The following is a 54,605-nucleotide window of genomic DNA, read 5'->3' as shown; positions in this document are numbered from 1 at the left end:
CGCCCACCGTCAGGCTCGACACCCTGGAGTACGTGCAGGTCGTGCCGCTCTGGGTGTGCGTCCAGCCCTCGTAGTCGTAATCACAGATGATCCCGCTGGGGACGTTGAAGGAGATCTTCGGGCTCGTCATGGCGCTCGTGCCCGTGTTCTTGAAGACGATCGTCCCCCAGTAGTTCGGACCATCGTAGGTGTTCGTCGTAATCGTGTACGAACAGGTGGCGAGCTCCTGCCGCAGTGAGTCCTGTTGTTCCTCGAAGCCGCTATTCCCCGCCCCACATGCGACGAGCGTGGTGGCAGCCCCAATGAGTGCCAGTTGCCGGTATCCCTTGCGCAGCGCTTCGTATCGACGATTGCTCATACAGGAATCCCTCTCGTTTCGCGGTGGCCATCCGCCGGAGCGGATGGGGCGTCCCTCCCGTCACAGGCCTGGACGCCATTTGCCGGATAGTCGACTTTTACGGGTTGGGCAATGAGAACAGTTCTCTGGGGGCCGCTCTCACGGAGAGAGAGCGGACAGCCGAGCGGGAGTGTCAGGGCCTCCCGTACTTGCGCAGACAGGCGGGCTCGATGTGGCTGCCCTGCCTTGCCGGGAACCGTTCAGCGTCACACGTTCGAGCTGACGGAATGGGTGTCGAGAGGGCGCCAAGCCATGCCGGTTCTCTACCTGTTGATGGGATTGGGGCTGCTGGCCCTGTGGGTGGTGGCCCTGGTGCAGGGCGGCGTGGTGGGCTGGTTCCTCTGGCTGACTTTCGGGGTGGCCATCGGCGTGGTGGTGTTGGCCATCTTCGACTCTGCCTCGGAGTGGAGGCGGAGGGCGACTTGAGCCGAGGCCGCGCGGCGGTCGAGAGGAGGTAGGCCGTGGAGAGCTGGAGGATGCCCGAGAAGGAGCTGTCGACGAACGAGCTCGTCCGCCGGGCAATGAGCGAGGCGCGGTTGTTGGCGAAGGCGGAGCTGCTGCACGCGAAGGTGGAGCTCGCGCAGGAGGTGCGCGCGGCACGGGCCTCGGGGGTGTTCCTCGGAGGTGGGGCGGCCTTCGCGCTGGTGGCGCTGGCGATGCTCTTCGTGGCGGGAGCGGCGGCGTTGGAGCTCCCGCTGTGGGCGGCGGCGCTCATCGGGGCGGGCGTGGCCCTGGTGCTCGCGGCCCTCTTCGCGGCCATCGGCTGGGCGAAGCTGCCCAAGAAGCCCCTGCGCCACACGCAGGCGCGCCTGGCGATGGACCTGGAGGAGATTCGCCAGCACATCGAGCTTGCGCGGCACTGAATTCCCGGGCGCGTGTGCATTTCCGCGTGGGCTGCACGCCGAGCGGCCCGCTTCACTCAAGGCGAGGACGAGGGGGCCTCGGGCGACTGGCACCACCCCGAGTCGGGCCGCTAGGGTTCCGCGCGCGCCGGAGCCATGAAGGCTCCTGCCGACACGCTCCGGAGACATCGACGATGCGGCTGTACACGACCCTGCTGCTGGGCCTGCTGACGGGCTGTGCCACCTCGGCCTCTTCCTCCAAGACGGAGGCCCCGGCTGAGGGCGATGCGGCGGCCCAGCCGGCCAGCACGCCCGAGCCTAAGGCGGACATCGAGGCGCTCTCCAAGCGCGAGCTGGCGCCGCTCACCCGGCAGCAGGTGTCCGCGCCGGATGGCTCCTTCACCGCCGAGGTGGAGGCCGCTGCCGCGCCCACCTTCCAGGAGCAGCAGGGTGTGCTCGTGCTCAGCGTGCCGCTCGGGACGCGCAGCCCCATGACGTGCTTCGTGTACTCGGAGCCGCTGGACGCGGGCGGCGCCATTTACCGGTTGATGGAGATGGCGGGGCAGCGCACGGACATTCAGCGCGCGCGCACCACGGAGGTGCGGCTCATCGGTGACAGCCCCGCTGTGTACGCGGAGGCGCTGTACCTGGCGGACACGCCGCGGGGCAAGGCGGCGGGTCTGGCCAAGATGATGGTGCACACCCATGACCAGGTTCCCCTGGTGTGCACGCATGACGAGATGGGCTACTCGGAGAGCTTCCTGCGGATTTCCAGTGGGCTGGCGGGCTCCATCAAGAGCGCCGCCGAGAAGCCGCAGGCCCCGCGCTACTCCGAGTTCAGCGTCATTCGGGTGCAGGGCCACCCGGTGGGCTTCGAGAAGCGTGTCACGCGCGATGCGTCCGGCGGCGCGAAGCTCACCGAGGTGGAGATGAGCCTCTTCTTCCCGCGCTCGCAGAAGGAGATGGTGGTGCAGGACACCGTCTCCACGGAGCTGTCCGACAAGGATGGCCGGCTGGTGGCGCGCGACTACGCCCGGGCCACCAACGGGGAGCTCGACATTCAAATGTCGCTGGAGCAGGTGAAGGGCCGCGAGTACCACTACGAGGGCAAGCACAGTGGCAAGGACTTGAATGGCAACTTCACGTCCCCCGATGAGCTGCTGAGCGAGCTGGGCTCCGCGCGTGTGGTGCGCGAGCAGCTCCTGTCGGGCAAGAAGAAGGAGCTGACGATTCAAATCTACAGCCCCTCGGCGAACCCGGCCGCGCCCATCCCGCAGGTGCTTCGCAAGGAGGCCGGGGCGCGCGAGCTGACGGCGGAGATGGCCTCCCTCAAGGTGTCCCTCACCGTGGACGCCCAGGGGCTGGCCGAGAAGGTGACGATGCCCGTGGGCAGCATGCAGATGGTGCAGGAGCGCGTGAGCGTGAGCGGGACTCCGTGAACGCGGTGCCCTGAACGCGAGGTCCGTGGCGGTGGGGCGGCTTGCGTGGTAGTGGCGCCCCCCATGTCGTCTACCCCTGCGGCGTCTCGCGCCCGTCTGCTGCTCGCTTATACCGCCTGCTTCGTCCTGTGGGGCTCCACCTGGGCCGTTGTGAAGGTGGGGCTTCAGGATTTGCCACCGCTGCGCTTCGCCGGTGTGCGCATGTTGCTCGCGGGGCTGGTGCTGCTGCCCTTCAGTGGCCTGCGCCGCTCGAGGCCGGATGCCCACACCACGTGGGTGCTGATGGGCGTGGGGGTGCTGCAGATCGCCCTGCCGTATGGGCTGCTCTTCATCGCGCAGCAGTGGATTCCGTCGAGCTGGTCCGCGCTCATCTTCTCCACCTACGCGGTGTGGTTGCTGCTGGTGGGGCGCCTGCTGCTGCCGGACCAGCCGCTCACCCCGCTGAAGCTCGTCTCCGCGGGGCTGGGGCTCGCCGGCATCTTCGCGCTCCAGTTCGAGCACCTGCGCGGGCTCAGCCTCTCCGGGCTGGTGGTGGCCGGGTGCGCGCTCTCGCTGGTGGCCACCGTCTCCATCTCCGTGGCCAACGTGCTCGTGCGGCGCTCACTCGGGCACGTGCCCACGAGCCTCTCGGTGTGTGTGCAGACGCTGAGCAGCTCCGTGCTGCTGCTGGGCGCTTCCATCGCCTTCGAGTCCCACCTGCCTGGCCAGTGGACGCCCCGCGCTGTGCTGGCCATCGTCTACCTGGCAGTGGGCGCCACGGCGCTCACATACCAGCTCCTCTTCTGGCTGCTGTCGCGCGTGTCGCTCGCCGTCGTTGGCGCCATGCCGCTGCTGGACACGCTGGTGGCCGTGCTGCTGGGCGTGGTGATGCTGGGCGAGCACGTGGACGCCTCCCTGCTGGTGGGCGGCGCGCTCATCCTCTCCAGCGCGGCCCTGGCCAACTTCTCGCCCTCACCGCCCAAGCCGCCCCCACCGCCCACGCCACCCGGAGAGCCCCAGGAGCCTCCCTTTCAAGCCGGAGGCGCCCGCTCCGCTCGGACGGCCTGAGTCCCGGCTGAGCCCAGGCGTGTCGCGCCAGGGCCGGTTCTGCGCCAGGATCGGCTTTGTTGACCACTCAACGAAAAATGTCACGAAACGGTCACAGTTGAGTGACGGCACCCGTGGGATGTGCCGGCCCTTTGTGCCTGGTCGGCTGCTGTGTGGCTGAGCAGGCCCCCGTTGGGTCTCAGCGTCTGGGTTGGCTCACACGGAGAGCCGTTTTACCTGGAGCCCGGGTTGTGTCAGGATTCCTGGAATATTCGCGCAGGAGCCGATTACCCCGGAGCACGGGCGGGTCGAGCGTTACCCGCATGGGGAGGGCGCACGGGATGAGCGGGATCAGCGGAGAGTGGCACGCGGTGATGGCGTCGGAGGGAGAGCGGGAGCTGGAGTACCGGCTGTCGCTGGCCGGGCCCGAGGACACCATGCGAGGCGTGTTCTTCCGCAGCACACAGGAGGCCGTCCTGGCGATGAAGGGCCCGGCGGCGGTGACGGACATCCTGGAGGAGGGTGGGGGGGCGCGCGGCTTCGTGGACTTCTTCGCCTATCCGACGAAGGACTTCCTGCGGGTGCTGAAGCGGGCGGCGTGGCTGCTGGGCGGGTCGGTGGGAGGCTTCGACGCGGCGATGCGGGTGCTGGGGAACCTGGTGACGTCTTCGTTCCTGGGGAGCCTGCTGGGCAACACCATTCATGTGCTCTTCACGGGCACGCCGCGGCGGGTGCTGGAGAACCTGCCCATGGCGTACAAGCTGATGATGCCGACGGGCGGAGGGCTCTCGGTGGTCTGGCTGGGGCACACGCACTGCCGCATCATCTTCGAGCGGGACTTCCTGCCGCGCTCCTATGTGGAGGGCTCGCTGGAGGCGCACCTGAAGAAGGCGGGGGCGCGCTCGCTGCGCATCACCGGCAGGCTGACGGGATCGCTGTCCAGCGAGTACGACGTGTCCTGGGAGCCGTGAGGAGCGCTCAGGGCGCGCGGGGCGGGGCGAGCACGTCCGGGCCCACGGCGGAGAGGCGGGACAGGCCGGCGAGCGCGAGCGTGTGGGCGGTGTCCTCGCGCAGCGTCTCGAGCACCTGACGCACGCCCGCGGCGCCGCCGGTAGCCAGTCCCCACAGCACGGGCCTGCCGAGCAGCACGGCGCGGGCCCCGAGGGCCAGGGCGCGCAGCACGTCACGTCCGGAGCGCACGCCACCGTCGACGAGCACGGGAGCGCGGTCCTCGGTGGCGGAGACGATCTCGGGGAGAGCGTCGGCGGTGGCGAGGGCGCCATCGAGCTGTCGCCCGCCGTGGTTGGAGACGATGAGGCCAGAGGCGCCGTGGTGGAGGCACTCGAGGGCGTCATCGGCGCGCAGCACGCCCTTCACGAGCACGGGCAGGCCGGAGTCCTCGCTCAAGCGGGAGATGTCGGCGAAGGTGACATCGGGAGCCTGCTCGGCGAGCGCGCGGTGCGTGAGGCCCTCGAGGTTGGCGAGGAAGTCCTCGTCGGAGAGGGGGAGGGAGGTGTCCCCGCGGTTGCGGCGCTTGCGGCCGACGTAGGGCGTGTCGGCGGTGAGGACGAGGGCGCGGGCTCCGGCGGCGGCGGCGCGTTGGACGAGGGCGCGGGTGAGGCCGCGGTCGCGGAAGACGTAGACCTGGAACCACCAGGGCCCGGCGTGGGAGGCGACGTCCTCGATGCGGCGCGAGGAGCGCGAGGAGAGGACGAGGAGCGAGCCGGCCTCACGGGTGCCCTGGGCGGTGGCGAGCTCGGCGTCGGGGTGGGCGAGCGAGTGGAAGGCGGTGGGGGCGACGAGGACGGGGGAAGAGAGCGTCGAGCCCAGGAGCTCGGTGGTGGTGTCGACGGAGGACACATCGCGCAGGACGCGAGGACGGAGACGGAGGCGGGCCCAGGCGGCGGTGTTGTCGGCGAGGGTGGACTCCTCACCGGAGCCGCCGGCGAAGTAGTCGAACACGACCTGAGGGAGCCGCTCGCGGGCCTGGGCCTCCAGCGCTTCATAGAGCATGGCGCGTGAGCTTACCGACGCCCCCTCTCCCTCTGGGAGAGGGCCGGGGTGAGGGTATATGGAACCCCACTGTGTCCCTCAGAACGCATAGCGCACGCGGCAGTACGGCATGCGTCGAGCGAGCAGCGCCTTGAACTCCTCGACGAGCTTCCCCTTGAAGCCCATGCGGTAGCGGACGTTGGCGCCGCCGCCCTGGGACACCTTGGCCTCCTGGAGGTCCGGCCGCCACAGCAGCTCCTCGGCCTTGGGGTGCCAGCGCAGGTTCACCTCGTGCAGGCGCTCGTTGTGGGTGAGGAAGATGACCTCGGCGGCGAGCTGCTCCTTCGCCTTGTCGCCGATGCCGTCGTCCACCTGCTGGAAGAGCGCGTCGTACTCGGCCTGCCAGCCGTCGGTGACGACGACGGGCGAGAAGTTGAGGTGCACCTCGTAGCCGGCGGCCACGAAGTCGTCGATGGCGGCGATGCGCTCGGCGATGGGGCTGGTGCGCACGTCGAGCAGCTTGGCCTTCGCGTGGGGCATGAGGCTGAAGCGGATGCGCGTCTTGCCCCGGGGGGCGTACGCGAGCAGCTCGCGGTTCACCAGCTTGGTGGCGAACGAGCCCATGGCGTTGGGCAGCGTGGTGAAGAGCCGCACCAGGTCCTTCACGTTGTCACTGAGGCCCGCGTCGGCCGAGCAGTCGCTGTTGCAGCCGATGTCATACACCCAGTAGCGCGGGTCCACCGTGTTGGGCACCGTCTTGGGCCCGAGCTTCCCCGCGTGGCGGCGGATGGCGGCCGTTAGCTGCTCGATGTTGACGAAGAGGGTGACGGGGTTGGCGTACCCCTTATGTCGCGGCACGTAGCAGTAGGCGCAGCTCATGACGCAGCCGTTGGCGGCCGAGGGTGGGATGAAGTCGGCGCTGCGCCCGTTGTCCTCGAACCGCATGGCCTTCTTCACACCCAGTACAAGGGTGGTGCCCTTGATGCGGTTCCACGCCTCGGCATTGCCCTCGTTGCCGAAGAGGCCGGGGATGTTCCAGTGAGAGCGCACCTCCACGCGCTCGGCGTCGGGGAAGCGTGCGAGGATGTCGCGACCGCGCGTGAAGCGCTCGACGTCGGGCTCCAGGTAGATGCGAGACACCTTCAGCAGCCGGTCAAGTGGACCGGCGGGAGGTGCCTCTGGGGGAAACAGGTCAAGGTTCATCACGGGTCTGTTGGGATGCGTCAGGAGGTATCGGGTTCCGGGTCCTCGCGCTTGTTCCGAACGGTGGGCTCTGGGGTAGAATGCTGACAAACCCACGGACGCACGCATGCCCTCCAATGAGCCAGGAATGGTCATCGACCTCCAGAAGGAGCGGCTCCGCCGTGGCATGGCGCGCTACCACCGCGAGCCCATCCAAACGTGGCGGCGGAAGGTGAAGCTGACGCTGGCGGCCACGGCCCTGTTGGGCCTGCTCGCGGGGCTGTTGCACATCGTCCTGGAGACGGGCGATGGAGAGGCGGGTGGCAGGGGAGAGGAGTCCCTGGGCAACGAGTCTCCCTTCCTTCCCTCGAGTGTGGATCGCCAGGACCTGGTCGGGCCGGCCTGGTTCACCACCACGGGGGGAGGGCGATCCACGGGCCGGTGAGCGCTGCGGGGGGTCCTCCTCGAGCGCGGCCCTCGTCATGGCTCCAGGGAACGGAACGGTGAAGGAGGCCGAGGCGTCCACGGGGTATGACGAGATGGCTTTTCCTCTGGGGATTGCTGGCGGCGTTCACGGTCCAGGCACAGGACAGGGTGGCGGAGGCGCGTCGGGCGAAGGAGCGCGTGGTGGCGGACACCTTCGCGGCGGCGGGGGTCTCCTGGCCGCCCGGGGAGCTGTATGTCCGGGCCTTCAAGCAGGAGCGGGAGCTGGAGGTGTGGGCGGGCGAGAAGGGCCAGCCGCTGCGCAAGGTGAAGACGTTCCCCTTCTGCGCGGCCTCGGGGGTGGTGGGCCCCAAGCGGCGCCTCGGGGATGAGCAGGTCCCCGAAGGCTTCTACACGCTGGACCGCTTCAACCCGCTCAGCCAGTACCACCTGTCCCTGCGCGTGAGCTACCCGAATGACGCGGACCGCAAGCGGGGCCCGCCGCCGCTGGGAGGCAACATCTACATCCACGGCGACTGCGTGAGCATCGGCTGCATCGCCCTCGAGGACGGCCCCATCGAGGAGCTGTACCTGATGGTGTTGGATGCGCGGGCGCGGATGAAGCGCGATGTGCCCATCCACATCTTCCCGAGCCGGCTGGATGCGCAAGGCCTGGCCGCGCTGGAGAAGCACCCACAGGCCACGCCGGAGCTCCTCGCCTTCTGGCGTGCTCTGGAGCCGGGCTGGCGCCTCTTCGAGGAGACGCGGCGCCCGCCCCGGGTGTCCGTGGACTCCAAGACGGGCGCCTATTCCGTCAGACCCGGGCGGTAACGGCCGGGGGGTGCTCGCGGTTGGCTCTCTTGAAGGGCGAGTGTGGGCCAGGGAACGCCGGGAGCCAGGCCGGCATACCGGGCGGAGGAAGGACCTGCGAGCCTGGGTGAGCGAGGGAGACCACATGGAGAAGCATGTCTTCGGTCCCACGGGGGTGGCGGTGCCGGTGCTCGGGCAGGGCACCTGGCAGATGGAGGGCGATGACCGGGCGAGTGCCATCCGGGCGCTCCAGGTGGGGTTGGACCTGGGGATGACGCACGTGGACACGGCGGAGCTGTACGGCTACGGCGAGGTGGAGGAGCTGGTCGCCGAGGCGCTCGCCGGACGGCGCCACGAGGTGTTCCTCGTGTCCAAGGTAATGCCCAACAACGCCACCTATGAGGGCACCCTCCACGCCTGCGAGCGCAGCTTGAAGCGGCTGAAGACGGACTGGCTGGACTGCTACCTGCTGCACTGGCCGGGGCCTCACCCCTTGGAGGAGACCCTGCGCGCCTTCGAGCGGCTGCGGACGGAGGGGAAGATCCGCTCCTGGGGGGTGAGCAACTTCGACGTGGACGACCTGGAGGAGGCGCTGGCTATCGCCGGGCCGGGACGCATCGCCTGCAACCAGGTGCTCTACCATCTGAGGGAGCGGTACATCGAACACCGGGTGCTGCCGTGGTGCGAGCGGCACGGGGTGGCGTTGGTGGGCTACAGCCCGTTCGGCAGCGGCGACTTCCCGGAGCCGGACAGCCCGGACGGGCGGGTGCTGGCGGAGGTGGCGCGGGCGCATGGAGCCACGCCGCGTCAGGTGGCGCTCGGCTTCCTGTCGAGGAGGCGCCCGCTCTTCACCATCCCCAAGGCCAGCCACGAGGCGCACACCCGCGACAACGCGGCGGCGGCCCGGGTGCGGCTGACGGCGCAGGAGCTGGCTCGCTTGGAAGCTGCCTTCCCCCCGGGTCCGGAGCAGCGGGACCTGCCCGTGGTGTAGGGAGAGGTGACTCCGCGTCTGGGCAGAGCAAGCGGGCGGGCCAACGCCGTCGTTGGGAGAGGGCCGGCGTCTGATACCGTGCGCGGACGGGCTGGGGGCGGGTCCCCTGGGCCGTGGTCGCGCACATGGACATCTTCCTCCGCTCTCCTGCCGTCCAGGAGAACTACCACGAGCACCTGTTGACGCGCGGGCCGGTCCGGCTGCGCCAGCTAGCGATCATCGCGCTGGTGGCCTCGCCGGTGCTGTTTGGCTTGGATTTGCTGTACGTGATGGCGGTGAAGGGCGGCGAAATGCACCTGGGCGAGCTCGCGCTGGCGCGGCTGCCCTGGATGCTGGTGCCGCTGCTGGTGTGGACGTCGCGGGGGCTGTTGAGCCTGACGGTGCTGCCCCGGGTGATGTTCTGGGCCACGGCGCTGTACGCCATCGGCAACGAGTGGACCTTCTATCAGATTGGGACGGCGGGCTCGGCCTACCACGCGGTGATGGTGTTCCTGAACGTGCTCACGGGCCCGTCGGTGCTGCCGGTGGGCCGGGGCGCGCGCTTCGGCTTCTACGGGCTGCTGGCGGTGGGGCACCTGGTGTTCGACGCGTGGCTGTCGAGCGCGTCGCTGGCGAGCATGGTGATGATGGACATCACCCTGCTGCTGGGCATGTTGGCGGTGGGCTTCCTGCTGGAGGCGCTGCACAGCGGGCACCAGCGGCAGTTCCACCTGCGGCGGGACATGATGCGCGCGCTGCGCGAGCTGGAAGCGTCGCGGGGCAAGGTGGTGGAGACAGGGCGGACGCTGGCGGGCTCGGCGCAGGTGCTCTCGTCGACCATCGCGGAGATGTCGCAGCAGGCGGCGCACGTGCGGACGGCGGCGCTGCGGATCGCCACGGCGAGCGAGCAGATGGCGAGCGCGGCGGGTGCGCTGTTCCGGCACTCGCGGGCGAGCGCCACGCAGGCCGAGGAGGCCCAGCGCTACACGGGCGAGGTGGACACGCTCATCAGTGGAATGGAGACGAGCCTGTCCGCCATTGGCCAGGCGGTGGGGCGCAGCGCGCAGAGCGTGCAGAAGCTGGAGGAGAGCTCCGAGCGCATCCACGGCTTCGTGGAGACCATCCAGGAGATGGCGGCGGCGACGAACATGCTGGCGCTCAACGCGGGGATTGAGGCGGCGCGAGCAGGGGACCACGGGCGGGGCTTCGCGGTGGTGGCGAAGGAAGTGGGCAAGCTGGCCGAGGAGTCAGGGCGGAGCTCGGCGCGCATTGGCGAGGTGGTGGGCGGGGTGACGCGGCAGATGACGGACACGCTGCAGGCGGTGGGGCACATCCGCGAGACGACGGAGCGCTTCACGCCGGTGCTGGAGTCCGCGCGCACGACGCTGCGCTCCATCCGGGAAATCGTCCTGCAGAACCAGAAGCTGATGGAGAAGAGCTCGGGAGAGGCGGAGCGTCAGGCGGAGCAGACGACGCACATCTCCCAGGGTTGCGCGACGTTGCTGGAGCTGGTGGACACGTACGCGCAGATGGGCACGGACGTGGCGGCCACGGCGCTGCAGCTCGGGAAGATGGCGGACGAGCTGCGCAGGTTGCTGCCGGAGGAGGAGCGGAAGTCCTAAGCCAATCGAAGAAAGTCCCTGCAGGGGCTCGAATGAATCAAGAGCGGGAGACCCTCCGGGCTCGTTCTTCCGCAACTTGTCCGACTGTTGGACAAGTTGGCGAAAAGTGCCGCCGGAGGGCAGCGGTAGGAAGTCGCGGCTGGCGCACGTGGAGCGAACGCGCTGGCTCCGTTCAACCCCTGAAAGGACTTTGTTCTCCTGGCTTGGCCGGCCCGGGTGCTCAGCGGATGATGATCCACCGGGTGCCCGACTTCCGGAAGATGAGGTCGAAGGTCTCCGAGCCGCTGCCATCCGCGTAGTTGAAGGCGATCATCGGGTTGCCGTCCCAGCGCGTGAGCTTCGCGAGACGGCCCCCGCCGAACACCACCAGCACCGAGTCCTCGGGCTCCAGCGGATAGCGCGACAGGGCGGGGTTCTCCGAGAGCTGCGCGCTCTTCTGCGCCATCTCCCGTTCGGAGCGGTAGAAGGCCGCGGCCAGCTCCTTGTTCCGCTCGGTGAACAGCGGCAGCACCTGGGGCACCTTCTTCTGCTGCACCGCATCCCAGATGCGCTGGTACTCGGCGATGAGCTGCTGCCGGGTCTGCTCGTTGTTCGGGATGGGATCGCTCTGGAACCACACCCACCGGGGGAGCAACACGGGCAGGGTGATGCGCCTGCTGATCCGCGTGCCGCGGTCGCCTTCCAGCGGGGTGACTTTGACCTCGTCGACGAGCACCGTGCCGGCCTGCGGATCCGCCGGGAACCCGGGTCTGTCGGGCTGCACCGGGCGGCGCGAGCCCTGCTCGAGAGGTGGTGGCTCCCGTGACGCTCGTGGATCCCCACCGACACGTGCCCTTCTCGGGCCTGGTGTGGCTCGCCTCGGACATCCTCGTCTTCGACCCGTGGACCCAACCGCACTACGGCATCCACTACGCGGTGGATGTGAGGGCCCACAGGCTGCTTCAGGCCGCACCCTTCACGGACCGCGTGGACGGGCGGTGAAGAGGGGATCTCCACCCCGCCGCGCTACACCGCGTGCGTCTGGGCCCAGTAGGAGATGACGGCCTCGTCGTCGACGATGCGGGAGTGGAAGTGGTCCCAGAGGTCCGTGACGGCGACGGCGTGGCCCTTGATGAGCTTGGGCGTGAGGTAGAGGGCGTAGTAGTTGGCGCCGCTGCCATCGTCGACGGGGCCGAGCTTGTCGAGCGGGCGCTTCGTGATGGGGCACAGCAGGGTGCAGCGGGTGCCCGGAGCGATGTCCGTGAAGCCCGACTTGCGCTTGTCGCCGTGGATGGGGGACAGGTGCACGAGGCCCTCGCGTCCATCTGGCGTGCGGATGAGCAGGCTGACCGCGGGGTAGCCGTTGAACGTCACGTCCGAGAAGCCCACCAGGTTGTGACCCCCGGGCCCGAAGGCCTGTGTCACCACGAGCGTTACGCGGTCGTCGACCGACTGGAGGCTGTCGTGCCGCGGAGGGATGTCGTGGACCTGGAGGTTCTGCACGTCGATGTGTTCCTTGGGCATGGGGAGAGGCCTCCGAATTGGGGATGGAAACATAACGGTGGGGTTCGCGTGCGAACACCCCCCACGTTGCATTGTCTTCACGCATCACGTCCCTGGGCACACAGTCGGAATGCCTCACGCGTACCCCGGCACGAAGTTTCCGACGGTACTGTGAAAGCTCACGCGCTGCGTCGCATGCGCGTGTCTGTCTTTCCTTCCTCGCCACGGCCCGGTGGACTCCAGGCGTCGGGTAGGGACTGAGCACCTTGCGCGGGTCACCATACCTCCAGAGGGGGAGGCGTCGGGTCAACCCCTCAAATTGGTAGTGGGCATTGACAGGACTTCATAAGTTCGTAAGGTAGGTGTCCACTTTGGAGGCCCTCGTCATGACCAGGCTCTTGGCTCCTGTCGGATGTGAACGCCCATTGGCGATGTCTCTTGCCGCCGCGACTCATGCCGCCCGCATACGTGCGGAGCTCACCATGGCCGAGGTGGCACGCCGGGTGGGCGTGCAACTCGAGGTGTATGGCCGCATCGAGCGAGGCGAGATGCTCCCGAACATCCCGACGCTGCGGCGCATCTGCGTGGCGTTGGAAATTCTCCCCGACGAGCTGTTGGGGCTGGCGTCTCCTGAGTCTCCGGACCGGGAGCGGAGCTCGGACATGCGCCGGTTGAAGAGCGCCGTGCGCGGGCTCGGTGCCGCGGAGCTGCGACTGCTGCACCAGCTCGCCGATTCGCTTCGTCCCATTCCCCGAGAATGAGTCAGGGCTCCCCGTGTGGAGGGGCGTGCCCTCGCGAGGGAGAAAATCGCGGATGAATATCTGCGGGGACCCTTCGTCCGTGCGCGGGCTTGACGGGCTCGAGCCCGTCGCTCATTCGCCGTCGCTATCCACAACCAGGGAGAGGGGATCACCTTGAAGAAGCGTTCTTTGACCATCGTGGCCGCAGTTGCAGTCCTGGCGAGTCAGACGGCTTGCTACAACACGCGCGTCGTCAGTGGCCGTGTGCCCGAGGGGCCTTCGTATACGGAGCGGCAGTGGTTCACGGTGGCGGGCCTCGCGAACCTCTCGGGCCCGGCGGGGCACGAGTGCACGAACGGCCTGTCCTCGGCGGAGAGCCGGATGAGCGGCACCGACTGGCTCATCAACGTCGGCCTGGGCGTGGCGGGTGGCATCGCCGGCTCGCTGGCGTGCGGCAACTCCGATGCCGAGGCGCGAGCCTACTGCGCGTCGGCGGGAGCCGCGCTCCTGCCCTTCTTCCTGTCCTCGCGGACGGTGGAGTACACCTGCGCCCCGGGTAGCGCCACCGCCGAGCGCCCAGCGTGGATGCCTCCCGCCACGGGCAACGTGGCGCCCGTGGCCGCCTCGGCTCAGTGAAGCTCGGATGAAGGGCGTCCTGGCGCTGGGGTGGCCCGGCGTCGGGATTCCGGGGCGGGGGCGGAGTAGGCTGCGGCCATGAACCCCCTTCAACTCCTCCCCGGCCTCTGCAAGGCCGTGGCTCGTACCCTGGTGCGCCGTGTTCGTCATGGCGCCCTGCGTCCCGGCTGGACGTATGCCTTCGAAACCACCGTCGCCTGCATGGGCAGTGTCCCGGCCATGCCGGATGCGGTGTCCACCCGGGGGCTGCGCGGCTTCCTGGAGAAGACGGCCTCCAAGGGCCCGTCCTCTGACGTCGTCACCCATACGCGCGTGGACGCCGGGGGTGTGCCGGCTTCCTGGGTGACGCCTGTGAAGGGCTCGGGAGAGAAGGTGATTCTCTTCCTTCACGGTGGCGCCTACGTGGTGGGCTCGGCGAAGCAGTACCAGGCCTTCTGCGGCGAGCTGGCGAGGGACTCTGGAATGAAGGTGCTCGTGCCGGACTACCGGCTGGCGCCTGAGCACCCCTACCCGGCCGCGCTGGAAGACGCGCTCGCCGTCTGGCGGTGGCTGCGGAGCACGGGCGTGGAGCCCTCGCGCGTGGTGCTGGCCGGGGACTCCGCGGGCGGTGGGCTGGCGGTGGCGCTGCTCGTGGCGCTGGCGGAGGCCGGCGAGCCGATGCCCGTGGGGGCGGTGCTGCTCTCTCCCTGGGTGGACCTGGCCTGCGAGTCGCGGAGCCACGAGGAGAACGCCGCCTATGACTACCTCAACCGGCCGCAGTTGCTCACGTGGGCGCGTTTCTACGCCGGAGCGCTGGCGCTGAAGGATCCGCGCGTGTCGCCGCTGCACGCGTCGTTGCGCGGGCTGCCGCCGCTCTACCTCCAGGTGGGGGGCGTTGAGCTCTTCCGGGACGAGGTGTGCCAGCTCGCCGAGCGCGCCCGGGCCGCGGGCGTCCCCGTTGAGCTGGACGTCTGCGCGGAGCTGCCGCACGTGCCGAGCTCCATGCGTGGGATGACTCCCCCGGCCCGTGCGGCCCACGAGCGCTCCATTGCGGCCCTGGTGCGCATGGCGAAGGGTGGCGCGGCGGCCTCCGCTTCCGTCAAAGCAGCCGGGTAGTGGAGGCGGGCTGGACGGGCCATGACTAGAGTCCCTTGCGAGGACTTCTCTCCTGCGCGAAGGAGTGGCCCTTCCATGGAGCAGCCGGGCGAGCGAGAGTTACAACCCATCATCGACGCGGTACGGCTCGCGTGTGAGCTGTGCCGCCGGGTGCAGGACTCCCAGGCGGGCGTCAGCCGCAAGCGCGACGCGAGCCCCGTCACCATCGCGGACTATGGCGCGCAGGCCCTGTTGTGCCGCGCCATCCGCCGCAACTTCCCCGAGGACGGTGTCATCGCCGAGGAGGGCGCCGAGGCCTTCCTCACCCTCCCGCTGGCGGAGCGGGACCAGGTGGTCCGGCTGGTAGGCCAGCTGCTGGGCGAGCAGGTGCGCGAGGAGGACTTCGTGCGCTGGCTGGGCCACGGTCGGGGCGTGAGGGCGGACCGGACGTGGGTCATTGACCCCATCGACGGGACGGAGGGCTTCATCCACCGCCGGACGTACGCCATCTGCGTGGGGACGTTGGTGGAGGGCGAGCCGCTGGACGGCATCATCGGCGCGCCCGTGTCGCCGTTGGATGAGGGCGGCACGCTCTTCTACACGGACGGAGGCGGCGCCTGGGCGGAGTCGCTCGCGGGCGGTGAGCCCCGTGCGCTCCACGTCTCCGACCGTGAGGACCCTGCGAGCATCCGCGTGGTGGAGAGCTACATCATGGGCCGGCGCTCGCGGGAGATAGCCGACCGGGTGTACGCGGCGGCAGGCGTCGATGCGCGACGCATCAAGCGCTACGACGGGATGCTCAAGTACGCGCTGGTGGCGGCGGGGGCGGCGGAGCTGTTCATCCGAGGGCCTCGGGACATTCGTAAGAATCCGCACAAGGTCTGGGACCACGTCGCGGGCGCGGCGTTGGTGAAGGCGGCCGGAGGTCAGGTGACGCGGCTGGATGGCCATGCGGTGGACTTCTCGCAGGGCGCGGAGTTGCACGGCACCCTGGGGCTCATCGCCAGCAACGGTCGCATTCACATGCACATCGTCGATGCGATGGGACGGGTGGCCGGGGCGCAGTGGGGTTTCTTGTCTCAACCCGGCTGACGCCGGTGGGAGTCAGCGAGCACGTCCGCTGACGAGGTCGCTTCGCGCGGTGCGAGGCTGCTACGCTCCGTGTCCGAAATGTCCTCTTCTCCTGTGAAGGTCCCCGTCACCGAGCGTGCGGCTCCGGTGCGTGCGTTGGTGTCCCGGCTGGTCGACAACCTGGAGCGTGTCATTCGGGGCAAGCGCGAGGCGCTGGAGCTGGTGCTGTGCTCGGTGGCGGCGGGAGGGCACGTGCTGCTGGAGGACGTGCCGGGCACGGGGAAGACGACGCTGGCGAAGGCGCTGGCGTTGAGCATCGGCGGCAGCTTCAAGCGGGTGCAGTTCACGCCGGACCTGCTGCCCACGGACATCGTCGGAGCGTCCATCTTCAACCCGCAGGAGGGCACGTTCCGCTTCCGGGCGGGGCCGCTGTTCGCCAACGTGCTGATCGCGGATGAAATCAACCGGGCCTCGCCGCGCACGCAGTCCGCGCTGCTGGAGGCGTTGAGCGAGGGACAGGTGACGGTGGATGGGCAGACGCACGTGCTGACGCCGCCGTTCCTGTGCATCGCGACGCAGAACCCGGTGGACTTCCACGGCACGTACCCGCTGCCGGAGGCGTCGTTGGATCGGTTCGCGGTGCAGCTCTCGCTGGGGTACCTGCCGGAGGGGGAGGAGCGGACGCTGCTGATGACGCGCTCGGGGCCGCCGCCGCTGGAGGGGATGTCGGCGGTGTGCACGGTGGAGGAGGTGGCGGAGCTGCAGCAGCGGGTGCAGGAGGTGAGGCTGGAGGAGTCGGTGGCGGACTACCTCCTGCGAATCGTGCAGGCGACGCGCGGACACGCGAGCATCCGGCTGGGCGTGTCCACGCGCGGGGCGCTGCTGTATGGACGCATGGCGAGGGCGCGGGCGTTGATGCAGGGGCGGGACTACGTGCTGCCCGAGGACCTGAAGACGCTGGCGGTGCCCGTGCTGGCGCACCGACTGGTGCTGGACACGCGAGCGCGCTACGCGGGAGCGGACAAGCGAGCGCTCACGAAGGACCTCGTCGGCACTGTGCCGGTGCCACGGTAGACAAGAACCGATCGGTTCACAGGCCCCGGTGCCTCCTCCCTCACACCGGCGAGAACGTGATGGTGATGGAGGCCTCGTGCTGCTCCAGGGAGGGATCCGTGAAGGTGTTGACCCCGTTCGGACCGGTGTTGGGGGAGCTGCAGACGTACCCCGGCGGGCAGATGACCTTCACCCAGGTCTCGCCGTTACCGGCGGGGTGCTCGTAGCTCACCATGAAGGCATTCGACGCGTCGAGGTTCCACTGGTACGCCCCCTCCGGGCCCGGAGCGAGTGCGTTGTTCCAGTTGGAGGACACGGTGCTGGTGTTGGCCGACGAGCCCTGCGGACCGAGTTTCGTGTTCGTCACCTCCGGGCCAATCCCGTGCACGGGCTGGTTCGCTGGCAGGTAGTAGCTCAGGGCCGCGGACGTGTTGTTGATGAAGTTCATCTGAATCAAACGGGAGATCGTCATGTCGTTTCCTCCAGCCTCGACAGGCTGCTTCGCGCTTGGTGGGTGGGTGATTCGCGCGGAAGCACGTTGAGCAACCGTCATGCCACGGGAGGAACTCGGGGTTTCCCCTCGGAGCCCTCCGTGGCACCCGGCCTACCGGAGCCTGTTCGACGCGTGGACCCGACACGCCACGCGTCGGCCGACATGGACTCCCGGCCCATGGGGAGTGCCCCTACGGCTGGATACTGGCTACTGGCGGAACACCTCGACATCGTCGAAGTAGAAGGCGGAGTAGGCCGGTGCATCGGACAGGAAGCCGATCGTCAGCTGTCCGGCCGTGACCTGGATGTTGGGGATGGAGACCTGGGTCCAGGCGGACGTCTTCGCAACGGGCAGACGGATGATCGTCCCCGTTCCGTCGTAGTCCTTGGCATGCATCTCCGCGCGCGTCTGCCCACCGGAGGAGTAGACCCAGGCGCGCAGCGTATAGGCCCCGTTCGCCAGTCCGGAGAGGGTCTGGTAGGTGAAGACATGATAGGGCACGGTCTTGTAGTGCGTGCCGTGGAGGTTGTTCTCCTGCCGCCCGCCGTAGGTCTCGGTGAAGTCCGCGTCCTCCGAGCCGTTGGGAGACCAGGTGCTCCATCCGAAGGGTTGTTGCGTCGCGCCATCCCGGTCGAAGCTCGGGTTGACGACCTGGACTGTGCCGGTAGGCGGTGGCGGCGTCGTGCTGGTCCACATCCGCTTCAACTCCTGGAACGCGGAGCGGTAGTAGCGTCCGCTGGTCACTCCTCCCTCGAGCGCCGTGGAGATCCCGAACCACTCCTCGTTCATGAAGTAGTCGGGCCCGAGGTTCACGTTGGTGAACCCTCCGTCGTCGTGGGCGCTAAAATCCCCAGCGGACTTCCACCACTCATCATTCCATTCGAAGACCACGCCCCCCAGCAGCGCGCGCGGAGTGGTGGCGCTCAGGTTGGGGAGCATCGTGTTCTCCCAGCGGTTCTTGTAGAAGTTGGCCTGGTTCTGCTGGGCTTGGGCGAAGCCCTGTCCCTCCCTCGTGCTGTGGTCACAGCCCACGCTGTTGTCGCAGGCGTCATAGCCAAACTCCGTGAACAGGAGCGGCTTGTTGAGCGGGTAGTTCTGGATGATGTTCTTGAAGCCCTGCTCGGTGTTGTAGATGTTGAGCGACCAGATATCCACGGCGGGCGCTCGATTGAGCAGGCTGGTGTTGTGGATGTCCAGCTGGGGGTTGTCTCCCAGCACCACGGTATAGGGGTGTGAGGCATCCGCCTGGCTCTTCGCCTCGCTCACCGCCTCCTGGTAGAAGGTGAACAGCTCCGAGGGCGTGAGTGGCCCGCGCTTGCCGTCGAAGTTGTTCTCGTTGCCGAAGGCCCACATGAGGACCATCGGGAAGTCGTTCCGGTTCTTGAAGACGTTGATGATGTTTCGGAACTGGAGCTTGTGTCGGGTCCGCGCGTCCTTGTTGAACTTCACCTGCTGGCCCGGGCGGTAGTCCACCCCATCGGGCAGCCAGTAGTTCATGATGACGTAGATGCCTTGCCTATCGGCCTCGGCCATGACGGTGCGGTAGCGGCTGAGTACCGCCGGGTCCACCCGGGACATGTCGAGGGAGGGATCGTTCTGCTCGTTCCAGTTCTGGAACAGCCGATCGTACTTCACGTAGACGCGGATCGTGTTGACGCCCATCTCCTTCATCTTGGCGAAGTCGCTGAGGACAACCCCCGTGTCCATGGTCCAGTCATCGGGCCAGTTGCCAGGCCCTGTTCTGGGCACGGGCTGGTAGTTCACCCCGCGCGCCACGAAGGGCGTACCCGCGACCAGGAGCTGCTTGTTGGAGACGGTGAGCGACTCCGGGAGTCGGCCCGCATGGGACTCCAGGCTCATCCCGCTCATCGCAATGAAGGCCATCCCCACGAGTAACCGGCGTATGACTCTCATGAAAAGGCATCCTTTGAGATTGAAGTGCCCGCTCTATGCCATGGCGGGAGGGGGTCCTGTATGGCGTTTTGATGGTGTTCCGGGTTTTCATCAAAAATCGAATAATCGCTCTCTTCGAGCATAGGAGGAGTGACGCTGGGCCCGAGGCTGCGGGTGCCTGGAACGGAGCGTGACGGTCTGTTCCAATGCGAGCCGGCTCCCGTTCCGTTCCCTCTCCCCGCTCCAAGGAAAACGCCGCACATGGCCCGCCGTCGTCGCTGGTCCTTCCTGATGCCGCCCGAGGAGCACGGGTTCATCCGCTCCCTCCAGGACCGCTACTACGGGCTGCTCACCCCCGTGGGACGCGTGGTGCTGTGGTCGGCGCTCGCCGCGGGCTTCCTGTTGCTGGGCGGGCTCGTCATGCCGCTCATCCTGTTCTTCTCCTTCGCCGTCTCCGCGCTCACCGTCGCCGTCGTGGTGGGCCTGCCCTTCCGGCCTCGCGTCTCGCTCACGCGCCTGCTCCCGCCTCCCGTCTCCGCGGGCGACACGCTCACCTACCGCGTTCGCGTGGAGAACACCGGCCGGCGCACGGTGCGCCACATCGCCGTGGAGGAGCGGGACCTGCCCCCTGAGCTCCGCAGGGTGGGCGAGCCCCCTGTCATCGACGCGCTCGCGCCTGGCGAGCACTCCGAGGTGACGCTGCGCCTCGTGTGCTCCACCCGCGGCGTCTACGAGCTGGGCGCGCTCCAGGCCGCGAGCCTCTTCCCCTCGGCGCTGGTGAAGTGGCCACGGCGCTCGCCGGGGAAGGAGCGGCTGCTCGTGTACCCGCGCTTCACGCCGCTCGAGTCCCTGGACGTGCCGCACGGGCGCAACTACCAGCCCGGTGGCATCGCGGTGGCCTCGCGGGTGGGAGAGTCCACTGAGTTCTTCGGCACCCGCGAGTGGCACGAAGGAGATCGCACCCGGGACATCCACTGGCCCTCGTTCGCGCGCACTGGCCGGCTCGTGGTGAAGGAGTTCCAGGAGGAGTTCTTCGTTCGGCTGGCCCTGGTGCTGGACGTGCAATCGCGCTCGGTGAAGGAGGACGCGCTGCTGGAGAAGGCGCTCTCGCTGGCGGCGGGCATGGCGGACGTGCTGGCGCGCCAGGAGTACATCATCGACCTGTTCGCCGCGGGCCCCCAGGTGTTCCACTTCCAGGCGGGTCGAGCGCTGGCGCACTTCGAGCACATCCTCGAAATCCTCGCGGCCATCGAGTCCGGCGAGCGGCTGGACCTGGACGCGCTGGAGGCGGCGCTGCTGCCCGAGGCGAGCCACCTGTCCGCGGTCATCTTCGTGGTGATGGACTGGGAGCCCTCGCGCGCGGCGCTGGTCGAGCGGCTCAAGGCACACGGGGTGGCGGTGCGGGTGCTCTCGGTGCGACCGGACCGCAAGCCCGAGGGGCTCGCCCCCGGAGAGCTGGTGGAGCTGTCATGAAACGGCTCGTCGAGCTGGCGCCCGTCTTCGCGGCGCTCATGCTGCACGCGGTGGCGCACGGCCGGTGGCTGCTGTGCGCGCCCGTCATGGTGGGGCTCGCGTGGGCGGTGATGAAGGACGTGCGGATCGACTACACCCCGGCGCGGCTGCTCCTGGCGGGAGCCGTGGGGCTCGGGGTGGGGAGCGCGATGCTCTGGGTGAGCGAGCCGCCGACGGCGCCCTTTCCCCCCTCCATCTTCGGCCCGCTGTGCGGTGCGCTGGTGGGGCTGGCGGTGCTCTGTGGGCTCGGCAGCAACCGCTACTTCGCCTGGACGTACGCGTGCCTGCTGGTGGCGCTCAGCATGCGCGTGCGCGAGATGCAGGGCGTGGGGTGGGTGCTGGGAGCGCTGGTGCTGAGCGTGCTGCTGGTGGCCTTCCTCGAGGGTGGCTTGCCTCGCACCGGCCTCCGGGCCGCGGTGGGCTTCGGCGTCTTCGTGGTGCTGCTGCTGGGCCTGTCCCTGGTGCTGGCGCGGACCATCTGGGCCAGCGAGGGCATGCTGGGGGAGGCGGTGTATCGGATGACCAGCGGCATCAGCTCCGGGGGAGGCTCGGAGTTCCAGTCGGAGGTGGACATCCGCGCGGTGGTCCGTTCTCCCCGGGGCTCCGAGCGCCCGTTGTTGGTGCTCTCCGGCCAGGCGCCCGCGCGGCTCCGGGCGCGGGTGTTCGACGAGTTCGATGGCTCGCGGTGGAGGACGTCAAAGGAGTTGGCGGAGACACGGCTGGAGCTGCCCTCGGGAGGAACGGAGGCGGAGCGGGTGCTGGCGATGACGGTGCTGGCTCCCGTGGGCCCCTGGCTGCCCGCGCCGGCGGGGACGCGGGCGGTGGAGGGCCTTCGTCCAGAGGTGCAGGGCGGTTGGGTGCTGAAGGCCCGGGAGCTGGAGGGCAACACGCTGGCGCTGCGCACGGGAGCGGAAGAGCTGCTGCCGCCAGAGGCCGCGCAGGGCGCCTCGCTCACCGCGCTGCCGGAGGCGCTGGAGGCGGAGCTGCGCCCGCTCGCGGAGGAGCTCACGCGTGGGGCAAGCACGCCGCGCGAGAGGGCTCGGGCCCTGGAGGCGTACTTCCACGAGCACTTCGAGTACTCGCTGAACGTGGACCTGCGGGGCGAGGGCAATCCCCTGACGGTGCTGGTGCGGGAGAAGCGCGCGGCGTACTGCACGTACTTCGCGAGCGCGATGGCGGCGCTGCTGCGCACGTTGGATGTCCCGGCGCGAGTGGTCGGAGGCTTCGCGCCCGAGGAGCGCAACCCGCTCACAGGGGCGACCCTGGTCCGCGAGCGGGACGCCCACGCCTGGGTGGAGGTGTACCTGGCGGACGAGGGACGCTTCGTGGCCTTCGACCCGACACCGTGGCGGAGCCGGGACGAGACGCTCGGGCTGTCACAGGAGCAGCGAGGGTTTTTCGGCAACCTCACGGGCGCGGTGGGCACGTGGCTGCGGCAGATGGGGGCGGGGCTGCGCTACCAGCCGTTGGCGCTGGCGCGAGCGGTGGTGGGCTCGCCGGTGTTCGCCGTGCTGGTGGCGGGGGTGTTGCTGTGGCGTCTGCGCCGGAGCCGGTGGGAGGGACGGACGAAGGCTCGGCGCGTGGTGGCGCTGGGGACGAAGGACGTGCAGCTCGCGGCGTTGTACGCGCGGTATCTGAAGACGCTGAAGCGTCGGGCGGGCCTGGTCCCCCGGCCCTCGGAGACGGACGACGAGCTGCTGTCACGCCTGCGCACCGCGCGAGGCGACGCGGTGGCAGACATGGCGGCGGAGTTCCTCGCGCACTACCGCCAGGCGCGTTACCGGGGTGAGCCCGGTGACCCAGCCTCCTGGGGCGCGTTGGTGGAGCGGCTCGACGCGACGCTTCGCGAGGCGGTCACTTCGCCGCCTGCGCGGGCTGGTAGGGAATCTCCAGGGTGAAGGTGGCTCCCTGCCCCTTTCCGGCGCTGTGGACGGTCAACGAGCCGCCCAGCTCCTGGGCCGCCAGGGCGCTGGAATGCAGGCCGAAGCCGTGGCCCTCCTCGCGCGTGGTGAAGCCATACGTGAAGATGCGGGTGAGCAGCTCCGGCGCGATGCCCATGCCGTTGTCATGGATTTCGATGCGGATGCTGTCGGTGGTCGAGTGCTCCAGCTTCACCGTCAGGAGCCGCTCGGCGGGTGGCACATCATCCATGGCGTACTTGGCGTTGCTGACCAGGTTGACCAGGATCATCAGCAGCTTGTGCTTGTCGGTCAGCACGGGGGGAAGGGACGCGAGCTGCCGCACCACCGTCACCTGGTGGCGGGTGAGCCCGGCCGAGTTGATGCGGATGGCATCCTCCACGAGCTCCGCCAGTTGCACGGGCTCGTGTAGCCGAGGCGTCCGGGCGTAGTTCTGCTGCACCTTGACGATGTCGCCGATGTGCTCGGTGTAGCGGCCCACGTCATCGAGCAAGGCGACAACCTCCTGGCGCTCGTCGACCAGGTTCTGCCCCAGCTTGTCCAGGAAGGGCATCAGGTGACGCCCGCGCTCGTCCTGGGTGAGGAAGGTGTTGAGGTCGCCCTGGCGCTCCTGGAGCATGTGGGCCACGCGCCCCACGTGCTCGAGCCTCATGCCCGTCATCCGCTCCTTGGCGACCTGGGCCGAGGTGTAGACGCTGTTGAGGACATTGCCCACGTTGTGCAGCACATTGGTGGCGATCTCCGCCATGCCCGCCTGCCGTGCCGTTTTCACCAGCTGCGCGTGGACGTCCTTGAGCTCGCGGGTGCGCTCCTCGACGCGCAGTTCCAGCCCTTCGTTGGCCTGCCGCAGCTCCTCCTCGCGCCGTTGCACCTGATCCGCCATCAGCCGGAAGGCGCGGGCGAGCTGTCCCAGCTCGTCGCCGCGCGAGGTGTCCAGCTCGACCTTGAAGTCCCCGGCGGCCACCCGGTCGGTGGCCTGGGTGAAGGTGAGCAGCGGCCGGGTGATCTGCTGCTGGAGCACCCAGTACATGATGCCCAGCTCCAGGAGCAGGGACAGCACTCCGAGCAGCATCACGTAGCGCGCCGCGAGCAGGGCGGGCTGGGTCATCACGCTCTCGGGCAACACCGTGACGAAGTTCCAGCCGGGGCCTTGCAGTCGTGCCACGGCGAGGTACTCGCTCGAGTCCGGGAGCTCCACGACGGTCTCGGTGGCCGGCCGCGTCCTCACCCGCTCGATGATGCTGCGCAGGTGCTCCGTCTGCTCCATCGCGTCGGGCTGGGAGGCGACGTCGTCCAGCTTCAGTGCGGGATGGGCGATGAGCTCGCCATCATCCCGGAAGATGACGTTGTACGCGCCGGGCAGGTGCTCGTTGAGGGTGCGGGTCATCAAGTCTTCGATGAAGACGTCCTGGCCGACGGACGCGACATGGCTGCCGTCCATGTACAGCGGGGTGGTGGCCGAGGCCATCCATCGCTCGCTGATGTCACTCTTGTAGATGTTGGTCCAGGCCGTCTGCCGCTGTGGATTGTTCTCGGGCAGGCTGATGCGGAAGTAATTCATCTGGATGGGCAGGAAGTCGGGCGCGGCGTCCTGGGTCCAGGTGGGGCACTCGGGCCAGTAGATGAGGATCGGCCCTTCGGGGAGTATGATGAAGGTGTCCTCGAAGCGCGTGTGGAAGGCGGGCCCGTACTGGTTGAGCACGTCATACGCGGCCAGGAGTCGGCGGCGCATGTCCAGGTCGACGGTGACGCCCCTGGGGACGAAGAGGCCGGCCATTCTCATGCCGTCGAAGAGCTCGGGACGGTTACGGACCGAGCCGTCGGGCATCCGGACGAAGAGGTTGTTGAAGCGGGCGCTCACGTCCTCCGTCTGGAAGGCGCGAAGCTTCTCCTCCAAGGCCTTCTTGAGGACGGCGTGGTTGTCCTCCGCCAATACGAAGAGGGCCTGCTCGCGCTGGCTGCGCTCGGAGACGTGCTGCTCCAGGCGCGCGAGGGCCTCGACGCGCAGGGTGTGGCGGATGTGGAGGTAGCTGAAGAGGGTGGAGAGGGTGATGATGACCGCGACACGCACGCCCATCTTGAAGAGCGTGGAACGGGCGAGCGGAGCGCGAGGGCGGGGTACTTGCTGCTGCATGGAGCCCGAGGGACACCATCTCACTCACATGTATTCCAAGTGAGACATGCAGGCAGAGGCCTGTCCGCGAGTCGCCTGGGAGCGCGAGAGAGGCATGGGTCGTGTCCCTCCTCGCCGCAGGAGCCCGCCCTGTGGAGGGCTTGTTCAGCAGGGCTCCATTCTTTGTCATCCCTTTGTGGAGTCTCGGGTTGCGCATGCTCCCTCTCCCCCTGGGAGAGGGCGGGGGGTGAGGGTATGTGCTACCGCCTGTGTCACTCCTTGGACGGGTTCGCATCGGAGCACACTCCGCCCCATGTCCCCGTTCCCAGCTGGCAATACAGGCGGGAAATACCCTCACCCTCGCCCTCTCCCAGAGGGAGAGGGGACATCCACGGAGAGCTTCGTGGAGACTTCACTCGTGGCGCAGCACCCGCTCCTCGTCTGCCACCGGCGCGAAGCACGCCTCCACGTCAGTGGCTCGCACCTGGGCAAGCGCGGGCGGATTCCACGTGGGCCGGTTGTCCTTGTCCACCAGCACGGCGCGGATGCCCTCACGGAAGTCTGGCAGCGCGGTGCAGTGCTGGCTCAGCCGGTACTCCACGGTGACGACCTCGTCATACGACCGTCCCCTGCACAGCCGGAGCTGGCGCAGTGTCACCTTCAGGCTCGTGGGCGACATGCGTCCCAGCGTGGCACGCGTCTCCTCGGCCCACGGGGTGCCCTCGGCCTCCAGCGCCGCGAGAATGTCCTCGATGCTGTCCTTCCCGAAGCACCGGTCAATGGCCTCGCGATGCGCGCTCAGCGCTGAGGCTCCCGGTTCGGTGGCAAACCCCGACAGCACCCGCGTGGCCACCTCGCGCGAGTCCCCCGCGCTCCAGTCCGCCGCTGCGAGCGCCTCCACCACAGCCTCCAGCCTGTCGTGCGTCACGTGCTGCGTGCCGTACCCGAGCCACATCGCATCCGCGGCGTTGCACCGCGTGCCCGTGAGCCCCAGGTACGTGCCCGTCTCGCCCGGGAAGCGCGGGAGGAACCAGCCGCCGCCCACATCGGGGAACAAGCCAATCGCCGTCTCCGGCATGGCGAGCATGAGCCGCTCGGTGACGACGCGGTGCGAGCCGTGCACGGACAGCCCGAGTCCTCCGCCCATGCTGATGCCGTCCACGAGCGCGATGTACGGCTTGGGGTAGTGGTGGATGAGGTGGTTGAGCCGGTACTCCTCGCGGAAGAAGGCGCGCGAGAGCGGCTGCTGACCCTCGGCAGCGGGCGTGCCCAGGGAGAGGGCCACGGCGCGCACGTCTCCGCCGGAGCAGAAGGCTCGGCCCCCGGCGCCGCGAATCACCACGGCCTTCACCTCGGCGTCACGGGCCCAGGCCTCGAGCGCGGGGTGCAGCGCGCGAATCATGCCCAGGTCGAGCGCGTTGAGCGCCTTGGGGCGGTTGAGTGTCACCAGGCCCAGGGGCCCGCGCCTCTCCAGCAGCACATCCGTGTTCATGTCCGCGCGCCATAGCAGGTCGGGCACGTTCGTCGCCAACTTGTCCGACTGTCGGACAGGTCGCGGAAGAACGTGCCCGGAGGGCTCTCTCTGCTCAGCGATTTCGGGTCAGCACCGCCAGGGTCACCGTGGCCTTCGAGACGAGCTTCTCCTCGCCTCGGTTCACGGCGTACACCTCGGACTCCACGACGGACAGCGTGCGTCCGGCGCGCAGCACCTGGGCCTGGCACCTCAGCTCCTGGCCCTGCGCGGCCTGGAGCAGGTTCATGGTGAAGCCCGAGGTGAGGATCAGCTGGTCCGCGGCGATCAGCGAGGCCCCCGCCGCGCCCGCGGTGTGGTCCGCCATCGTCGCCTGCACGCCCATGTGGACGACCTCGTCCTGCTGCAGGTGCCGGGGTTGCAGCACCAGCCGCGACTCCACCCGTCCGGGGGTGATGGAGACCAGCTCGTAGCCCACGTCCACGACGAACGCCGCCTTGCGGAAGAGGGCCTCCACCGCTTGCGCGTAGTCCGGGTTCCTCGGCTTCATCCGTTACCCTCCAGGACAGCGGACTACTTGCGGACCCTCGCCACGACCTCAATCTCGACGCGCGCACCGAGCGGGAGCGCCGCCACCGCCACCGTCGTCCGGGCTGGGTAGGGCTGGGCGAACCGCTTCGCGTACACCGCGTTCATCGCCGCGAAGTCGGCCATGTCCACGAGGTACACGTTCACCTTCACGACGTCGTCCATGGAGCTGCCCGCGTCGGCCAGCACCGTGGCGATGTTCTGGAACGCCTGCTCTGTCTGGGCGGCCACGTCCGGGGCGACGAGCTTCCCGGTGCTCGGGTCCTGCCCCACCTGGCCGGAGAGGTACAGGCGATCTCCATCGCGCACCGCGTGCGAGAACGGAAGGGTCGGGGCCGGCAGCCGGGGACTATTGATGCCTTCGCGCATACGACGGGCCTCCTCGGGGTGACTCGAGACGAACCGCTCCGGTGCGAGGCCCGGGGCACACGCGGTCCCGAGCCCCAAGGCGACAAGCGCGGCGACGCGCGCGGCTACTTGATGAGCGACATCCATCCGTGGCGGTCCGGCAGCGTCCCGTTCTGAATGCCGGTGACGGTCTCGTACAGGCGCTGGGAGACCTCGCCCACCTTGCCGTCGCCGATGCGCAGCTCGCCGTCCTGGAAGCCCAGCCCGCCCACCGGCGAAATCACCGCCGCGGTGCCCGTGCCGAAGACCTCGCGCAGCTCGCCCTTCTTGTGCGCCTCGCGCAGCTCGCTGATGGCCAGCTTGCGCTCGCTCACCTTCATGCCCCAGTCGCGCAGCAGCGTCAGCACGCTCTCGCGCGTGATGCCCGGCAGGAAGGTGCCGTCCAGCGGCGGGGTGATGATTTCGTCCCCGATGCGCACGAAGAGGTTCATCGTGCCCACCTCTTCAATGTACTGGTGCTCGAGCGCGTCCAGCCACAGCACCTGCGCGTAGCCGCGCTTCTTGGCCTCGACGGAGGCCTTCAGGCCCGCCGCGTAGTTGGCCGCCGCCTTCGCGCCACCCAGGCCGCCGGGGGCCGCGCGCGTGTGCTCCTGCTCCACCCAGATGCGCACCGTCTCCGCACCGCCGGCGAAGTAGCTGCCCACCGGGCTGAGGATGACGAAGAAGATGTACTTGTCCGCCGGGCGCACCCCGAGGAACGCCTCCGAGGCAATCACCACCGGCCGCACGTACAGCGACGTGCCCGGGGCGTTGGGCACCCAGTCCGCCTCCAGCTTCACCAGCGCTTCAATGGCCTCGCGCGCCACCTCGGGCGGCACCACCGCCATGGCCAGTCGATCGGCGCTCGCCGCCAGGCGCTTGCAGTGGTCGTCGATGCGGAAGGCGCGCAGCTGCCCGTCCTTGCCGCGGAAAATCTTCGAGCCGTCGAACACCGCCTGCGCGTAGTGCAGCACCGCCGCGCCCGGGTCCAACCCCAGCGGCCCATGCGGGAGGATCCGCGCCTGGTGCCAACCGCGCTCCGGCGAGTAGTCCATCCGGAACATGTGGTCGGTGAAGTACTTGCCGAACCCGAGTCCCTCCGAAGAGGGCTTGGGCTTCAGGGTGGCGGCGCGCTGGACCTCGATGGGCAACATGCTTCGGCTCCTCTTGCGGAGGGGACGGGGTGCTCTCCGTCCAGGGCTCGGGCTTTCCCCAGTGGCTCGCGCTTCTCTCCGGAATCTTTCGTGACAATCCCGGGTAGAATCGAGACAATCAGTTACGTTGGCAGGCGTATTCCGTCAAGTGTATCGATTGTCACCATGACAAGTTGGATGCCGGAGCTCCGGGGACGCAGCGGGCCGCTCTATCGGGCCATCGCAGACGCGCTCTCCGAGGACATTGACGCAGGGCGTCTGGCCCCCGGCACCCGGCTGCCCACGCACCGAGAGCTGGCGGAGCGAGTGGGCGTCACCGTGGGAACGGTGACGCGGGCCTACGCCGAGGCCGAGAAGCGGGGACTGGTGAGTGGTGAGGTGGGTCGCGGCACCTTCGTGAGGGACCGCGAGGTGCCCGCGCACATGCCCACGCCGGTGGAGCTGGCCCACGACGACTCTCCGGTGGAGCTGGGCATCAACGCTCCCGCGACGCCCGAGGGGGACCCGGCGAGTCAGGCGCTCCGTCGGTCACTCGAGGAGCTGGGCCGGACGTCGAGGCTGCCGGAGCTGCTCGCGTACCAGCCCGCGGCGGGGACGACGGCGCACCGTGCGGCGGGAGCGGCCTGGGCCTCGCGGTTTGGACTGCAAGCGCGGCCGGAGCAGGTGGTGGTGTGCGCGGGCGGGCAGCACGCCATGGAGGTGGCGCTGGCGGCACTCACCCGGCCCGGGGACACGCTCGCCACCGAGGCGCTCACCTATCCGGGTATCAAGGTGCTGGCGCGCCGCTTCCAGTTGCGGCTGCAGGGCGTGGCCATGGACGCGCAGGGGCTGGTGCCCGAGTCGTTCGAGGCGGCGTGCCGCAATGGCACGGTGCGCATCCTCTATACCCAGCCCACGTGCCACAACCCCACGGGGGCGGTGATGCCGGAGGAGCGGCGCCGCAAGGTGGCCGAGGTGGCGCGCCGCCATGGGGTGGTGGTGCTGGAGGACGACTCGTACGGGTTGTTGGCGGAGACGCGGCCCCCGCCGCTCTCCACGTTCCTGCCCGAGGCGAGCTACTTCATCGCCGGAGTGTCGAAGCTGCTCACGCCGGGGTTGCGCATCGGGTACCTGGTGGCGCCGGCGCGGGCGCGAGGCGAGCGGTTGGCGGAGGAGGTGGGGCTGGCCTCGCTGATGACGACGCCGCTCATGGCGGAGGTGCTGGCGCGCTGGGTGGAGGACGGCACGGCGGACGAGCTGGTGGTGCGCCAGCGGCAGGAGGTGGCGGACCGGTTGGACCTGACGCGCGCGATGCTCGGGCGAGGGGTGCAGCGGGAGGCGCCGGTGCCGCTCTATCACCTGTGGCTCGGGCTGCCGGAGGGCCGGCGGAGCGAGGAGTTCGTGGCCCAGGCGCGGCGCAACGGGGTGTCGGTGACGTCGGCGGACCTGTTCACCGCGGGGCCGGGGCCGGTGCCTGCGGCGGTGCGGGTGTGCATCGGAGCGCCCCGCACGCGCGTGCAACTGGAGCGCGGCCTGCGGCGGCTGCGCGAGGTGCTCGACGCGGGGCCCGAGCCCCTGGCCGCCATCGTCTGAGTTCCTGACGCGCGTTGCTCCTTCTTCCACGCGTGCCTACCTGAGATGTCAGACGGGTGGGTAGACTGGAGAGGTTACGGCGGGGGACCGACTCGCCGGGCAATCAGGAGGCATGGCGATGGGGAATGGGAAGAAGCCGGCGACCTACGAGGACATCGAGGCCCTGCCGGTCGGGTGGGTGGGGGAGATTCTGGAGGACGAGCTGGTGGCTTCGCCGAGGCCAGCCGTGGGGCATGCCCATGCCACCACCGTGTTGAGCGCCAGGTTGATCAGTTCCTTCTCGCTCGGGGACGGTGGGCCCGGTGGGTGGTGGATCCTCTACGAGCCGGAGCTGCACCTCGGCCGGGACATCCTCGTGCCGGACCTGGCCGGGTGGCGCCGAGAGCGTATGTCCAGGCCCCCATCTCCCGAGGAGCCCTTCGTGACGTTCGCTCCGGACTGGGTGTGCGAGGTGCTCTCGCCCTCCACGGCAGCGGTCGATCGGACCCGCAAGCTGCCCCTCTACCACCGGGAGGGCGTGGCGCATGCGTGGCTCATCGACCCACTCGCACGAACGCTGGAGGTTTTCCGGCGCGAGTCTTCCGGCTGGCTGCTCATCTCAACGCACGAGGGAGACGCGCAGGTGCGCGCCGAGCCCTTCGACGCGGTGCTGCTCGGGCTGAGCGAGCTGTGGCTGGCTCGCCCGGCTTTCCGGTGAGCAGGCCCGCCCTGGTGTCACCTCAACAATGGGGACCTGTTCATCCGACGCTCCGGGGAATTCGCGTGCGTCCGCGGCGCCTGTGACGATACAACCCCCCCTCTCGCGAGCACCTCCTGGCAGGAACGTGGATGAGGATCGAGCGCATCGAACTCCAGAACTTTCGCGGTTTCACGTCCCGCACGTTCGAGTTCGCACCGTCATTCAACGTCCTCATCGGCGACAATGGCACCGGCAAGACGGCCATCCTCGATGCGCTCTCCATCGGCGCGGGAGCGATCTTCCTGGGTCTCGATGGTGCGTCGCCTCCGGGTATCCACCGCGACGAGGTACGCCGTGTCACGCATGGGTTGGGAGAGGTCCCCAGCCTGGAGGCCATCTATCCCGCGAAGATCACCTGCCATGGAATCATCGAGGACACGCCCCTCGAGTGGTCGCGGACCCTCGAAGGGCCGAACAAGCACACGACGCACGGCGGTGCCAGTGAGCTTGCCCGGATCGCGACGACCTGGAATGAGCAGGTGAGGGCGGGAGAGGAGATCATCCTCCCGCTCATCTCGTACTACGGCACGGGGCGGCTCTGGCTTCAACGGCGTGCGCAGCGCTCCGGCGCGCGGGTCCTGCGGCCCGGCTCCAGACTCCGAGGGTACCAGGGCTGCCTCGATCCAGCCTCCGACCTCAAGGGCTTCGTCTCCTGGTTCAAGACGATGGAGCTGATTCAGCTCCAGAAAGGCCAGAAGCTCGGAACGCTCGACGCGGTGAAGCACGCGATTCGCAAGTGTTTGCGCGGCTGGGACGAGGTGCTCTACGACCTGCGTCTCGGGTCCCTGGTGGTCCGAAACAAGGACAAGCAGCTTCCCTTCGAGATGCTGAGTGATGGTGTTCGCAACATCCTCGCCATGGTCGGCAATATCGCGTACCGGGCCGCCACCCTGAACCCGCACCTGCGTGAGCAGGCTCCGTCGAGGACTCCCGGCCTCGTCCTCATCGATGAAATCGATCTGCACCTGCATCCGCTCTGGCAGCGCGAGGTGGTGGACGATCTGCGCAGCGTCTTTCCGGCCCTCCAGTTCGTGGCCACCACGCACTCGCCGTTCATCATCCAGTCCTTGCGAGAGAACGAGCTCATCAACCTCGATGACCCGGCGAGGGAGACACTGCCGAGCCGTAGCATCGAGGACATCACCGAAGAGGTGATGGGGGTCGAGGTTCCCCAGCGCAGTCACCGGCACCAGGAGATGATGGCGGCGGCGCGTGCGTATTATGAGGCGCTCGAGGCGGCCAAGGGGGCCAGGGGTGCACGGCTGGAGGCGCTCAAGCGGCGGATGGATGAGCTCTCCGCTCCTTTCAGTGACGATGTCGCGTACCACGCATTCCTGGAGATGCAGCGGCGCGCGGCGAAGCTTCCAGGAGATGAGGAGTGAGGCCGGTGGAGCGCGGAGCCTGTCCCGTGGATGACGAGGGAAATCCACGGACGTTCTCGGAATACGCCATGGCACGAGGCGAACTCATCGCCCGGATAGGCGAGTACTGCTCGTTCTGCGAGAGCCGGATGCATGCGAGCCTCGCCGTCGAGCACATCCTGCCGAAGTTCCATCATCCGGACCTCGAGCTGGATTGGGACAACTTCCTGCTGGCATGCGTGAACTGCAACAGCACGAAGGGCGATCAGCCCATCGACCCGGGAGACTACTACTGGCCCGATCGTGACAACACGGCCCGTGCATTCGCCTACGCGGCGGATGGAATCGTGAGGCCGGCGCCGGGCCTGACGGCTGCTCAACGCAAGGTCGCGCAACGCACGATCACCCTCACCGGACTCGACAAGCTGCCGACGAAGAACCCGAAGGCGAGTGACCGGCGTTGGCAGCATCGCGGCGAAGCATGGGGGCGTGCCGAGCGCGCGAGGGCCTGTCTGGCGGCCCATGACAGTGAATCCATGCGGAGGCTCATCGTCGATCAGGCAACGGCGTACGGGTTCTGGTCGATCTGGATGACGGTGTTCGCCGCGGACATGGACATGCGCCGGCGGTTCCTCACCGCGTTCGTGGGGTGCCCAGCGGACTGCTTCGACACGAACACGCAACCGGTTCAGCGCACTGGAGGAGCCCTTTGACGTCGTCCATCACCTGGCGTCTGCTTCCAGCCAGGCCACGAGCGGCTCGAGGAGCGGGGTGATTCCCTTATAGGCGCTCGTGTCCGGAGGCACCGTGCGCAGCACGTTGGCGAGGCGGCGGCGGCGCGCGGGGTCCACCACCTCGGTGGCCACAGGGGCGCGGTAGGTGTGGATGGTGAAGAGGATGGCGCCCGTGCGTGGCATCAACGAGAGCGTTTGCCGCTCCAGTCGCAGGAAGCACCGCTCCCCCGCGTTGTGCGCGGTGATGCCGTCGAACAGGTGTCGCCACTCGGGCTTCGTCCAGGGCTCGAGGTCCAACCGGTGGGTGACGGAGAGGGCCCAGTTGACGCGGGTGACGGGGCGTCCCGGCTTGAGCCCTTCCATGAGGCGCACGGTGGAGGCCCCCAGCTTCGAGCCGAAGTTCGGCACCGGCGCGTGGATGTCGAGCAGCGAGCGCCCCATCTTGTCCTGAAGACACCAGCCGGAAGGGAAGCACAGGAGCCCGGCAATCATCGGCAGGCCCTCACGCGTGCCGTCCATCAACAACAGGTCCTCCTGCACCTGCCGCCCAAGCCAGTCGAGCGGGGCGAAGGGCAGGCTGTCCGTCCGGCCCGGCGTGAAGACTGTCTCCGTGCCGAGCAGCAGGTTGCGCCAGCGCCACTGCTCGCCCTCCACCTCCAGGGTGAAGTGCCGGGGGTGCTGGCGCGCCAGCAGGGGGAGCAGCTCCGTCACCGTCTCCCACTGGTGCGGCTCCGTGCCGGGCTCGGCCTGGAAACGGGCGCGGGGGTTGGCGGCGAGCAGGGACTCCTTGAGTGCGAGCTCCTCGCGGTAGTGGGGCTCGTCCACCTCGATGAGGGGCTCGTCGGGCCTCATCGCGCGCACGCCCAGCGTCATCGCGAAGCGGTCCTGCTCGAAGGGGAAGTAGGGCAACATGGCGTCTTCGCTCCTCCCAGATGCCGGAGTCTACGCGCCGGGCCCCTCCCTCTCCTACCCGGGAGGCACGGGAGGTCTCCCTCATCAACGTCTCTGTTGGATGCCTAATGCCAGGGCGTCCGCGTCATTGAGCGCGAGTGTCCGGAACCCAAGGCGCCGTGGAAGTCCTCCCTGGCGAGCACAGGGGGGCAGATGGAGCAGCCGGGCAGGAGAGCCCTCTTCCTGCTGATGCTGGGGCGAAACGGGCTGACAGGCCAGGAGTGAACAGGGCTCACCCGCATCGTACCGGTGCCTAGGTTGGACGGTGCGGAGGGGCGGCTTGGGCCGGACGTGCCTCCAGGGGAAGGAGCGGACGCGGGCTTCTCGCGTGCGAGTCCTTCCCCGTGTCGTTCCCTGTCTCTCTCGACGGCCCCGACCGAGGACTCGTGCCATGAGCGGAACCGTCAGTGATTACCTGCTCTACCGTCTCAACCAATGGGGTGTCCGGCGCCTCTACGGCTACCCGGGGGACGGCATCAACGGCATCCTCGGTGCGCTCGGGCGCAACTCCGAGTTCCAGTTCATCCAGGCGCGCCACGAGGAGATGGCGGCCTTCATGGCCTGTGCCCACGCGAAGTTCACCGGCGAGCCGGGCGTGTGTCTGGCCACCTCCGGTCCGGGCGCCATCCACCTGCTCAACGGCCTCTACGACGCGAAGCTGGACCACCAGCCCGTGGTGGCCATCGTGGGCCAACAGAAGAGCATGGGGCTGGGTGGCCACTATCAGCAGGAGGTGGACCTGCCGGTGCTCTTCAAGGACGTGGCGTCCGAGTACACCGTCATGGTCTCCCACCCGTCGGCCATCCGCCACGCGGTGGACAGGGCCCTGCGCATCGCCCGGGCCGAGCGCACGGTGACGTGCATCATCATCCCCAACGACGTGCAGGAGTCGCCCTACCAGCGGCCCCCCCAGGTGCACGGCTCCATCCACTCCAGCGTGGGCTACAGCGAGCCGCGCGTGGTGCCGAAAGAGCAGGACCTGCGGCGCGCCGCGCAGGTGCTCAACGAGGGCAAGAAGGTGGCGATGCTGGTGGGCGCCGGGGCGCTGAACGCGGCGGACGAAATCATCGAGGTGGCGGATCTGCTGGGCGCGGGCGTGGCCAAGGCGCTGCTGGGCAAGGCGGTGCTGCCGGACGAGCTGCCCTTCGTCACGGGCTCCATCGGTCTGCTGGGCACCAAGCCAAGCTGGGACATGATGATGGGCTGCGACACCCTGCTCATGGTGGGGACCAGCTTCCCCTACTCGGAGTTCCTCCCGCCCGAGGGCCTGGCGCGCGGTGTGCAAATTGACTTGGACGGGCGCATGCTCGCCATCCGCTACCCCATGGAGGTGCCGCTCACGGGCGACTCCCAGGAGACGCTGCGCGCGCTCATTCCGTTGCTCAAGCGGAAGGAGGACCGGAGCTGGCGCGACTCCATCGAGAAGAACGTGCGCCAGTGGTGGAAGGTGGCGGAGGGGCAGGCCATGAAGGAGGCCAACCCCATCAACCCGCAGCGCGTCGTCTGGGAGCTGTCGCCGAAGCTGCCGGACGGGGTGATTCTCGCGGCGGACTCGGGCTCGGCGGCCAACTGGTTCGCGCGCGACCTGAAGATTCGCAAGGGGATGATGGCATCGCTGTCGGGCAACCTGGCCACCATGGGCTGCGGCGTGCCGTATGCCATTGGCGCCAAGTTCGCCTACCCCGAGCGGCCCGTCATCGCCCTGGTGGGTGACGGCGCCATGCAGATGAATGGCAACGCGGAGCTCGTCACCGTCGCGAAGTACTGGAAGGAGTGGAAGGACCCGCGGTTCATCATCCTGGTGCTCAACAACCGGGACCTGAACATGGTGACGTGGGAGCAGCGCGTGCTGGCGGGGGACCCGAAGTTCCCGGCGTCGCAGGACCTGCCGGACTTCCCCTACGCGCGCTACGCCGAGTCCATCGGCCTGCGGGGCATCCGCGTGGACAAGCCGGAGCAGATTGCTCGCGCCTGGGACGAGGCGCTGAGCGCGAACCGGCCCGTGGTGCTCGAGGCGTATGTGGACCCAGACGTGCCGCCGCTGCCGCCGCACATCACCCTGGAGCAGGCGAAGCACTTCGCCGAGGCTCTCTTCAAGGGAGACGAGAAGGCGGCCGGCGTCGTCTCGCAATCCATCAAGGCCATGGTGGAGCAGCTCAAGCCGCACAAGAGCTAGCGCGAGCCAAGGGGACTTGAGGTGTCAACACTCGCGCCGCGGGGGCGGCGCGACACCCAGGAGGGGAGTGGACAATGCAAGCCATGGTGTACGAGGGACCCTACCGCGTGAGGGTGGGGACGAAGCCGGACCCGGTCATCCAGCATCCCAACGATGCGATCATCCGGGTGACGCGCTCGGCCATCTGCGGTTCGGACCTGCACCTGCTGCACGGGCTGGTGACGGACACGCGGGTGGGCTGCACGTTCGGCCACGAGTTCGCCGGTGTGGTGGAGGAGGTGGGCCCCTCGGTGCGCTCGCTGAAGCCGGGGGACCGGGTGGTGGTGCCGTTCAACATCTCGTGCGGCAGCTGCTTCTATTGCAAGCGCGGGCTGTTCGCGAACTGCGAGAGCACCAACCCGAGCAGTGACCTGGCCTCGGGCGTGTATGGGTATTCGCACACCACGGGCGGCTACGAGGGCGGACAGGCGCAGTACGTGCGCGTGCCCTTCGCGGACGTGGGGCCGATGAAGATTCCCGACGACATGGAAGAGGAGGAGGTGCTCTTCCTGAGCGACATCCTGCCCACGGGCTACCAGGGGGCGGAGATGGGCAACATCCAGCCCGGGGACACGGTGGTGGTGTTCGGCGCGGGCCCGGTGGGCCTGTTCGCGATGAAGTCGGCGTGGCTGCTGGGCGCGGGGCGCGTCATCGCGGTGGACCATGTGGCGTACCGGCTGGACTTCGCGCGCAGGTACGCGCAGGTGGAGACGCTCAACTTCAAGGAGACGGACGTCATCCCCGCCTTGAAGGAGATGACGGAGGGGCGCGGGCCGGACGTGTGCATCGACGCGGTGGGCATGGAGGCCGAGGGCTCGACGCTGCACAGCGTGCTGGGCGTGAAGCTGAAGATGGAGGCGGGCTCGCCCACGGCCATCAACTGGTGCATCCAGGCGGCGCGCAAGGGCGGCACCCTCTCCATCATCGGCGTGTACGGGCCGCCGTGGAACCTGGTGGCCATTGGCACGGCGATGAACAAGGGCCTGACGTTCCGGATGAACCAGTGCAACGTGAAGCGCTACATGCCGCACCTGCTGGAGCACATCCGCGCGGGACGCATCGACGCCAAGGGCATCATCACGCACCGCTTCCCGCTGGCGGAGATTTCGCGGGCGTACGAGCTCTTCGAGAAGAAGCAGGATGGGTGCATCAAGTGCGTGCTGCTGCCGCACGGGCATGCGTGAGGAGACAGGACATGGCCGAGCAGAGGACCTCTGAGCAGAAGCACAGACAGATTCCTGGCTGGGGTGTGGATGGGGACCCGAACAACAGGCCCGGGGTGCCCATGCTGTTGAAGCCACGGGTGCGCGGGGGGGCGCACTGGGAGAAGCCGGAGCGCCAGCCGACGCCGAGCGTCCCGGTGTTGAAGCGGGCGGAGCTGGAGGAATTGACGCCCGCGTTCAGCACGGCGATACCGCCGAAGGGACTGAGCGGGGTGCTGCGGCGGGTGGCCTATGGGATGCCGGAGCACCTGGTGCGGCACGTGATGTTGCTGCTGCTGGCGGACCGGGTGGACGTAGTGGAGTCGAGGCTGCTCCGCTTCCCGGTCCAGGTGTTGCGACGTCTGCGCGCGTAACCCCTCTCGGGCCGGCGTGAGTGGCATGGTGCTGATGTGGGCCTTGGGGGCCGCAGGCAGGTGGACAGGCGAGCAGGGGGGAGCCGGCGGCCGAAAGGTCGCCGGTGAATGCGCGGGGCGTTACGCTCGTCTGCTCGGATGATGCTTCGCAAGCTCCTGCTCCCCTTGATGCTCACGGTGCTCGGCTCGGCTCCGGCCTTTGCCGCACCGCGTGAATCGGTGAGGCCCGTGGCGAAGGCGAAGAAGGCCTCGGGCGGCACCAAGGTCCAACGTTCACGCGGCTCCACGGCAGTTGTGAAGGCCACGTCCTCGAAGAAGAAGCGGCCCTCCGTCCGGCTCACTCGCGGACGGCGCGTGGCTCGCCGCGCGGGCAGTCTCGTGGGCACCTCGCTGGCCACGCACCGTGTCCCCGATGACTGCTCCGGGCTGGCGCGTGCGGCCTACAAGTCCGTGGGCATCGAGTTGCTGTCGCAGGGCACTCTGCCTGGGGAGAACGCGGTGAGCGCCATCCACCGGCGTGCGCAGCGCTCGGGTGCGCTTCACCGTCGCACGCCGAAGCCCGGCGACCTCATCTTCTTCCGCGAGACGTACGACCGCAACCGGGATGGCGTGCGCAACGACGGGCTGACGCACGTGGGCGTCATTGAGTCGGTGGAGCGCGACGGCACCGTCGTCTTCGTGCACCGCGGGGGCAGTGGCGTGAAGCGCGCGCGGATGAACCTGCGCATTCCCTCGAAGCACACCCAGAGCGGACGCGTTCTCAACGACTACATCCGCAAGGCCGAGGGTGGACAGCGCGCGCGCCTCACCAGCGAGCTCTTCAGCGGCTACGCCTCGGCCTCCCTCCTGTGAGCACTCGCGGAGGTGACTTCACGTCAGCCTCTTCTGCTGTCGCAAGGCCTGACTGACGTTCAGCACCATCCAGTAGGCGGCTGTGTCCACCAACAGCGTGAGGAGTAGATTCACCACGCCATCGAAGAATCCGATTCGCCAGTTGTACTCGGCTTCGATCACGAGCAACCACAGCGACATGGCTTCGAATAGTGCGAAGCGAATCCAGCTGCGTGAAGTGCTGCCGTGAGGCAGGAGCGTGGAGAAGAGCGCGACCAGGGTCACGGGAAGTGTCGAGAGCGTCAGCCTGTAAAACCAGAACTGCTCCTGGGTACCCTCGTAGTAGGCATAGAAGGCCAGGAATGCCGCCAGGCCTCCGTACATGAGTGCGAGCGCATCGAACAGGATGCCCGCTGTGCCGTGAATCAACCGCGCCTTCATCGTTTCCCCCCAGTGAAGTGAGATGTCTCGACTTACCAGGGCACGTCGTTCTCGACGTGGAACAAGCCCATCGGCCATCGATAACCCTCCGTGATGAACCAGCAGGCGTGGGACGTGGCGTGCTCTCCAACGCCCGCCTTGTTCCATGGGGCAGGAGGAGCAAATGGCCCGGGTGTTGTTGAACCGGAGGGAGTGTTCCTGACTCCGGAGGCCGATGAGTGAGATGCGGCAGCGGGTGGCACGGCAAGCAATGGAGCGGCTGCTGCGCCTGCAGAAGGTGACGAGCGAGCTGTCGCAGGCGCTCACGCCCGAACAGGTGGCCAGGGTCATCATCCAGCAGGCCGGGCCCGCCATGGGGGCATGCGAGGCGTGCATCTATCTTCTCGAGGAGCCGGGGGTGCTGCGCTTCGTCCAGGTGATGGGGTTGCCCCCGGCGGTCTTCAAGCGCTGGACCCTGCTGCGAGTGGATGAGCCCGTGCCCATCGCGCAGGCGGCGCTCACGGAGAAGCCCGTCTGGGTCGAGTCGCTGGATGACTTCCGCCGGCTCTACCCTCCCCTCGACGATGTTCCGCTGAGCCAGAAGGGCGCGTGGGCGTTCCTGCCGCTCCACGCGGAGCACCGGCTGGTGGGCGTGCTGGCGGTCGGCTTCCCGTTGGGGCATGGCTTCAGGGAGGAGGACAAGGACTTCGCCTGCCTCATCTCCAAGCAGTGCGCGCAGGCGTTGGAGCGCGCCCGCTTGTATGCGCGCGAGCGCGAGCTGCGCGAGGAGGCGGAACGGGCGCGGGCCGAGACCGAGGCGCACCGCCGCCTGCTGGAATCGGTGCTCCAGCAACTGCCGCAGGGCGTCCTGCTGGCCGTGGCCCCGAGTGGGCGGATGGTCATGGCCAATGAGCAGGTGCGGAGACTCGGCAGAGGGCACGTGCCTCCGGATTGGCCCCTGGAGGAGTACTCGACCATCCGCGGGTTTCACCCGGATGGGCGGCCCTATCTCCCTCACGAGTGGCCCCTGGTTCGTGCCCTCGGAGGAGAGGTGGTGCACGGCGAGGTCGCGGAACTTCCTGGTAACGGTGGCCCTCCGCTCACACTCGAGATGAGCGCCGGGCCGGTGCGCGACGCCGAGGGCCGGGTGACGGCCGCGGTCACCGTCCTCGAGGACATCACCGAGCGGCTGCGGATGGAGCAGGCCCTGCGCGAGGGCGAGTGTGTGTTCCGCCGCATCATGGAGTCCGACCTGATGGGGCTGTCCTTCTGCGACAAGGACGGCCTCCTGCTCGATGCCAACGACGCCTTCCTCTCGCTGGTTGGCCACGACCGGGAGGAGGTGCGGCGGGGCCTCCTGCACTGGCGGAATCTGTTGCCTCGAGGGGAGGCATCGCTTGAGCGCGCGCTACACGAGCTGTGGACGCGCGGCGCGTCTCCCACCTTCGAGGCGGAGCTGCTGCGTGGGGATGGCAGCCGCGTGCCGGTGCTGACGGGCGCGGCCTGGGTGGAGGAGCAGGAGCGCGTCATCACCTTCGTGTTGGACCTGTCGGACCTCAAGCGGGCGGAAGGGGCGCTGCGCTTCCTCGCCACGGCCAGCTACATCCTGGGCCAGTCGCTGGAGGTGTCCGATGCCACGCTCCAACACGTGGCGTGTCTCGCGAGCCTCTCGGTGGCCTCCTGGTGTGTCATCGACCTGGCCACGCCCGAGGGGCTCCTGCGCCGGGCGGCCGTGGCCCACCGGGATGGGGAGCGCGAGGAGCGGCTGTGGCGGGGGTGGCCGTTGCCTCCGCTGAGGGAGTCGGGGGGGCCGTTGCTGGACGCGATGCACGCGGGCGAGCCGTTGCTCTTCTCGGACTTCGGCGTGGAGACGTGGCGGCACCTGGCCGCGGGAGCCGCTCCCGAGATGGAGGGCATGGCGCAAGAGGCGTGCTCGGTGTTGGTGGTGCCGGTGCGCTCGCATGAGCGGACCCTGGGACTCGTCACCCTGGGCTCCTGCTCGCCGCAGCAGCGCTATGGTCGGGAGGACATCTCCATGGGACAGGAGTTGGCGCACCGCGTGGCGGCGGCGTTGGAGAGCGCGCGCCTCTTCATGGAGTCGCAGCGCGCGGTGCGCCTGCGCGACGAGTTCCTCGCGGTGGCCTCGCACGAGCTGAAGACGCCGCTCACGCCGCTGCGGTTGCAGCTCCAGGGGCTGCGGCGGGTGGTCGAGTCGCGGGAGGAGGGCCGGGCCGTGGAGCCCGAGCGCGTGCTCCGGGCCGCGCGGATCTGCGAGGCCCAGGTACGCAAGCTGTCGAGCCTGGTGAATGATTTGCTGGACGTGTCGCGGCTGGCGCAGGGTCGGCTCCCGCTGCACCTGGAGCAGGTGGACCTGGTGACGATCGCGCGGGAGGTGATCGCTCAGTTCTCGGACGAGGCCGCGCGCGCGCACTGTGGGGTGGAGCTGTGGGCCGGGCCGCCCGTGGTGGGTTGCTGGGATCGGGTGCGGCTGGAGCAGGTGGTGACCAACCTGTTGACCAACGCGTTCAAGTACGGAGCGGGCCGGCCCGTGCACGTGCGCGTCTGGATGGAGGGGGGCGTGGCGCGGCTGTCGGTGCGGGACGAGGGCATCGGCATCGCGCCGGAGCACCGCTCGCGCATCTTCGGCAAGTTCGAGCGCGCCGTGTCCGAGCGCCACTATGGCGGGCTGGGCCTGGGGCTCCACATCACGCAGCAGATCGTCCATGCGCTGGGGGGCTCCATCCAGGTGGAGAGCGAGCCGGGCCGAGGCTCGACCTTCACGGTGGAGTTACCGCCCGGGGTGCACGATATGCTCGCGCACCCATGATTCTCCCCACCCAGCGACACCTCTTCGACTTGCCCGACGACGTCACATGGCTCAACTGCGCGTACATGTCCCCGCAGCTGCACGCGGTGACGGAGGCGGGGAAGGAAGCAGTGATGCGCAAGGCGAGGCCGTGGCAGGTGCGGCCCGAGGACTTCTTCACCGAGTCGGAGGCGCTGCGAGGCTCCTTCGCGCGGCTGGTGGGCGGGGACGTGGAGGGCGTGGCGCTGGTGCCCTCGGTGAGCTACGGGCTGGCGGTGGCGGCGGCCAACGTGCCGGTGCGCGTGGGCCAGCGGCTGCTGGTGCTGGCCGAGGAGTTTCCCTCCAACGTGTACCCGTGGCGTGAGCTGGCGGAGCGCTCGGGGGGACAGGTTGTCGCCGTGCGCAGGCCCGAGGATGGGGACTGGACGCGCGCGCTGCTCGCGGAGCTGGACGAGCGCACGGCGCTGGTGGCGGTGCCGCACTGCCACTGGACGGACGGAGGCCTGGTGGACCTGGTGCGGGTGGGAGCGCGGGCGCGCGAGGTAGGGGCGGCGCTGGCGGTGGATGGGACGCAGTCGCTCGGCGCGCTGCCGTTGAACGTGGCGGAGGTGCGGCCGGACTTCCTGGTGGCGGCGGGCTACAAGTGGTTGATGGGGCCCTACAGCCAGGGCTTCCTCTACGTGGCGCCGCGCTTCCGCGAGGGCCGGCCCATTGAGCACAACTGGCTGTTGCGCGGGGGCAGCGAGGACTTCTCGCGGCTGGTGGACTACCGGGACGACTTCCAGCCGGGGGCCCGGCGCTTCGACGTGGGCGAGCGCAGCAACTTCGTGCTGGTGCCCATGGCGATGGAGGCGCTGCGCCAGTTGCTCGCGTGGGGCGCCGCGGACATTCAGGAGACGCTGCGCGCGCTGACGGAGCGGGTGACGAAGGGCGCCAGGGCGCTCCACCTGGAGGTGCCGCCCGAGCCGCTGCGGGCGGGGCACCTGGTGGGCCTCAAGCGCCGGGGCGGCTACGCGCCGGAGGTGGCGGCGAAGCTGGCGGCGCGCAAGGTCTTCGTGAGCGTGCGCGGGGACAGCATCCGCGTGTCCCCGCACCTCTACAACACAGAGGCGGATGTGGACCGGCTGCTCGAGGAGCTGGATGCGCTCGTGTGAGCCGGCTCACTCGAAGCGGTAGCCCTTGGGCACCACGACGATGCCGCTGTCCGTGAGGGTGAAGCCGCGCGCCTTGTCCTGCGCCAGGTCGTAGCCAATCTTCGTGTTGGGCGGCACGCGCACGTCCTTGTCGATGATGGCGTTGCGGATTTTGGCGTGCCGGCCGACGTCCACCTCATCGAAGATGACGGAGCGCTCCACCAGCGCGTACGAGTTCACGCGCACGCGGCGGAAGAGGATGCTCTCGCGCACCGTGCCGCCGGAGATGATGCAGCCGCCGGCCACCATGGAGTTGAGGGCGCGGCCCACGCGCTCGCCCGCCTCGTGGACGAACTTGGCTGGCGGGCTGTACTCGACGGCGGTGCGCAGCGGCCACTGCGGGTTGAAGACGTCGAACTCCGGGTTGACGGAGACCAGGTCCATGGAGGCCTCGTGGTACGCCTCCAGCGTCCCCACGTCCTTCCAGTAGGTGTTGGCCCTGTCCTGCCCGGGGATGGGGTTGGAGTGAAAGTCATACGCCTGGATGTGGTAGCCGTCGCGCAGCGCGCGGGGCAGCACGTCCTTGCCGAAGTCGTGCTGCGAGCCCTCGGTGCGCGCGTCCACCTCGAGCAGTTCCGTGAGCACGCGGCGGCTGAAGATGTAGTTGCCCATGCTGCACAGGGCCAGGCCCGGCTTGCCCGGCATGGACTTGGGCTCCTTGGGCTTCTCCTGGAACTCGATGACGCGGCCGCGCTCGTCCACCTGCATGACGCCGAAGCGCGAGGCCTCCGCCACCGGCGTGGGGTAGGCGGCGATGGTGATGTCCGCGCGCTGGGCCTCGTGCTGCTCCAGCATGTGCGCCACGTTCATCTTGTAGATGTGGTCGCCGGAGAAGATGGCCACGTCGTCGGCGCGGTAGTTCTCCACCAGGTGGAGGTTTTGGTAGATGGCGTCCGCCGTGCCGCGGTACCAGACGTTGCCCAACTCCTCGTAGCGGTACATCTGCGCCGGCGCCAGCGTGATGAAGTAGTCGGCCAGCAGGCCCGAGCCGAAGCGCCAGCCGCGCTGGATGTGCTCGGTGAGTGACTGCGCCTTGAACTGCGTCAGCACATAGATGGAGTAGACGCCCGAGTTGAGGAAGTTGCTCAACGCGAAGTCGATGATGCGGAACTTCGACCCGAAGGGAACGGCGGGCTTCGAGCGCTTCGATGTCAGAGGAGCCAGGCGCGTGCCCTGTCCCCCCGCGAGAATCATCCCGAGGATGCGGCGCTTGCTGCTCATACGATGGTGAACCCCCTTGGCGGCGCAGAGTATAGAGAGGCTTTCAGGAAAAGCCCGGTTTTGGTGAAGCGTCACGCATGACGGCGGAACGACACTCCGCGTCAGACAAGAGCCCCAGGGGGCCGCCCCGAGGAGCGGCCGGCCAGGAGGGCGCTCCCTGCCAATGCGTTTCCTGCTGAGCACGTTCCCGAGCAACCACAGCAGTTCTTCACAGGGGGAATGAATCCATGACCAAGACCCGGCTCATCCTGGCAGGCCTCGTCGCTGGCGCCATGGCGGTGGGGACCGCGTGCAAGTCGAACTCGGCGGCCGAGCGCTCCGAGCCAACGGAGCAGACCGAGACGCCGGCGGAGAACCAGGGCGGGACCACGCCCGGCTCCACCAGCCCCGGCGGCACGGGCGGCGCGGGCGACCTGGGCACCGATGACATGGGCACCGACGACACGATGGGGACCGAGCCGGGTGTCGGCTCGGGCACCGTGGACCCGGGCACGGACGTCGACCGGGGTCCTGAGATTGCTCCCGACACGGGCGGCTCGGGCGTGATGAACCCGGAGAACGACCAGGGCCTGGGCGGCACCGGTGACCTGGGCGAGGATGACCTCGGCGGGACGGGGGGCTCCGGCGTCGAGGGCAGTGAACCGTTCGAGGGTGACAGCTTCCCGAGCGACAACGAGGACGAGCCGCTGAAGCGTCAGTAAGGGCGTGAACGAAGCGACAACATCCTCGAAAACGGTGCACGGCACCGGGGCCACGGGGCGCTAGATTGGCCTCGTGGCCCATCCTCTCGCTGGCAAGCTCCCTCCCGACTCCATCCTCATCAACCCCGAGACGCTGCGCTCCCAGTACTACTCGGAGCGTCCGGACGTGCGCGAAGCCGAGCAGCGCGTGGCTTTTGGTACCTCCGGTCATCGCGGCTCGGCCGCGCGCCGCAGCTTCAACGAGGCGCACATCCTCGCGGTGACGCAGGCCGTCTGCGAGTACCGTAAGAAGGAAGGCATCGACGGCCCCCTGTACCTCGGCATGGACACGCATGCGCTGTCCGAGCCGGCTCAGCGCACGGCGCTCGAGGTGCTCGCCGCCCACGGCGTGGAGGTGCGCTTCACCGACGGGGCGACGCCCACGCCGGTCATCTCGCACGCCATCCTCATCTACAACCGCGGGCGCAAGCAGGGCCTGGCCGATGGCATCGTCATCACGCCCTCGCACAACCCGCCCGAGGACGGTGGCATCAAGTACAACCCTCCCAACGGTGGCCCCGCGGACACGGGGATTACCGGCTGGGTGGAGAAGCGCGCCAATGAGCTGCTCGGCGCGGGCAACACCGGCGTACAGCGCATTCCCTACGAGCGCGCGCGCACCGCGCCCACCGTGAAGCGCCATGACTTCATCACCCCGTACGTCGAGGATCTCGGCAACGTGGTGGACCTGGAGGTGGTGCGTGGGGCGAAGCTGTCCATCGGCGCGGACCCTCTGGGTGGCTCGAACCTCGACTACTGGGAGCCCATCGCCGCGCGCTATGGCCTGAACATCCAGGTGGTAAACAAGACGGTGGACCCCACCTTCCGCTTCATGCGCGTGGACCACGACGGCAAGATTCGCATGGACTGCTCGTCCCCGTACGCGATGGCCGGCCTGGTGGAGCTCAAGGACCGCTACGACATCGCCTTCGGCAACGACACGGACTCGGACCGGCACGGCATCGTCACCCGGAGCTCGGGGTTGATGAACCCCAACCACTACCTGTCCGTGGCCATCAGCTACCTCTACCGCAACCGTCCGGGCTGGAAGGGCGACGCGGGCGTGGGCAAGACGCTGGTGAGCAGCAGCATGATTGACCGCGTGGGCAAGGACCTGGGCCGGCGCGTGGTCGAGGTGCCCGTGGGCTTCAAGTGGTTCGTGGACGGACTGCTGGAGGGCTCCATCGGCTTCGGCGGCGAGGAGAGCGCGGGTGCCTCGTTCCTGCGCCGCGACGGCACCGTCTGGTCCACCGACAAGGACGGCATCATCCTGGACCTGCTGGCGGTGGAGATCCTCGCGCGCACGGGGAAGGACCCGGGCGAGCACTACCAGGAGCTCACCAAGAAGTTCGGCTCGCCGCTCTACACGCGCATCGACCAGGCGGCGACTCCAGCGCAGAAGGCGGCGCTCAAGAAGCTGTCGCCCGAGGCGGTGCGTGCCACGTCGCTCGCGGGCGAGCCCATCCTCCAGCGGCTCACGCGCGCTCCCGGCAACAACGCGGAGCTGGGCGGGCTCAAGGTGGTGGCGGAGAACGGCTGGTTCGCCGCGCGGCCCTCGGGCACCGAGGACGTCTACAAAATCTACGCGGAGAGCTTCCGGGACGCGAAGCACCTCGAGTCGCTCGTGGACGAGGCGCGGCAGATCGTCAGCGACGCCTTCGCGCGCGGCTGAGCCCCGCGATGATTCGCGAGGCCGAGCCGACGGATGCGGGGGCCCTCCAGCGGTTGTATGAGCTGCTGGTCCCCCACAATCCGCGCATCCGCGTCCTGCCCGAGCGCCTCGCGCGCCTGCGGGAGGACGTGGACAACTTCTGCTTCGTGGACGAGCGGGAGGGCCAGGTGGTGGGGACGGTGCTCCTCCACCTGTGTCCGGATGTGATGTTCGAGGAGCGGCCCTACGCGCTGCTGGAGAACCTCGTCGTGGACCCAGGGGCGCGAGGCAGGGGCTCGGGCCGGGCGTTGTTGGAGCATGCCGAGCGCGTGTGCCGCGAGCACGGCTGCACGAAGGTGATGCTCCTGAGCGGCGTGCACCGGACGGAGGCCCACGCCTTCTTCGAGCGGCTCGGGTACAGCGGCTCGGTGAGCCGCGCGTTTAAGAAATACCTTCCCCGGTAGCGGATGGCTTAACATCCGTCGCCAGCAGTCCCCCAAAGACTAGGAGAGAAAATGAAGTCGGGATCGACTCTGGCGTCCTTCTTGGTGGTTGCCCTGACAGTCGTTGTGGCGTGGCCCCAGGCTTCCGCCCATGCTGCGGAGAACGAGCGCGATGACACCGCGGCTGACGTCTGCCTCTCCCGTGTTGGGGAGGAGGCTCCGGCTGTTACGCTGGAGACCCGCTCTGAGCCGATTGCGGCCCAGGGGGCGGGAGAGTCCACGGCCGCGGTCGGGTACTGCACTCAGGATTGCTCGTACTGCTCGACGGACTCTGACTGTTGGATTCGTCGAGCGGGAAACTGTGAGCCCATCCAGCTGTGCCGTCAGGGTTCTCCGGGCGTGCAGGTGAAGTAGGCGCGGCCCCCGCCCTCAGGAAAATTCCCGGGCGGCAGTACGCCCGCTGTGCTGCCCGGGAGCTATCCTGTTCGAATGAGGGTTGCGAAAAAAATCATAGACAAGCTTGGGAAGCCGCTTTAGCTTGTCCATCGACGCGCCACCCGCGTCTCTCATGATCTCTGCCCGCTAACCACCGCTCCGCCGCGCGACCCTCTGAGTGAATCGCCTACCGAACACCGGTAGGACGGTGCTCATGCGTCGCCGCGAGTGCGCAGTCCTCGACCACGAGCCGCGAATGTCCGCGCGAGCTCGTGTCGTGGGCCCGTGAAGGTGGAGTGGGGTGCCGACAAGCGAACCGAGGCCCTGGTTGCCCACCTGCGTGGGTGCTTCGTGCTCGCTCGTCACCCGACAGGCTTTCTTCAACGTGTGTCGGGGCGGGCCGCCCGGAAAAGGCATCCAGCGCCACGGTTCATCGCGTGTCGGTTCGTCGTGTACCCGAACCCCTGTGATGACCGGAGGCTTGTATGAGAGCTGAAACCCTGTTTCTTGTTTTTACGTATGGTGTTGCACCCGCGTGGGCCCTTCTGGTGTTCGCTCCGCGTTGGAAGTGGACGCAGAGGATTGTGCACGCGGTGGTGATACCGGTGATGCTGGCGCTGGCCCATCTCGGCTTCATGTTGTTCGCGGCCTCACCTCCCGAGGGCGCCAGCGCGGCGACGCTCGAGGGCGCCATGCGGCTCTTCCAGGAGCCGTGGACGGCGTTGGTCTGTTGGATTCACTACCTGGTGTTTGACCTATTCGTCGGCGCGTGGGTGGTAAGAGACGCGATCCGACGCAAGGTTCCCCTCTTGGCCGTCGCTCCGTGTGTCCTGCTGACGTATTTGTATGGCCCGCAGGGGATGCTGCTGTACTTCATCGTCCGCTTCATCTCCCGGAGGGTTCTCACCATGGACGAGGCAACTGGCTCCACGGGCGCAGCCGCTCTTGCCTCAGAGGAGACTCCGGTCTCGGGGCGCCTGGTGAAGGTATGACAGACGGCCCCACTGTGCTGTCCTGTCTGTCAGCACAGTGGGGTGGCTGGACCTGGAGGGCTCGTGCTTCGTAGCCTCTGGGACAACCATGCCGCTTCCTCCCCTCATGGGCCGAGGGCTCCCCCTCCTCGGTCACTTCCCGTATATCCACGGGCTCGGTGTCGACTCGTTCGCCTTCTTCATGGAGGGCTATCGCCAGCACGGTCGCGTCTTCGCCGTGCGGGACATGAAGGACACCTTCGCGGTGCTGCTCGGGCCCGAGGCCAACCGTTTCGTGCTCGAGCGCGAGACGCCGCACCTCTCCTGGGGCGCGGCCTATGGCGACGAGGGCTCGCGGGTGATGGGTCCCACGGCGATGCCCCTGCTCGATGGCGAGGAGCAACGGCGCCGGCGTGCGCCGATGATGTCCGCGTTCCGCCACCAGAACATCGTGGCCTTTGGCGATGCGATGGTGGAGCTGGCACGGGCCCAGACGGCGGGGTGGAAGGAGGGCCAGCCGGTCGACCTCATCGGGGCGATGAGCGAGCTGACGTTCCGCGTGGCCTGCGGCTTCCTGCTCGGCGTGGAGATTGGGGAGGACTACCCGCGCTTCCGCGAGCTCTACAAGAAGATGTTCACGCCGGTGGGGTTGGCGCTGCAGGCGGCGGGGCTGCCGTACATGCAGCGCTACCGTGACGGGCTGCGGCGGCTGTCGGCGCGGTGGATTGCCGACCGGCGAGCCCATCCGCGTGACGACATCATCAGCCGGCTGCTGGAGGCGGGGCTGGATGACGAGGATGTGATTTCCCAGGTGCTCGTGTTGATGTTCGCGGGGCACGACACCACCAAGCTGTCGCTGACGTGGACGCTGGCGCTGCTGCTGCGCCACCCCGAGTACCTGGCACGGGTGCTCGCCGAGCAGGACGAGGTGCTGGCGGAGGGCCCCATCGACGCGGAGGCCACGCGGAAGCTGCCGGTGCTGGAGCGGGCGCTCCGAGAAACCCACCGTCTCTATCCTCCGGTGTCACTGCTGCGGCGCGGGGTGTTGGAGGGCTTTGAGCTGGGCGGCTACACCATCCCGAGGGGGTGGAAGGTGATGTACCTGCCGCGCGTGTCGCACCAGCTTCCGGACGTGTTCAAGGAGCCGGAGCGGTTTGACCCGGACCGGTTCGCAGCACCTCGTGAGGAGCACAAGCAGCCGTACGCGATGGTGGAGTTCGGAGGTGGCTACCGCACGTGCATCGGCAAGGAGCTGGCGATGTTCGAGGCGAAGGTGGTGCTCTCGTACCTGCTGAGGACCTTCCACTTCGAGCTGGCGCCGGGGCAGCGTCTCGAGGTGGCGAACGCGGGGGCCATGACGAGCCCGAGGTACGGGGTGAAGGTGCTCGTGAAGCGGACGGGCCGCCGGGTGCCCCTGGCCCAGGCCGCCTGAGCCGCGAGAAGTCAGGAGTGGGCGCGGGGCGCCGTCCGGAGGCACGTCATGTCCAATCGAGAGCTCATCGTCCTTGGTTCCGCCAGCCAGGTGCCGACGCGTCATCGCAACCACAACGCCTACTTCCTCCGGTGGGAGGACGAGGGCATCCTGTTTGACCCCGGAGAGGGCACTCAGCGGCAGATGACGTACGCGGGGCTGTCTTCACGTCAGGTCACCCGCATCTGCATCACCCACTTCCATGGGGACCATGCGCTCGGGCTGCCCGGCATCATCCAGCGGCTCTCGTTGGACTCGGCGCCCCATCCCGTCGAGGTCTACTACCCGGCCTCGGGGCAGGTCTTCTACGAGCGGCTCCGGCACGCGACCCCCTTCATGGACAAGGCCACCATCGTGCCGAGGCCCATCGCGAAGGACGGCGTGCTCGCTCGGACGAAGGGCTTCACGCTCTCCGCGGCGAAGCTGGAGCACTCCATTGACACCTTCGGGTTCCGGCTCGAGGAGCATGCGCGGGTCCAGCTGGATCCGAGCCGGCTCGCGGCGCATGGGCTGTCAGGCCCGCGCGTGGGGGAGCTCCAGCGGCGGGGCGTGGTCGAGGTCGATGGCCGCACCGTGCGCCTGGAGGAGGTGGGCGAGAAGCGGGAGGGACAATCCTTCGCGTTCATCATGGACACGCGTCCGTGCGCGAACGCCGCCCGACTCGCGGAGGGGGTGGATCTGCTGGTCTGCGAGTCCACGTACCTCGACAGCGAGCGCGAGGAGGCGCATGGCCACTTCCACATGACCGCGTTGCAGGCGGCGGAGCTCGCTCGGGACGCGAAGGTCCGGAGGCTCGCCCTCACCCATTTCTCGCAGCGCTACGAGGACACGGCTCCGTTCGTGCAGGAGGCCCAGGTGTTCGTGTCGGACGTGGTGGCCGTGCGCGACCTGGACCACGTCGAGGTCCCGAAGCGTTCCCGCGTCGCTCAGTCCTGACGGGAGGGCGCCCTCACGGGGCGGCGGCCTTGCCCCGCTCCTTGAGGGCCTTCATGAAGTCGCGGAAGTGCGGCTGGAGCTCCTGGAACAGCGGGTGCTCCCGGTTGCGCAGCATCACCTCGCTGAACAGCTTGAGGCCCACGGCGAGTTCCCGTTGGTCTCCCTCGCTGAGGCCTTCCTGCCGCCGCATGCGGGAGATGATCTCGAAGATGTCGTCATGGTTCTCGAACTCGAAGGTGACGGGCTCGGTGTGGAGCGTCTCGCCTTCGCGGCGGGTGGCCAGGTGCTCCAGGGTGAGGCGGTAACGATGCGCCAGCATGGGTGCTTCTCCTGTGGGGCGTGAGAGTTGAAGGGTTCCTGCTGGGGAGGCTCATTCGCCAGCGAGCTTCTTGAGCAAGCGCATCATCACGGTGCGCTCCTCGGCGCTGAATCCGGCCGTCCGCTCGCGAACGTGGGCGGCCAGGATGGTGCGCGCCTCGGTCAGCCGCTTCCTGCCCTGGGGCGTGAGTGACAGCAGCGTGGCGCGGCGGTCCTCGGGGTCTTCCTCGCGCTTCACGAGCCCCTCTGACTCCAGTCCGTCCACGGTGCTGGTCAGCGTCCGGGGGACGATGTCCAACGCGTCGCTCACCTCCCGCATGCGGCGGCGCTCCTCCTCCAGGAGTTGGAGCACCTTGTACCGAGGCAGGGAGAGCCCACAGGCACTCAGGCGGTCATTCGCCTGCATTCGGAGGTGTCGCGCGGTGGATAGGAGCGTGTCGATCAGCTCGTCTCCTGTCCGTGGTTTCGGCATTGACGTCGTCTCCCTTCGAATTTAGTGAGTATACTCACTATGAGGCCACACCGCATTATGGAATGTGGCTTCGAGCCATAGAAGGACTCCCACATGTCCTGGATCCACCGACGCCCCGAGTACGTCGTCGCCGTCATCTTCGTCACGGCGATGTTCATGAACATCCTGGATACGACGATCGTGAACGTTGCCCTGCCGGTGATCGCCCATCAGTTCGGCGTGCAGGCGACCGACGCGGAGTGGGTGGTGCTCGGCTATCTCATGAGCCTGGCGGTGTGGATTCCCGCGTCGGGGTGGATGGGCGACCGGTTCGGGACGAAGCGCACGTTCCTCGCGGCGCTCGGCATGTTCACCGTGGCGTCGGCGCTCTGCGGTCTGGCGACGGGGCTCCACTCCCTGGTGGCGTTCCGTGTCCTTCAGGGGGTGGGCGGCGGGATGATGGCGCCCGTGGGCACGGCCATGTTGTTCCGCGCCTTCCCTCCGGATCGCCGCGCGAACGCCGCGCGGGTGCTCATCATCCCCACCGTGGTGGCACCCGCGCTCGGGCCGGTGCTGGGCGGGTTCATCGTCGACACGCTGTCCTGGCACTGGGTGTTCCTGGTGAACGTGCCGGTGGGCCTCGCCGCCTTCGCGTTCGGCGCCTATAGCCTCAAGGAGCACCGCGAGCCGAGGGCGGGCCGCTTCGACTTCCCCGGGTTCCTGCTGGCGGGCTCGGGGCTCTCGATGCTCCTGTATGCGCTGAGCTCGGGGCCCGTCGTCGGCTGGAGCACGCCGTCCGTGGCGATCGCCGGGGTGCTGGGCCTGGTGGCCGCCGTGACGTTCGTCTGGAACGAGCTGCGCGTGAAGGAGCCCATGTTGAAGCTGCGGCTCCTGAAGGACAGGCTCTTCCGTAACACCAACATTGCCTCGGCGTTCGGCAGCGCCAGCTTCGTCGGCCTGTTGTTCCTGATGCCCATCTACCTGCAGTCCGCCCGGCACGAGTCCGCCTTTGCCTCGGGCCTCACCACGTTCCCGGAGGCGTTGGGCGTGCTTGTGTCCTCGCAGCTCGTTGGGCGGCTCTACCCCCGAGTGGGTCCGAGGCGGCTCATCGCGTTCGGCCTGTTCTTCGTCAGCGTGTCCGTGACACTCGTGGCGCTCGTGGGCCTGCAGTCGAGCCTCTGGGTGTTGCGCGCGCTGATGTTCACCACCGGCGCGAGCATTGCCTTCCTCTTCATCTCCCAGCAGGCGGCCACGTTCGCCAGGATTTCCAGCGCGGATACCGGCCACGCCTCGGCTATCTTCAACGCGCAGCGGCAGCTCGCGGCGGCACTCGGGGTCGCGCTGATGGCGACCGTGTTGTCGATCTCCCTCGGACGCAGCGGCGCTCATGCCCCGGGGCTGGAGCAGCAGCTCCCCGCCTTCCGGATCGCCTTCCTCGTGGATGCGGGGGTGGCGCTCGTGGGAGTCATCGCCGCGCTCGCCATCCGGGACGAGGACGCCCTCTCGACGATGCGGCGTGGCTCCGCTTCCGCCCCCTCAGGAGAGGCCGCCCAGGTGATGCATTGAATTGAGTTGCGGATGCACCCTCTCCCTCTGGGAGAGGGCGGGGGGTGAGGGTATGTGTTACCCGCCTGTGTCACTCCTGGGACGGGTTCGCATCGGAGCCCACTCCGCCCCATGTCCCCGTTCCCAGCTGGCCACACAGGCGAGAAATACCCTCACCCTAGCCCTCTCCCAGTGGGAGAGGGGACATCCACGGGCTCTCGGATTCTGTCCAAGAATTTCGTGGACACTCCACTCGGCGCCCCCTCCGGGGATGCGGAGTCACCCTTCGCGGATGCGCTCGGGGTGCGTGTACACGTTGAAGCGCCCGTTGCGCACGAAGGTGGCGAGCGTGATGCCCGCGCGCTCAGCGAGGTCGATAGCGAGTGAGCTGCCCGCGGAGACACTGGCCACGATGGGGCAGCGGGCCATGGCGGCCTTCTGGATGATTTCAAAGCTGACGCGTCCGCTGACCACGAGCACGGTGGGGCGCAGCGCGGCCGGTTGGGAGGCTCGTGCCGAGCGCAGGCCGTGCTCGAGCAGCAGTGCCCCCACCACCTTGTCCACGGCGTTGTGGCGGCCCACGTCCTCGAAGGCCGCGAGCACTGTCCCCTTCTCGTCAAGCGCGGCGGCGGCATGGACTCCGCCGGTGCGGGCGAAGTTGGGCTGCACGGTGCGCAGGTGCTCGGTGGCGCGGGCGAGCACGGAGGCGGGGACCTCCGGGCCCGCGGGCACGGGCGAGCACGTGGCCATGAGATCGTCCACGCTGCGCCGGCCGCACACGCCACAGGCCGCGGTGGTGAGCGTGCCGCGCTTGGTGGCGCCTACGCGCTCGAAGTCGATGACGAGCCCGGGAGCGGGCGTCACCTCGACGATGTTGCCGTAGCCCTCCTCTCCGGGACGGCCGCAGTGCGCGAGTCCTCCAAGGTCCTCGGCGGAGTGGATGAGTCCCTCGGCGAAGAGGAAGCCCGTGACGAGGAACCGGTCCGCGCCCGGTGTGCGCATGGTGACGGCCACGGTGTCCCCGCTGATGCGGATGTCGAGCGGCTCCTCGAGGGCCACGGAGTCTGGCTCGGCGGGCGCGAGCTGGCCGTCCGCGGTGTAGCGCCTCACGGGGCGCCGGGTGACTCCCGGGGGGAGTGGGTGCTTGTCACCGGTCATCGCAGGACTCCGTCCCGAAGGCATTGCTGGAGGAAGGCGGCAATCCCTTGCACGTCGCCTGGAGCGAAGTGTTTCATGCCCTCGGGCACGGCTCCCTCATCACCTACCACGGCGAGCACGTCCTGGCGCGTCGTCGCGAGCAGGGGGCCGAGCCCCTCGCGCCAGACCTCGAGCTTGGGCAGTGGCCCCTGCTTCCACCCCTCGACCAGCACCAGATCCACGGTATCGGCGAAGCGCTCGAGCAGGGACAGCACGTGCTCGGGAGGCTCGGGGAAGGAGAGCTGCACGCCGGCCGGGTTGGCGAAGGCGACGAACGCGGCACCAGACGCGGCGTAGCGCGCGGTGTCACTGCCCTCGCTGTGCAGCGGGTGCGGGTCGGACGAGTGCTTCACCACGCCCACGCGCAGGCCTCGCTGGCGCAGCTCGGGCACGAGCCGCGAGAGGAGCGTCGTCTTCCCCGAGCCGGACCAGCCAACGACAGCGAGCGCGGGCGGTCGCATCACGGCTCCACGGGGAGGAAGCGGGGCCGGTCGAAGCGCTCGAAGTCCACCTCGTCGCCAGGGACGAAGTCGGCGCGG

At 68.5% G+C, this 54,605-nt stretch carries 54 protein-coding genes (2 of these 54 only partly in view); 34 read left to right on the top strand and 20 right to left on the bottom strand.

Annotated elements, in window-relative coordinates; all coding sequences use genetic code 11:
* A protein-coding gene (locus F0U60_RS52910; RefSeq protein ID WP_395812146.1) for a chitosanase crosses the window boundary here: on the bottom strand, window positions 1-358 show its start. The gene continues 1,034 nt to the left of window position 1, outside the view; 358 of the gene's 1,392 nt are visible here — the first part of the coding sequence; its start codon is at window positions 356-358; the stop codon falls past the left edge of the window.
* A 291-nt stretch (window positions 359-649) separates the two neighbouring features.
* On the opposite strand from F0U60_RS52910, the gene F0U60_RS52905 reads away from it, so the two are divergent.
* From F0U60_RS52905 to F0U60_RS52885, 5 genes are all read left to right on the top strand, one after another.
* Window positions 650-823 carry a hypothetical protein gene (locus tag F0U60_RS52905; protein WP_395812145.1) on the top strand — a complete coding sequence of 58 codons (174 nt, stop codon included), beginning with the start codon at window positions 650-652 and terminating at the stop codon, window positions 821-823.
* Window positions 824-858: 35 nt separating this feature from the next.
* Complete coding sequence (locus F0U60_RS52900) at window positions 859-1,260, top strand: phage holin family protein (protein ID WP_395812144.1); 402 nt, start codon at window positions 859-861, stop codon at window positions 1,258-1,260.
* Window positions 1,261-1,433: 173 nt separating this feature from the next.
* The gene (locus tag F0U60_RS52895) at window positions 1,434-2,678 is read left to right on the top strand and encodes a hypothetical protein (protein ID WP_395812143.1); all 1,245 of its coding nucleotides are present in this window, start codon (window positions 1,434-1,436) and stop codon (window positions 2,676-2,678) included.
* 63 nt (window positions 2,679-2,741) lie between these two features.
* Window positions 2,742-3,725 carry a DMT family transporter gene (locus F0U60_RS52890; protein WP_395812142.1) on the top strand — a complete coding sequence of 328 codons (984 nt, stop codon included), beginning with the start codon at window positions 2,742-2,744 and terminating at the stop codon, window positions 3,723-3,725.
* Window positions 3,726-4,045: 320 nt separating this feature from the next.
* Window positions 4,046-4,675, top strand: a complete 630-nt coding sequence (locus tag F0U60_RS52885; protein WP_395812141.1) for a TIGR02265 family protein — start codon at window positions 4,046-4,048, stop codon at window positions 4,673-4,675.
* 7 nt (window positions 4,676-4,682) lie between these two features.
* Here F0U60_RS52885 and F0U60_RS52880 read toward each other — a convergent pair whose 3' ends face one another.
* Complete coding sequence (locus F0U60_RS52880; protein WP_395812140.1) at window positions 4,683-5,717, bottom strand: alpha-hydroxy acid oxidase; 1,035 nt, start codon at window positions 5,715-5,717, stop codon at window positions 4,683-4,685.
* A gap of 78 nt (window positions 5,718-5,795) precedes the next feature.
* Entirely contained in the window at window positions 5,796-6,899 is a 1,104-nt protein-coding gene (locus F0U60_RS52875) for a spore photoproduct lyase family protein (protein WP_395812139.1), read from the bottom strand.
* 127 nt (window positions 6,900-7,026) lie between these two features.
* Here F0U60_RS52875 and F0U60_RS52870 point away from each other — a divergent pair, with 127 nt between their 5' ends.
* The 4 genes from F0U60_RS52870 to F0U60_RS52855 all read left to right on the top strand — a co-directional run bounded on the left by F0U60_RS52870 (window position 7,027) and on the right by F0U60_RS52855 (window position 10,703).
* Entirely contained in the window at window positions 7,027-7,323 is a 297-nt protein-coding gene (locus tag F0U60_RS52870; protein ID WP_395812138.1) for a hypothetical protein, read from the top strand.
* An 86-nt stretch (window positions 7,324-7,409) separates the two neighbouring features.
* Complete coding sequence (locus F0U60_RS52865; RefSeq protein ID WP_395812137.1) at window positions 7,410-8,132, top strand: murein L,D-transpeptidase family protein; 723 nt, start codon at window positions 7,410-7,412, stop codon at window positions 8,130-8,132.
* A 124-nt stretch (window positions 8,133-8,256) separates the two neighbouring features.
* The gene (locus tag F0U60_RS52860) at window positions 8,257-9,102 is read left to right on the top strand and encodes an aldo/keto reductase (RefSeq protein WP_395812136.1); all 846 of its coding nucleotides are present in this window, start codon (window positions 8,257-8,259) and stop codon (window positions 9,100-9,102) included.
* Between the two features lie 125 nt (window positions 9,103-9,227).
* Window positions 9,228-10,703, top strand: a complete 1,476-nt coding sequence (locus tag F0U60_RS52855) for a methyl-accepting chemotaxis protein (protein WP_395812135.1) — start codon at window positions 9,228-9,230, stop codon at window positions 10,701-10,703.
* A 220-nt stretch (window positions 10,704-10,923) separates the two neighbouring features.
* Here the strand turns inward: F0U60_RS52855 and F0U60_RS52850 are convergent, their stop codons facing one another.
* Window positions 10,924-11,466: a hypothetical protein gene (locus F0U60_RS52850; protein ID WP_395812134.1), complete on the bottom strand. Its 543-nt coding sequence runs from the start codon at window positions 11,464-11,466 to the stop codon at window positions 10,924-10,926.
* A 38-nt stretch (window positions 11,467-11,504) separates the two neighbouring features.
* On the opposite strand from F0U60_RS52850, the gene F0U60_RS52845 reads away from it, so the two are divergent.
* Window positions 11,505-11,684, top strand: a complete 180-nt coding sequence (locus F0U60_RS52845; RefSeq protein WP_395812133.1) for a hypothetical protein — start codon at window positions 11,505-11,507, stop codon at window positions 11,682-11,684.
* Between the two features lie 24 nt (window positions 11,685-11,708).
* Here the strand turns inward: F0U60_RS52845 and F0U60_RS52840 are convergent, their stop codons facing one another.
* Window positions 11,709-12,206: a hypothetical protein gene (locus F0U60_RS52840; protein ID WP_395812132.1), complete on the bottom strand. Its 498-nt coding sequence runs from the start codon at window positions 12,204-12,206 to the stop codon at window positions 11,709-11,711.
* A gap of 365 nt (window positions 12,207-12,571) precedes the next feature.
* On the opposite strand from F0U60_RS52840, the gene F0U60_RS52835 reads away from it, so the two are divergent.
* The 5 genes from F0U60_RS52835 to F0U60_RS52815 all read left to right on the top strand — a co-directional run bounded on the left by F0U60_RS52835 (window position 12,572) and on the right by F0U60_RS52815 (window position 16,780).
* Window positions 12,572-12,946 carry a helix-turn-helix domain-containing protein gene (locus F0U60_RS52835; RefSeq protein ID WP_395812131.1) on the top strand — a complete coding sequence of 125 codons (375 nt, stop codon included), beginning with the start codon at window positions 12,572-12,574 and terminating at the stop codon, window positions 12,944-12,946.
* A 153-nt stretch (window positions 12,947-13,099) separates the two neighbouring features.
* Window positions 13,100-13,561: a hypothetical protein gene (locus F0U60_RS52830; protein WP_395812130.1), complete on the top strand. Its 462-nt coding sequence runs from the start codon at window positions 13,100-13,102 to the stop codon at window positions 13,559-13,561.
* Window positions 13,562-13,639: 78 nt separating this feature from the next.
* Window positions 13,640-14,656 (top strand): alpha/beta hydrolase, encoded by a 1,017-nt coding sequence (locus F0U60_RS52825; RefSeq protein ID WP_395812129.1) that lies wholly within the window; start codon window positions 13,640-13,642, stop codon window positions 14,654-14,656.
* A gap of 75 nt (window positions 14,657-14,731) precedes the next feature.
* On the top strand, window positions 14,732-15,727 hold the full coding sequence (locus F0U60_RS52820) for an inositol monophosphatase family protein (RefSeq protein ID WP_395812128.1): 996 nt from the start codon (window positions 14,732-14,734) through the stop codon (window positions 15,725-15,727).
* Between the two features lie 78 nt (window positions 15,728-15,805).
* Window positions 15,806-16,780, top strand: a complete 975-nt coding sequence (locus F0U60_RS52815; RefSeq protein ID WP_395812127.1) for an AAA family ATPase — start codon at window positions 15,806-15,808, stop codon at window positions 16,778-16,780.
* 40 nt (window positions 16,781-16,820) lie between these two features.
* Here the strand turns inward: F0U60_RS52815 and F0U60_RS52810 are convergent, their stop codons facing one another.
* Together F0U60_RS52810 and F0U60_RS52805 are read right to left on the bottom strand one after the other, a co-directional pair.
* A complete protein-coding gene (locus tag F0U60_RS52810) occupies window positions 16,821-17,231 on the bottom strand; it encodes a hypothetical protein (protein WP_395812126.1) in 411 nt (136 codons plus the stop codon).
* A 228-nt stretch (window positions 17,232-17,459) separates the two neighbouring features.
* Complete coding sequence (locus tag F0U60_RS52805; RefSeq protein WP_395812125.1) at window positions 17,460-19,166, bottom strand: cellulase family glycosylhydrolase; 1,707 nt, start codon at window positions 19,164-19,166, stop codon at window positions 17,460-17,462.
* Between the two features lie 240 nt (window positions 19,167-19,406).
* Here F0U60_RS52805 and F0U60_RS52800 point away from each other — a divergent pair, with 240 nt between their 5' ends.
* Both F0U60_RS52800 and F0U60_RS52795 read left to right on the top strand, forming a co-directional pair.
* Window positions 19,407-20,618: a DUF58 domain-containing protein gene (locus F0U60_RS52800; RefSeq protein WP_395812124.1), complete on the top strand. Its 1,212-nt coding sequence runs from the start codon at window positions 19,407-19,409 to the stop codon at window positions 20,616-20,618.
* Window positions 20,615-22,555, top strand: coding sequence for a DUF4129 domain-containing transglutaminase family protein (locus tag F0U60_RS52795; RefSeq protein ID WP_395812123.1), 1,941 nt, complete (start codon window positions 20,615-20,617; stop codon window positions 22,553-22,555). The genes F0U60_RS52800 and F0U60_RS52795 overlap by 4 nt, the downstream gene beginning before the upstream one ends.
* On the opposite strand, the gene F0U60_RS52790 is transcribed toward F0U60_RS52795, so the two are convergent.
* From F0U60_RS52790 to F0U60_RS52770, 5 genes are all read right to left on the bottom strand, one after another.
* A complete protein-coding gene (locus F0U60_RS52790; RefSeq protein WP_395812122.1) occupies window positions 22,512-24,710 on the bottom strand; it encodes an ATP-binding protein in 2,199 nt (732 codons plus the stop codon). The two genes, F0U60_RS52795 and F0U60_RS52790, sit on opposite strands and share 44 nt — an antisense overlap.
* Window positions 24,711-25,101: 391 nt before the next feature.
* On the bottom strand, window positions 25,102-26,181 hold the full coding sequence (locus tag F0U60_RS52785; protein WP_395825858.1) for an enoyl-CoA hydratase/isomerase family protein: 1,080 nt from the start codon (window positions 26,179-26,181) through the stop codon (window positions 25,102-25,104).
* Between the two features lie 94 nt (window positions 26,182-26,275).
* Entirely contained in the window at window positions 26,276-26,710 is a 435-nt protein-coding gene (locus F0U60_RS52780) for a PaaI family thioesterase (protein ID WP_395812121.1), read from the bottom strand.
* 23 nt (window positions 26,711-26,733) lie between these two features.
* Window positions 26,734-27,117: a RidA family protein gene (locus F0U60_RS52775; protein WP_395812120.1), complete on the bottom strand. Its 384-nt coding sequence runs from the start codon at window positions 27,115-27,117 to the stop codon at window positions 26,734-26,736.
* Between the two features lie 104 nt (window positions 27,118-27,221).
* On the bottom strand, window positions 27,222-28,289 hold the full coding sequence (locus tag F0U60_RS52770; protein WP_395812119.1) for a branched-chain amino acid aminotransferase: 1,068 nt from the start codon (window positions 28,287-28,289) through the stop codon (window positions 27,222-27,224).
* Window positions 28,290-28,454: 165 nt separating this feature from the next.
* Here F0U60_RS52770 and F0U60_RS52765 point away from each other — a divergent pair, with 165 nt between their 5' ends.
* The 4 genes from F0U60_RS52765 to F0U60_RS52750 all read left to right on the top strand — a co-directional run bounded on the left by F0U60_RS52765 (window position 28,455) and on the right by F0U60_RS52750 (window position 32,674).
* A complete protein-coding gene (locus F0U60_RS52765; protein ID WP_395812118.1) occupies window positions 28,455-29,861 on the top strand; it encodes a PLP-dependent aminotransferase family protein in 1,407 nt (468 codons plus the stop codon).
* Between the two features lie 118 nt (window positions 29,862-29,979).
* Window positions 29,980-30,558, top strand: coding sequence for a Uma2 family endonuclease (locus tag F0U60_RS52760; RefSeq protein WP_395825855.1), 579 nt, complete (start codon window positions 29,980-29,982; stop codon window positions 30,556-30,558).
* A gap of 131 nt (window positions 30,559-30,689) precedes the next feature.
* A complete protein-coding gene (locus tag F0U60_RS52755; RefSeq protein WP_395812117.1) occupies window positions 30,690-31,982 on the top strand; it encodes an AAA family ATPase in 1,293 nt (430 codons plus the stop codon).
* Between the two features lie 68 nt (window positions 31,983-32,050).
* Window positions 32,051-32,674, top strand: coding sequence for an HNH endonuclease (locus tag F0U60_RS52750; protein WP_395812116.1), 624 nt, complete (start codon window positions 32,051-32,053; stop codon window positions 32,672-32,674).
* Window positions 32,675-32,683: 9 nt separating this feature from the next.
* Here F0U60_RS52750 and F0U60_RS52745 read toward each other — a convergent pair whose 3' ends face one another.
* Window positions 32,684-33,607, bottom strand: coding sequence for a heme-dependent oxidative N-demethylase family protein (locus F0U60_RS52745; RefSeq protein WP_395812115.1), 924 nt, complete (start codon window positions 33,605-33,607; stop codon window positions 32,684-32,686).
* Window positions 33,608-34,037: 430 nt separating this feature from the next.
* On the opposite strand from F0U60_RS52745, the gene F0U60_RS52740 reads away from it, so the two are divergent.
* From F0U60_RS52740 to F0U60_RS52725, 4 genes are all read left to right on the top strand, one after another.
* Window positions 34,038-35,822, top strand: a complete 1,785-nt coding sequence (locus tag F0U60_RS52740) for a thiamine pyrophosphate-requiring protein (protein WP_395812114.1) — start codon at window positions 34,038-34,040, stop codon at window positions 35,820-35,822.
* 74 nt (window positions 35,823-35,896) lie between these two features.
* Window positions 35,897-37,045, top strand: coding sequence for a zinc-dependent alcohol dehydrogenase (locus F0U60_RS52735; protein WP_395812113.1), 1,149 nt, complete (start codon window positions 35,897-35,899; stop codon window positions 37,043-37,045).
* Between the two features lie 11 nt (window positions 37,046-37,056).
* On the top strand, window positions 37,057-37,437 hold the full coding sequence (locus tag F0U60_RS52730; RefSeq protein ID WP_395812112.1) for a hypothetical protein: 381 nt from the start codon (window positions 37,057-37,059) through the stop codon (window positions 37,435-37,437).
* A 138-nt stretch (window positions 37,438-37,575) separates the two neighbouring features.
* Window positions 37,576-38,289 (top strand): NlpC/P60 family protein, encoded by a 714-nt coding sequence (locus F0U60_RS52725; protein ID WP_395812111.1) that lies wholly within the window; start codon window positions 37,576-37,578, stop codon window positions 38,287-38,289.
* A gap of 18 nt (window positions 38,290-38,307) precedes the next feature.
* Here F0U60_RS52725 and F0U60_RS52720 read toward each other — a convergent pair whose 3' ends face one another.
* The gene (locus F0U60_RS52720) at window positions 38,308-38,709 is read right to left on the bottom strand and encodes a hypothetical protein (RefSeq protein WP_395812110.1); all 402 of its coding nucleotides are present in this window, start codon (window positions 38,707-38,709) and stop codon (window positions 38,308-38,310) included.
* A gap of 214 nt (window positions 38,710-38,923) precedes the next feature.
* Between F0U60_RS52720 and F0U60_RS52715 the strand changes: the two genes are divergently transcribed.
* Together F0U60_RS52715 and F0U60_RS52710 are read left to right on the top strand one after the other, a co-directional pair.
* Entirely contained in the window at window positions 38,924-41,515 is a 2,592-nt protein-coding gene (locus F0U60_RS52715; RefSeq protein WP_395812109.1) for an ATP-binding protein, read from the top strand.
* Window positions 41,512-42,648, top strand: a complete 1,137-nt coding sequence (locus F0U60_RS52710) for an aminotransferase class V-fold PLP-dependent enzyme (RefSeq protein ID WP_395812108.1) — start codon at window positions 41,512-41,514, stop codon at window positions 42,646-42,648. The genes F0U60_RS52715 and F0U60_RS52710 overlap by 4 nt, the downstream gene beginning before the upstream one ends.
* A 6-nt stretch (window positions 42,649-42,654) precedes the next feature.
* Here the strand turns inward: F0U60_RS52710 and glgC are convergent, their stop codons facing one another.
* Window positions 42,655-43,908, bottom strand: coding sequence for a glucose-1-phosphate adenylyltransferase (gene glgC / locus F0U60_RS52705; RefSeq protein ID WP_395812107.1), 1,254 nt, complete (start codon window positions 43,906-43,908; stop codon window positions 42,655-42,657).
* A 227-nt stretch (window positions 43,909-44,135) separates the two neighbouring features.
* Between glgC and F0U60_RS52700 the strand changes: the two genes are divergently transcribed.
* From F0U60_RS52700 to F0U60_RS52675, 6 genes are all read left to right on the top strand, one after another.
* A complete protein-coding gene (locus F0U60_RS52700) occupies window positions 44,136-44,609 on the top strand; it encodes a hypothetical protein (protein WP_395812106.1) in 474 nt (157 codons plus the stop codon).
* A 73-nt stretch (window positions 44,610-44,682) separates the two neighbouring features.
* Window positions 44,683-46,320, top strand: coding sequence for a phosphoglucomutase (alpha-D-glucose-1,6-bisphosphate-dependent) (gene pgm / locus F0U60_RS52695; RefSeq protein ID WP_395812105.1), 1,638 nt, complete (start codon window positions 44,683-44,685; stop codon window positions 46,318-46,320).
* An 8-nt stretch (window positions 46,321-46,328) separates the two neighbouring features.
* Window positions 46,329-46,763, top strand: coding sequence for a GNAT family N-acetyltransferase (locus F0U60_RS52690; protein ID WP_395812104.1), 435 nt, complete (start codon window positions 46,329-46,331; stop codon window positions 46,761-46,763).
* 899 nt (window positions 46,764-47,662) lie between these two features.
* Window positions 47,663-48,169, top strand: a complete 507-nt coding sequence (locus F0U60_RS52685) for an ABA4-like family protein (RefSeq protein ID WP_395812103.1) — start codon at window positions 47,663-47,665, stop codon at window positions 48,167-48,169.
* Between the two features lie 88 nt (window positions 48,170-48,257).
* Window positions 48,258-49,580: a cytochrome P450 gene (locus F0U60_RS52680; protein WP_395812102.1), complete on the top strand. Its 1,323-nt coding sequence runs from the start codon at window positions 48,258-48,260 to the stop codon at window positions 49,578-49,580.
* Between the two features lie 48 nt (window positions 49,581-49,628).
* Window positions 49,629-50,555 (top strand): ribonuclease Z, encoded by a 927-nt coding sequence (locus tag F0U60_RS52675; RefSeq protein WP_395812101.1) that lies wholly within the window; start codon window positions 49,629-49,631, stop codon window positions 50,553-50,555.
* A gap of 13 nt (window positions 50,556-50,568) precedes the next feature.
* Here F0U60_RS52675 and F0U60_RS52670 read toward each other — a convergent pair whose 3' ends face one another.
* Window positions 50,569-50,874, bottom strand: coding sequence for a DUF3861 domain-containing protein (locus tag F0U60_RS52670; protein WP_395812100.1), 306 nt, complete (start codon window positions 50,872-50,874; stop codon window positions 50,569-50,571).
* Window positions 50,875-50,925: 51 nt separating this feature from the next.
* Window positions 50,926-51,345, bottom strand: coding sequence for a MarR family winged helix-turn-helix transcriptional regulator (locus F0U60_RS52665; protein WP_395812099.1), 420 nt, complete (start codon window positions 51,343-51,345; stop codon window positions 50,926-50,928).
* A gap of 93 nt (window positions 51,346-51,438) precedes the next feature.
* Here F0U60_RS52665 and F0U60_RS52660 point away from each other — a divergent pair, with 93 nt between their 5' ends.
* Window positions 51,439-52,890, top strand: coding sequence for a DHA2 family efflux MFS transporter permease subunit (locus tag F0U60_RS52660; protein ID WP_395812098.1), 1,452 nt, complete (start codon window positions 51,439-51,441; stop codon window positions 52,888-52,890).
* A 258-nt stretch (window positions 52,891-53,148) separates the two neighbouring features.
* Here the strand turns inward: F0U60_RS52660 and fdhD are convergent, their stop codons facing one another.
* The 3 genes in view from fdhD to glp are tightly spaced (each overlapping or abutting the next) and all read right to left on the bottom strand, a layout consistent with a single transcriptional unit that may run on beyond the window.
* Entirely contained in the window at window positions 53,149-54,027 is an 879-nt protein-coding gene (gene fdhD, locus F0U60_RS52655) for a formate dehydrogenase accessory sulfurtransferase FdhD (RefSeq protein ID WP_395812097.1), read from the bottom strand.
* A complete protein-coding gene (mobB, locus tag F0U60_RS52650) occupies window positions 54,024-54,527 on the bottom strand; it encodes a molybdopterin-guanine dinucleotide biosynthesis protein B (RefSeq protein ID WP_395812096.1) in 504 nt (167 codons plus the stop codon). The genes fdhD and mobB overlap by 4 nt, the downstream gene beginning before the upstream one ends.
* On the bottom strand, window positions 54,527-54,605 hold the 3' end of the coding sequence (gene glp, locus F0U60_RS52645; RefSeq protein ID WP_395812095.1) for a gephyrin-like molybdotransferase Glp. 1,163 nt of this gene lie beyond the right edge of the window; 79 of the gene's 1,242 nt are visible here — the last part of the coding sequence; the start codon falls outside the window, past its right edge — the gene reads right to left on this strand; the stop codon is at window positions 54,527-54,529. The genes mobB and glp overlap by 1 nt, the downstream gene beginning before the upstream one ends.

The sequence above is a fragment of the Archangium minus genome, from assembly GCF_044360475.1.
In the GTDB taxonomy this organism is placed as follows: Bacteria; Myxococcota; Myxococcia; order Myxococcales; family Myxococcaceae; genus Archangium; species Archangium minus.
The sequence above is the reverse complement of the archived record's forward strand: the minus strand, read 5'-3'. Positions and strand labels throughout refer to the sequence as shown.

Excerpts from the sequence above, each read along its gene's own strand:
- F0U60_RS52785 (WP_395825858.1), bottom strand. The coding sequence starts at position 26,181 with ATGAACACGGATGTGCTGCTGGAGAGGCGCGGGCCCCTGGGCCTGGTG.
- F0U60_RS52685 (WP_395812103.1), top strand. The coding sequence starts at position 47,663 with ATGAGAGCTGAAACCCTGTTTCTTGTTTTTACGTATGGTGTTGCACCC.
- F0U60_RS52790 (WP_395812122.1), bottom strand. The coding sequence starts at position 24,710 with ATGCAGCAGCAAGTACCCCGCCCTCGCGCTCCGCTCGCCCGTTCCACG.
- F0U60_RS52795 (WP_395812123.1), top strand. The coding sequence starts at position 20,615 with ATGAAACGGCTCGTCGAGCTGGCGCCCGTCTTCGCGGCGCTCATGCTG.
- F0U60_RS52675 (WP_395812101.1), top strand. The coding sequence starts at position 49,629 with ATGTCCAATCGAGAGCTCATCGTCCTTGGTTCCGCCAGCCAGGTGCCG.
- glgC (WP_395812107.1), bottom strand. The coding sequence starts at position 43,908 with ATGAGCAGCAAGCGCCGCATCCTCGGGATGATTCTCGCGGGGGGACAG.
- F0U60_RS52710 (WP_395812108.1), top strand. The coding sequence starts at position 41,512 with ATGATTCTCCCCACCCAGCGACACCTCTTCGACTTGCCCGACGACGTC.
- F0U60_RS52745 (WP_395812115.1), bottom strand. The coding sequence starts at position 33,607 with ATGTTGCCCTACTTCCCCTTCGAGCAGGACCGCTTCGCGATGACGCTG.
- F0U60_RS52690 (WP_395812104.1), top strand. The coding sequence starts at position 46,329 with ATGATTCGCGAGGCCGAGCCGACGGATGCGGGGGCCCTCCAGCGGTTG.
- F0U60_RS52860 (WP_395812136.1), top strand. The coding sequence starts at position 8,257 with ATGGAGAAGCATGTCTTCGGTCCCACGGGGGTGGCGGTGCCGGTGCTC.
- F0U60_RS52760 (WP_395825855.1), top strand. The coding sequence starts at position 29,980 with ATGGGGAATGGGAAGAAGCCGGCGACCTACGAGGACATCGAGGCCCTG.
- F0U60_RS52680 (WP_395812102.1), top strand. The coding sequence starts at position 48,258 with ATGCCGCTTCCTCCCCTCATGGGCCGAGGGCTCCCCCTCCTCGGTCAC.
- F0U60_RS52865 (WP_395812137.1), top strand. The coding sequence starts at position 7,410 with ATGACGAGATGGCTTTTCCTCTGGGGATTGCTGGCGGCGTTCACGGTC.
- F0U60_RS52715 (WP_395812109.1), top strand. The coding sequence starts at position 38,924 with ATGAGTGAGATGCGGCAGCGGGTGGCACGGCAAGCAATGGAGCGGCTG.
- F0U60_RS52805 (WP_395812125.1), bottom strand. The coding sequence starts at position 19,166 with ATGAGAGTCATACGCCGGTTACTCGTGGGGATGGCCTTCATTGCGATG.
- F0U60_RS52700 (WP_395812106.1), top strand. The coding sequence starts at position 44,136 with ATGACCAAGACCCGGCTCATCCTGGCAGGCCTCGTCGCTGGCGCCATG.
- F0U60_RS52905 (WP_395812145.1), top strand. The coding sequence starts at position 650 with ATGCCGGTTCTCTACCTGTTGATGGGATTGGGGCTGCTGGCCCTGTGG.
- F0U60_RS52870 (WP_395812138.1), top strand. The coding sequence starts at position 7,027 with ATGGTCATCGACCTCCAGAAGGAGCGGCTCCGCCGTGGCATGGCGCGC.
- F0U60_RS52670 (WP_395812100.1), bottom strand. The coding sequence starts at position 50,874 with ATGCTGGCGCATCGTTACCGCCTCACCCTGGAGCACCTGGCCACCCGC.
- F0U60_RS52725 (WP_395812111.1), top strand. The coding sequence starts at position 37,576 with ATGATGCTTCGCAAGCTCCTGCTCCCCTTGATGCTCACGGTGCTCGGC.
- F0U60_RS52770 (WP_395812119.1), bottom strand. The coding sequence starts at position 28,289 with ATGTTGCCCATCGAGGTCCAGCGCGCCGCCACCCTGAAGCCCAAGCCC.
- F0U60_RS52890 (WP_395812142.1), top strand. The coding sequence starts at position 2,742 with ATGTCGTCTACCCCTGCGGCGTCTCGCGCCCGTCTGCTGCTCGCTTAT.
- F0U60_RS52810 (WP_395812126.1), bottom strand. The coding sequence starts at position 17,231 with ATGACGATCTCCCGTTTGATTCAGATGAACTTCATCAACAACACGTCC.
- F0U60_RS52815 (WP_395812127.1), top strand. The coding sequence starts at position 15,806 with ATGTCCTCTTCTCCTGTGAAGGTCCCCGTCACCGAGCGTGCGGCTCCG.
- F0U60_RS52735 (WP_395812113.1), top strand. The coding sequence starts at position 35,897 with ATGCAAGCCATGGTGTACGAGGGACCCTACCGCGTGAGGGTGGGGACG.
- F0U60_RS52820 (WP_395812128.1), top strand. The coding sequence starts at position 14,732 with ATGGAGCAGCCGGGCGAGCGAGAGTTACAACCCATCATCGACGCGGTA.
- F0U60_RS52765 (WP_395812118.1), top strand. The coding sequence starts at position 28,455 with ATGACAAGTTGGATGCCGGAGCTCCGGGGACGCAGCGGGCCGCTCTAT.
- F0U60_RS52775 (WP_395812120.1), bottom strand. The coding sequence starts at position 27,117 with ATGCGCGAAGGCATCAATAGTCCCCGGCTGCCGGCCCCGACCCTTCCG.
- F0U60_RS52780 (WP_395812121.1), bottom strand. The coding sequence starts at position 26,710 with ATGAAGCCGAGGAACCCGGACTACGCGCAAGCGGTGGAGGCCCTCTTC.
- fdhD (WP_395812097.1), bottom strand. The coding sequence starts at position 54,027 with ATGACCGGTGACAAGCACCCACTCCCCCCGGGAGTCACCCGGCGCCCC.
- F0U60_RS52665 (WP_395812099.1), bottom strand. The coding sequence starts at position 51,345 with ATGCCGAAACCACGGACAGGAGACGAGCTGATCGACACGCTCCTATCC.
- F0U60_RS52835 (WP_395812131.1), top strand. The coding sequence starts at position 12,572 with ATGACCAGGCTCTTGGCTCCTGTCGGATGTGAACGCCCATTGGCGATG.
- F0U60_RS52720 (WP_395812110.1), bottom strand. The coding sequence starts at position 38,709 with ATGAAGGCGCGGTTGATTCACGGCACAGCGGGCATCCTGTTCGATGCG.
- F0U60_RS52730 (WP_395812112.1), top strand. The coding sequence starts at position 37,057 with ATGGCCGAGCAGAGGACCTCTGAGCAGAAGCACAGACAGATTCCTGGC.
- F0U60_RS52885 (WP_395812141.1), top strand. The coding sequence starts at position 4,046 with ATGAGCGGGATCAGCGGAGAGTGGCACGCGGTGATGGCGTCGGAGGGA.
- F0U60_RS52875 (WP_395812139.1), bottom strand. The coding sequence starts at position 6,899 with ATGAACCTTGACCTGTTTCCCCCAGAGGCACCTCCCGCCGGTCCACTT.
- F0U60_RS52895 (WP_395812143.1), top strand. The coding sequence starts at position 1,434 with ATGCGGCTGTACACGACCCTGCTGCTGGGCCTGCTGACGGGCTGTGCC.
- F0U60_RS52825 (WP_395812129.1), top strand. The coding sequence starts at position 13,640 with ATGAACCCCCTTCAACTCCTCCCCGGCCTCTGCAAGGCCGTGGCTCGT.
- F0U60_RS52880 (WP_395812140.1), bottom strand. The coding sequence starts at position 5,717 with ATGCTCTATGAAGCGCTGGAGGCCCAGGCCCGCGAGCGGCTCCCTCAG.
- F0U60_RS52800 (WP_395812124.1), top strand. The coding sequence starts at position 19,407 with ATGGCCCGCCGTCGTCGCTGGTCCTTCCTGATGCCGCCCGAGGAGCAC.
- F0U60_RS52740 (WP_395812114.1), top strand. The coding sequence starts at position 34,038 with ATGAGCGGAACCGTCAGTGATTACCTGCTCTACCGTCTCAACCAATGG.
- F0U60_RS52840 (WP_395812132.1), bottom strand. The coding sequence starts at position 12,206 with ATGCCCAAGGAACACATCGACGTGCAGAACCTCCAGGTCCACGACATC.
- F0U60_RS52750 (WP_395812116.1), top strand. The coding sequence starts at position 32,051 with ATGGCACGAGGCGAACTCATCGCCCGGATAGGCGAGTACTGCTCGTTC.
- F0U60_RS52755 (WP_395812117.1), top strand. The coding sequence starts at position 30,690 with ATGAGGATCGAGCGCATCGAACTCCAGAACTTTCGCGGTTTCACGTCC.
- F0U60_RS52855 (WP_395812135.1), top strand. The coding sequence starts at position 9,228 with ATGGACATCTTCCTCCGCTCTCCTGCCGTCCAGGAGAACTACCACGAG.
- F0U60_RS52660 (WP_395812098.1), top strand. The coding sequence starts at position 51,439 with ATGTCCTGGATCCACCGACGCCCCGAGTACGTCGTCGCCGTCATCTTC.
- mobB (WP_395812096.1), bottom strand. The coding sequence starts at position 54,527 with ATGCGACCGCCCGCGCTCGCTGTCGTTGGCTGGTCCGGCTCGGGGAAG.